This window comes from Butyrivibrio sp. NC2002, assembly GCF_000702265.1.
Lineage (GTDB): Bacteria > Bacillota > Clostridia > Lachnospirales > Lachnospiraceae > Butyrivibrio.
This window is the reverse complement of sequence record NZ_KL370880.1, coordinates 1-57,671: the sequence shown is the minus strand read 5'-3', so window position 1 is coordinate 57,671 and position 57,671 is coordinate 1. Positions and strand designations below refer to the sequence as shown.

General features: G+C 40.9%; 51 protein-coding genes, 3 tRNA genes and 1 rRNA gene (1 of these 55 running past the window's edge). 8 read left to right on the top strand and 47 right to left on the bottom strand.

Features of this window, described 5'->3' with window-relative positions; all coding sequences use genetic code 11:
* The 9 genes from T543_RS07465 to mtaB all read right to left on the bottom strand — a co-directional run.
* Positions 1 to 1,470 carry the 5' portion of a glutamine synthetase III family protein gene (locus tag T543_RS07465; RefSeq protein ID WP_035767321.1) on the bottom strand. 642 nt of this gene lie to the left of the window's left edge, so 1,470 of the gene's 2,112 nt are visible here — the first part of the coding sequence; the start codon lies at positions 1,468 to 1,470; its stop codon lies off the left edge, out of view.
* Between the two features lie 143 nt (positions 1,471 to 1,613).
* A complete protein-coding gene (locus T543_RS07460) occupies positions 1,614 to 2,861 on the bottom strand; it encodes a peptidase U32 family protein (protein ID WP_035767319.1) in 1,248 nt (415 codons plus the stop codon).
* Entirely contained in the window at positions 2,858 to 3,508 is a 651-nt protein-coding gene (locus T543_RS07455) for an O-methyltransferase (RefSeq protein WP_035767317.1), read from the bottom strand. The genes T543_RS07460 and T543_RS07455 overlap by 4 nt, the downstream gene beginning before the upstream one ends.
* 11 nt (positions 3,509 to 3,519) lie before the next feature.
* On the bottom strand, positions 3,520 to 3,909 hold the full coding sequence (locus T543_RS07450; RefSeq protein WP_035767316.1) for an MltG/YceG/YrrL family protein: 390 nt from the start codon (positions 3,907 to 3,909) through the stop codon (positions 3,520 to 3,522).
* Between the two features lie 13 nt (positions 3,910 to 3,922).
* Complete coding sequence (locus T543_RS07445; protein ID WP_035768214.1) at positions 3,923 to 5,605, bottom strand: ribonuclease J; 1,683 nt, start codon at positions 5,603 to 5,605, stop codon at positions 3,923 to 3,925.
* A gap of 25 nt (positions 5,606 to 5,630) precedes the next feature.
* Complete coding sequence (locus tag T543_RS07440) at positions 5,631 to 5,891, bottom strand: DUF1292 domain-containing protein (protein WP_035767315.1); 261 nt, start codon at positions 5,889 to 5,891, stop codon at positions 5,631 to 5,633.
* Positions 5,892 to 5,894: 3 nt separating this feature from the next.
* On the bottom strand, positions 5,895 to 6,332 hold the full coding sequence (gene ruvX, locus T543_RS07435; RefSeq protein WP_035767314.1) for a Holliday junction resolvase RuvX: 438 nt from the start codon (positions 6,330 to 6,332) through the stop codon (positions 5,895 to 5,897).
* Positions 6,332 to 6,607, bottom strand: coding sequence for an IreB family regulatory phosphoprotein (locus tag T543_RS07430; protein WP_035767313.1), 276 nt, complete (start codon positions 6,605 to 6,607; stop codon positions 6,332 to 6,334). Before T543_RS07430 ends, ruvX begins: the two co-directional genes overlap by 1 nt.
* Before the next feature lie 105 nt (positions 6,608 to 6,712).
* The gene (gene mtaB / locus T543_RS07425) at positions 6,713 to 8,062 is read right to left on the bottom strand and encodes a tRNA (N(6)-L-threonylcarbamoyladenosine(37)-C(2))-methylthiotransferase MtaB (protein ID WP_035767312.1); all 1,350 of its coding nucleotides are present in this window, start codon (positions 8,060 to 8,062) and stop codon (positions 6,713 to 6,715) included.
* Between the two features lie 88 nt (positions 8,063 to 8,150).
* Here mtaB and T543_RS07420 point away from each other — a divergent pair, with 88 nt between their 5' ends.
* Complete coding sequence (locus T543_RS07420; RefSeq protein ID WP_035767311.1) at positions 8,151 to 8,381, top strand: HPr family phosphocarrier protein; 231 nt, start codon at positions 8,151 to 8,153, stop codon at positions 8,379 to 8,381.
* 70 nt (positions 8,382 to 8,451) lie between these two features.
* Here T543_RS07420 and thiI read toward each other — a convergent pair whose 3' ends face one another.
* The 16 genes from thiI to T543_RS07340 form a co-directional block, all read right to left on the bottom strand.
* Positions 8,452 to 9,651 (bottom strand): tRNA uracil 4-sulfurtransferase ThiI, encoded by a 1,200-nt coding sequence (gene thiI, locus T543_RS07415; RefSeq protein ID WP_035767309.1) that lies wholly within the window; start codon positions 9,649 to 9,651, stop codon positions 8,452 to 8,454.
* 28 nt (positions 9,652 to 9,679) lie between these two features.
* Positions 9,680 to 10,888, bottom strand: a complete 1,209-nt coding sequence (locus T543_RS07410; protein WP_035767307.1) for a cysteine desulfurase family protein — start codon at positions 10,886 to 10,888, stop codon at positions 9,680 to 9,682.
* Between the two features lie 84 nt (positions 10,889 to 10,972).
* Positions 10,973 to 11,764 (bottom strand): RsmE family RNA methyltransferase, encoded by a 792-nt coding sequence (locus tag T543_RS07405; RefSeq protein ID WP_035767305.1) that lies wholly within the window; start codon positions 11,762 to 11,764, stop codon positions 10,973 to 10,975.
* A gap of 15 nt (positions 11,765 to 11,779) precedes the next feature.
* Positions 11,780 to 12,838: a 50S ribosomal protein L11 methyltransferase gene (locus T543_RS07400; protein WP_035767303.1), complete on the bottom strand. Its 1,059-nt coding sequence runs from the start codon at positions 12,836 to 12,838 to the stop codon at positions 11,780 to 11,782.
* A 109-nt stretch (positions 12,839 to 12,947) separates the two neighbouring features.
* On the bottom strand, positions 12,948 to 14,135 hold the full coding sequence (gene dnaJ / locus T543_RS07395; RefSeq protein WP_035767301.1) for a molecular chaperone DnaJ: 1,188 nt from the start codon (positions 14,133 to 14,135) through the stop codon (positions 12,948 to 12,950).
* Positions 14,136 to 14,264: 129 nt separating this feature from the next.
* Positions 14,265 to 16,148: a molecular chaperone DnaK gene (gene dnaK, locus T543_RS07390; RefSeq protein WP_035767299.1), complete on the bottom strand. Its 1,884-nt coding sequence runs from the start codon at positions 16,146 to 16,148 to the stop codon at positions 14,265 to 14,267.
* An 81-nt stretch (positions 16,149 to 16,229) separates the two neighbouring features.
* On the bottom strand, positions 16,230 to 16,886 hold the full coding sequence (grpE, locus tag T543_RS07385) for a nucleotide exchange factor GrpE (protein WP_035767297.1): 657 nt from the start codon (positions 16,884 to 16,886) through the stop codon (positions 16,230 to 16,232).
* A gap of 6 nt (positions 16,887 to 16,892) precedes the next feature.
* On the bottom strand, positions 16,893 to 17,924 hold the full coding sequence (gene hrcA, locus T543_RS07380) for a heat-inducible transcriptional repressor HrcA (RefSeq protein WP_035767295.1): 1,032 nt from the start codon (positions 17,922 to 17,924) through the stop codon (positions 16,893 to 16,895).
* Between the two features lie 194 nt (positions 17,925 to 18,118).
* Positions 18,119 to 18,697, bottom strand: coding sequence for a DUF6465 family protein (locus T543_RS07375; RefSeq protein WP_035767294.1), 579 nt, complete (start codon positions 18,695 to 18,697; stop codon positions 18,119 to 18,121).
* A gap of 106 nt (positions 18,698 to 18,803) precedes the next feature.
* The gene (locus T543_RS07370) at positions 18,804 to 19,994 is read right to left on the bottom strand and encodes a pyridoxal phosphate-dependent aminotransferase (RefSeq protein WP_035767293.1); all 1,191 of its coding nucleotides are present in this window, start codon (positions 19,992 to 19,994) and stop codon (positions 18,804 to 18,806) included.
* Positions 19,995 to 20,006: 12 nt separating this feature from the next.
* A complete protein-coding gene (locus tag T543_RS07365) occupies positions 20,007 to 20,963 on the bottom strand; it encodes a prephenate dehydratase (protein WP_051638618.1) in 957 nt (318 codons plus the stop codon).
* Between the two features lie 68 nt (positions 20,964 to 21,031).
* Positions 21,032 to 24,613 (bottom strand): transcription-repair coupling factor, encoded by a 3,582-nt coding sequence (gene mfd, locus T543_RS07360; protein ID WP_035767292.1) that lies wholly within the window; start codon positions 24,611 to 24,613, stop codon positions 21,032 to 21,034.
* Between the two features lie 10 nt (positions 24,614 to 24,623).
* On the bottom strand, positions 24,624 to 25,202 hold the full coding sequence (pth, locus tag T543_RS07355; protein WP_035767290.1) for an aminoacyl-tRNA hydrolase: 579 nt from the start codon (positions 25,200 to 25,202) through the stop codon (positions 24,624 to 24,626).
* A gap of 164 nt (positions 25,203 to 25,366) precedes the next feature.
* Positions 25,367 to 25,684, bottom strand: coding sequence for a septation regulator SpoVG (gene spoVG / locus T543_RS07350; RefSeq protein WP_035767288.1), 318 nt, complete (start codon positions 25,682 to 25,684; stop codon positions 25,367 to 25,369).
* 24 nt (positions 25,685 to 25,708) lie between these two features.
* The gene (glgD, locus tag T543_RS07345; protein ID WP_035767287.1) at positions 25,709 to 26,827 is read right to left on the bottom strand and encodes a glucose-1-phosphate adenylyltransferase subunit GlgD; all 1,119 of its coding nucleotides are present in this window, start codon (positions 26,825 to 26,827) and stop codon (positions 25,709 to 25,711) included.
* The gene (locus T543_RS07340) at positions 26,827 to 28,098 is read right to left on the bottom strand and encodes a glucose-1-phosphate adenylyltransferase (RefSeq protein WP_035767286.1); all 1,272 of its coding nucleotides are present in this window, start codon (positions 28,096 to 28,098) and stop codon (positions 26,827 to 26,829) included. Before T543_RS07340 ends, glgD begins: the two co-directional genes overlap by 1 nt.
* A 199-nt stretch (positions 28,099 to 28,297) precedes the next feature.
* Here T543_RS07340 and murC point away from each other — a divergent pair, with 199 nt between their 5' ends.
* From murC to T543_RS07320, 4 genes are all read left to right on the top strand, one after another.
* Complete coding sequence (murC, locus tag T543_RS07335; protein WP_035767285.1) at positions 28,298 to 29,683, top strand: UDP-N-acetylmuramate--L-alanine ligase; 1,386 nt, start codon at positions 28,298 to 28,300, stop codon at positions 29,681 to 29,683.
* 305 nt (positions 29,684 to 29,988) lie between these two features.
* Positions 29,989 to 31,002, top strand: coding sequence for a DnaD domain protein (locus tag T543_RS07330; protein WP_081829986.1), 1,014 nt, complete (start codon positions 29,989 to 29,991; stop codon positions 31,000 to 31,002).
* A 20-nt stretch (positions 31,003 to 31,022) separates the two neighbouring features.
* On the top strand, positions 31,023 to 31,985 hold the full coding sequence (locus T543_RS07325) for an ATP-binding protein (RefSeq protein WP_035767281.1): 963 nt from the start codon (positions 31,023 to 31,025) through the stop codon (positions 31,983 to 31,985).
* A 24-nt stretch (positions 31,986 to 32,009) separates the two neighbouring features.
* The gene (locus tag T543_RS07320; protein WP_035767280.1) at positions 32,010 to 33,203 is read left to right on the top strand and encodes a ribose-phosphate pyrophosphokinase; all 1,194 of its coding nucleotides are present in this window, start codon (positions 32,010 to 32,012) and stop codon (positions 33,201 to 33,203) included.
* A 78-nt stretch (positions 33,204 to 33,281) separates the two neighbouring features.
* On the opposite strand, the gene T543_RS07315 is transcribed toward T543_RS07320, so the two are convergent.
* Positions 33,282 to 35,831, bottom strand: a complete 2,550-nt coding sequence (locus T543_RS07315) for a hypothetical protein (protein WP_035767279.1) — start codon at positions 35,829 to 35,831, stop codon at positions 33,282 to 33,284.
* Positions 35,832 to 35,946: 115 nt separating this feature from the next.
* Between T543_RS07315 and T543_RS07310 the strand changes: the two genes are divergently transcribed.
* On the top strand, positions 35,947 to 36,438 hold the full coding sequence (locus T543_RS07310) for a ribonuclease FAU-1 family protein (protein ID WP_242839490.1): 492 nt from the start codon (positions 35,947 to 35,949) through the stop codon (positions 36,436 to 36,438).
* Here the strand turns inward: T543_RS07310 and T543_RS07305 are convergent.
* From T543_RS07305 to T543_RS07285, 5 genes are all read right to left on the bottom strand, one after another.
* A complete protein-coding gene (locus tag T543_RS07305) occupies positions 36,432 to 37,643 on the bottom strand; it encodes a cell wall hydrolase (protein ID WP_035767278.1) in 1,212 nt (403 codons plus the stop codon). The two genes, T543_RS07310 and T543_RS07305, sit on opposite strands and share 7 nt — an antisense overlap.
* A gap of 66 nt (positions 37,644 to 37,709) precedes the next feature.
* Positions 37,710 to 38,192: a deoxycytidylate deaminase gene (locus tag T543_RS07300; protein WP_035767277.1), complete on the bottom strand. Its 483-nt coding sequence runs from the start codon at positions 38,190 to 38,192 to the stop codon at positions 37,710 to 37,712.
* An 18-nt stretch (positions 38,193 to 38,210) separates the two neighbouring features.
* Positions 38,211 to 38,645, bottom strand: coding sequence for a ribose 5-phosphate isomerase B (gene rpiB / locus T543_RS07295; RefSeq protein ID WP_035767270.1), 435 nt, complete (start codon positions 38,643 to 38,645; stop codon positions 38,211 to 38,213).
* 6 nt (positions 38,646 to 38,651) lie between these two features.
* Positions 38,652 to 39,716 (bottom strand): L-threonylcarbamoyladenylate synthase, encoded by a 1,065-nt coding sequence (locus T543_RS07290; RefSeq protein WP_035767269.1) that lies wholly within the window; start codon positions 39,714 to 39,716, stop codon positions 38,652 to 38,654.
* A 9-nt stretch (positions 39,717 to 39,725) separates the two neighbouring features.
* Positions 39,726 to 41,429: a glycosyl hydrolase family 18 protein gene (locus T543_RS07285; RefSeq protein WP_035767268.1), complete on the bottom strand. Its 1,704-nt coding sequence runs from the start codon at positions 41,427 to 41,429 to the stop codon at positions 39,726 to 39,728.
* A 668-nt stretch (positions 41,430 to 42,097) separates the two neighbouring features.
* Between T543_RS07285 and T543_RS07280 the strand changes: the two genes are divergently transcribed.
* Positions 42,098 to 42,859, top strand: a complete 762-nt coding sequence (locus T543_RS07280; protein WP_035767267.1) for an adaptor protein MecA — start codon at positions 42,098 to 42,100, stop codon at positions 42,857 to 42,859.
* Between the two features lie 108 nt (positions 42,860 to 42,967).
* Here the strand turns inward: T543_RS07280 and nifJ are convergent, their stop codons facing one another.
* Positions 42,968 to 46,498 (bottom strand): pyruvate:ferredoxin (flavodoxin) oxidoreductase, encoded by a 3,531-nt coding sequence (nifJ, locus tag T543_RS07275; RefSeq protein ID WP_035767265.1) that lies wholly within the window; start codon positions 46,496 to 46,498, stop codon positions 42,968 to 42,970.
* 409 nt (positions 46,499 to 46,907) lie between these two features.
* On the opposite strand from nifJ, the gene T543_RS07270 reads away from it, so the two are divergent.
* The gene (locus T543_RS07270; protein ID WP_026496855.1) at positions 46,908 to 47,078 is read left to right on the top strand and encodes a DUF362 domain-containing protein; all 171 of its coding nucleotides are present in this window, start codon (positions 46,908 to 46,910) and stop codon (positions 47,076 to 47,078) included.
* A 71-nt stretch (positions 47,079 to 47,149) separates the two neighbouring features.
* On the opposite strand, the gene dnaB is transcribed toward T543_RS07270, so the two are convergent.
* From dnaB to T543_RS07195, 15 genes are all read right to left on the bottom strand, one after another.
* Positions 47,150 to 48,505 carry a replicative DNA helicase gene (gene dnaB, locus T543_RS07265; RefSeq protein WP_035767263.1) on the bottom strand — a complete coding sequence of 452 codons (1,356 nt, stop codon included), beginning with the start codon at positions 48,503 to 48,505 and terminating at the stop codon, positions 47,150 to 47,152.
* A 2-nt stretch (positions 48,506 to 48,507) separates the two neighbouring features.
* Positions 48,508 to 48,954 carry a 50S ribosomal protein L9 gene (rplI, locus tag T543_RS07260; protein ID WP_035767262.1) on the bottom strand — a complete coding sequence of 149 codons (447 nt, stop codon included), beginning with the start codon at positions 48,952 to 48,954 and terminating at the stop codon, positions 48,508 to 48,510.
* A 24-nt stretch (positions 48,955 to 48,978) separates the two neighbouring features.
* On the bottom strand, positions 48,979 to 51,030 hold the full coding sequence (locus T543_RS07255) for a DHH family phosphoesterase (protein ID WP_035767260.1): 2,052 nt from the start codon (positions 51,028 to 51,030) through the stop codon (positions 48,979 to 48,981).
* A 120-nt stretch (positions 51,031 to 51,150) separates the two neighbouring features.
* Positions 51,151 to 52,116: a methyl-accepting chemotaxis protein gene (locus T543_RS07250; RefSeq protein WP_035767258.1), complete on the bottom strand. Its 966-nt coding sequence runs from the start codon at positions 52,114 to 52,116 to the stop codon at positions 51,151 to 51,153.
* Positions 52,117 to 52,129: 13 nt separating this feature from the next.
* Positions 52,130 to 53,185 (bottom strand): FIST N-terminal domain-containing protein, encoded by a 1,056-nt coding sequence (locus T543_RS07245; protein WP_035767256.1) that lies wholly within the window; start codon positions 53,183 to 53,185, stop codon positions 52,130 to 52,132.
* A gap of 202 nt (positions 53,186 to 53,387) precedes the next feature.
* The gene (gene rpsR / locus T543_RS07240) at positions 53,388 to 53,651 is read right to left on the bottom strand and encodes a 30S ribosomal protein S18 (protein ID WP_035767254.1); all 264 of its coding nucleotides are present in this window, start codon (positions 53,649 to 53,651) and stop codon (positions 53,388 to 53,390) included.
* Between the two features lie 58 nt (positions 53,652 to 53,709).
* Positions 53,710 to 54,165 carry a single-stranded DNA-binding protein gene (locus tag T543_RS07235; RefSeq protein WP_035767252.1) on the bottom strand — a complete coding sequence of 152 codons (456 nt, stop codon included), beginning with the start codon at positions 54,163 to 54,165 and terminating at the stop codon, positions 53,710 to 53,712.
* Between the two features lie 20 nt (positions 54,166 to 54,185).
* Positions 54,186 to 54,476 (bottom strand): 30S ribosomal protein S6, encoded by a 291-nt coding sequence (gene rpsF / locus T543_RS07230; RefSeq protein ID WP_035767251.1) that lies wholly within the window; start codon positions 54,474 to 54,476, stop codon positions 54,186 to 54,188.
* Positions 54,477 to 54,629: 153 nt separating this feature from the next.
* Positions 54,630 to 55,346, bottom strand: coding sequence for an NAD-dependent protein deacylase (locus tag T543_RS07225; RefSeq protein ID WP_035767250.1), 717 nt, complete (start codon positions 55,344 to 55,346; stop codon positions 54,630 to 54,632).
* 49 nt (positions 55,347 to 55,395) lie between these two features.
* On the bottom strand, positions 55,396 to 56,298 hold the full coding sequence (locus T543_RS07220; protein ID WP_035767249.1) for a S1 RNA-binding domain-containing protein: 903 nt from the start codon (positions 56,296 to 56,298) through the stop codon (positions 55,396 to 55,398).
* A 13-nt stretch (positions 56,299 to 56,311) separates the two neighbouring features.
* Complete coding sequence (locus T543_RS07215; RefSeq protein ID WP_035767248.1) at positions 56,312 to 56,893, bottom strand: nitroreductase family protein; 582 nt, start codon at positions 56,891 to 56,893, stop codon at positions 56,312 to 56,314.
* A 112-nt stretch (positions 56,894 to 57,005) separates the two neighbouring features.
* Positions 57,006 to 57,076 (bottom strand) — tRNA-Cys (locus tag T543_RS07210).
* 15 nt (positions 57,077 to 57,091) lie between these two features.
* Positions 57,092 to 57,163: transfer RNA gene (locus tag T543_RS07205), tRNA-Glu, on the bottom strand.
* A 56-nt stretch (positions 57,164 to 57,219) separates the two neighbouring features.
* Positions 57,220 to 57,292, bottom strand: a tRNA-Asn gene (locus T543_RS07200).
* 85 nt (positions 57,293 to 57,377) lie between these two features.
* Positions 57,378 to 57,671, bottom strand: a 23S ribosomal RNA gene (locus tag T543_RS07195); the annotation flags it as partial.

Below are 57,671 nucleotides of genomic sequence, written 5' to 3'. Positions count from 1 at the left end.
TTTTTCAAGTCTGTCTGCTGCCTCGCAGAAGCTCTCTGCAACAATTGTGTTAAGTGCTGTATTAGAGCTTGCCATTGAGTCAGATGATCCTACCATACGGAACTCAAACTTATTACCTGTAAATGCAAAAGGTGATGTACGGTTTCTGTCTGTAGCATCCTTCTCAAACTCAGGAAGTGTGGAAACACCGGTCTTGAGCTTGCCACCGCGCTTACTGCGTCTTGCTTCACCTGTCTCAATGAGCTGCTGAACTACGTCCTCGAGCTGTTCTCCAAGGAATACTGAGATGATAGCCGGCGGTGCCTCATCAGCACCAAGACGATGATCATTTCCAACGTCTGCAGCACTCTGTCTAAGTATGTCTGCATGTGTGTCTACTGCCTTGATTATGCATGCGAGCACAAAAAGGAACTGAATATTTTCATTTGGTGTATCGCCGGGATCAAGCAGGTTTATCCCGTTATCTGTGCACAGAGACCAGTTGTCATGCTTACCTGATCCATTAACACCTGCAAAAGGCTTCTCATGAAGAAGGCATCTCATGTTGTGATGCTCTGCAACTCTCTTCATGGTCTCCATTATAATCTGGTTGTGATCTACGGCAATATTGGCTGTCTCATAAATAGGTGCAAGCTCGTGCTGTCCGGGTGCAACCTCGTTGTGCTGTGTTTTTCCGGGAACGCCCAGTTTCCAAAGTTCCTGGTTTAAGTCGCGCATATATTCTCCTACGCGTTCTCTTATAACACCGAAGTAATGGTCTTCCATTTCCTGTCCCTTAGGCGGCTGTGCACCAAAGAGTGTTCTTCCTGTAAAAATAAGATCCGGACGCTTTAAGCTCTTTTTCCAGTCAACAAGGAAATACTCCTGCTCAGGGCCAACAGACACATTTACTTTTTTTGCTTCTGTATTTCCGAATAGATGAACGATTCTAAGTGCCTGCTCATTTACAGCTTCCATTGATCTTAAAAGAGGTGTCTTTTTATCAAGAGCTTCGCCGTTATATGAGCAAAATGCTGTAGGTATGCAAAGTGTTACACCGGCTCCTGTTTCCTTAAGGAACGCAGGTGATGTGATATCCCATGCCGTATATCCTCTTGCTTCAAATGTTGCTCTTAAACCCCCTGAAGGGAATGAGGATGCATCGGGTTCGCCTTTTATCAAGTCTTTTCCCGAAAATGAAGTCATCATGTGACCATCGTCACGCGCACTTGTAATAAACGCATCATGTTTTTCGGCGGTTATTCCCGTCAATGGCTGGAACCAGTGAGAATAGTGTGTTGCACCGTTTTCCATTGCCCAGTTCTTCATGGCATTTGCCACAGCATCCGCTGATTGAAGGGAAAGGTCTCCGCCATTTTTCATGACACTTATGACCTCTTTATATACACTCTTGGGAAGGCGTTCGCGCATCTTTTCAAGTGTAAATACGTTTTTACCAAATATTTCCTCTACATTGACCTGCTCGTTCATGCTTACCTCTTATTCTATTTATATGTTTTTGAAAATAACTAAAGACATTCTACATTATTTACAAAAAATAGGGTAGCTTTTTATTAATAAATAATGACAATAATGACTTTCCCCGTTTTGCAGGAAAAGTCATTATGTGATCATCATTTATCTGATTTACTTTTTACCCTCAATATGTCGTACTTCTCTGTTTTCATATCAAGGTCAAGATATATTATCTGCTTGGAGTGAGGGCAGCTATCAACAGCTTCTCCCTCTTCATTGTACATTCCGAGTACCTTGGTCTCGATGTCTCTGCCGTCCGGCTTCATGATCTCTATTGTATCGCCTACAGAGAATTTGTTTCTCTGCTCAATCCTTGCATATCCTCTGTCGTCTATCTCACCGACTATTCCAAGATATATGTACTCATTTACATAAGTATTGGCATCATATATCTGTGCTTCTTCAGAGGGCTTTCCGAAATAGAAACCTGTTGTAAACTGTCTGTAAGTACATCTTGAAATCTCATCAAGATACCATGGCATATTTTCTCTGTATTTTTCTTCAGATTCAAAATAATCATCGATAGCCTTGCGGTAGGTTCTTGCTACAGTTGCTACATAAAGAGCTGTTTTCATTCTTCCCTCTATCTTGCAGCTGTCAACTCCTGCATCCACAAGCTCCGGAATATGCTCGATCATGCACAGATCCTTGGAATTGAAGATATAAGAGCCTCTCTCGTTTTCATAAACAGGCATGTATTCGCCGGGTCTTGTCTCCTCAACAACAGCATACTTCCAGCGGCAAGGATGTGTACATTCTCCGTGATTGGCATCTCTTCCTGTAAAATAGTTGGAAAGAAGGCATCTTCCGGAATAGCTTATGCACATAGCGCCGTGAATAAAGCTCTCTATTTCAAGATCCTCCGGAATATGTTCTCTTATTTCTTTTATCTCTTTAAGTGAAAGTTCTCTTGCTGCAACCACTCTCTTTGCTCCGAGGTCAGCCCAGAACTTATATGTTTCATAATTGGTGTTGTTTGCCTGAGTAGATACATGTATATCTATTTCAGGGCAGATGCGTCTTGCCTTCATAAACATGCCGGGATCCGCGATGATAAGCGCGTCGGGGTGGAGCTCCTTTAGTTCATGGAAGTATTCCTCCGCTCCCTCAAGGTCATCATTATGAGCAAGGATATTGGCTGTAACATGCACCTTTACGCCATGGGCATGAGCAAACTCTATTCCTTCCTTCATATCGTCATGGCTGAAGTTCTTTGCCTTTGCCCTGAGTCCGAATGCGTTTCCGCCTATATATACTGCATCAGCTCCAAATATAACCGCAGTCTTTAATACTTCAAGACTGCTCGCCGGGATCAAAAGCTCCGGCTTTCTTTTTTCTCTGTTCATAATACTGTCCTCTTTACTGAAATTGCCATTCCATCGCCAACGTTTAATATAACGCTTTCAAGTTCATCGTCGTGTTTAAGGGTGTACAGGTATTCCCTCATTCTTTCATGGATCGTCCTGTTTCTTCTTGTCACCGCAAATCTCGATTCAAATACGTCTCCATCCTGAAGCACATTATCCGAAACAAGCAGTGCTCCGGGTTTAAGGAGTCTCTTGCAGTCGGGAAGGAAATTGATATACTGCCCTTTTGCAGCATCCATAAAAATAAAATCATACTGCCCGCTAAGCTGCCCCAAAATTTCAAGCGCATCACCCTCAAGCAGTGTGATTTTACTCTGTTTGTCGTATTTATTAAAATTGATCTTTGCTTCCGCTATTCTCTTATCAAATTTCTCAATCGTAGTAATTTTGGTATCTGCCTCGGAATATTCTGCCATAAGAAGTGCCGAAAAACCTACGGCACATCCAACTTCCAATATGTTCTTTGGCCTACTGAGCGTTAAAAGAAATTTAATAAGACTCTGTGAATCCTTTCGGATTATAGGCACTTCATTATCAAGCGCCTGTTTTTCAAGCTCATCAAGATAAGGCTCATTTCCTCTATCAAGTGAGTTTATAAACGTACTGATTCTTTCTTCACTTATCACTACTATTTCCTTTACTTTTCCTCTTCCTCAGACTCGATCGAAGATGCGCACATTATTGCTATCATCTCGTCGGCAGTCTGTGAAGGGCTGAGCTCATAGGTACCCGGAGCTATGAGTCCGTGGTACTCCGAAAATCTCTCCTGAAGATAAAAGAGCATCTTATCTTCCACAAGTCCTCTGTTTTCAAGTAGTTCAGCTATATCCATAACCGACATGCTATCTGTTATGGATATCGAAACTGTCCTCGTATCATACTGCGAAGCGGGTTTTTGATTATAAATGTTGTAACCATAGCTGTAAGCAACCGATGCGTATTTTGAAATAAACATGATCGCAACTATGATCAATGCCACTTTTACAAGTGTGTCCAGTACTCCAAGCCCTATACTTCTGCTGTTCATATAACGTCCTCTTTTAATAATTCGTATCCATCACAATAGGAAGGATCATGGGTCTTCTCTTTGTCTTTTTCCAGATAAAATCCGAAAGAACATCTTTTACAATATTCTTGAGTTTGTTCCAGTCTGTAATGCCGTTATCAAGGGCTTCTGTAACTTCATCAAGCACAAGATCCGTTGCATAGTCAATAAGCTGGTCGGATTCACGAACATATACAAATCCTCTTGATACTATGCTCGGTCCCGATACAAGCTGGGCATTTTCTCTGTCGATTCCAAATACAACGATAACAATACCGTCTTCAGCAAGTCTTTGTCTGTCTCTTAGTACGACATTGCCTACATCTCCGACTCCAAGGCCGTCAACAAGGATCGCGCCAACCGGCACTTTTCCTACTACTTTTGCCTTGTCCTCTTTCAGCTCAAGAACATCACCCGATCTCATAATAAAGATATTATCCTTATCCATTCCAAGACCCATAGCAATATTTTTCTGAGCGATAAGGTGCTTATATTCGCCGTGCACAGGTATTGAATACTTAGGTCTTACAAGGGTGTATATAAGCTTGATATCCTCCTGGCATGCATGTCCTGATACATGAACATCCTGGAAAATAACATCAGCGCCCTTCTGAAGAAGATCGTTTATAACATTGGTAACAGCCTTCTCATTACCCGGTATGGGGTGAGATGAAAAGATGATGGTGTCACCGGGTTTTATGCTGATCTTTTTATGCTGACCACTTGCCATTCTGCTAAGAGCTGCCATACTTTCGCCCTGTGATCCGGTTGTAATGATAACTGTCTGATCATCAGGATAGCTCTTAATCTGATCTATATCCACAAGTGTATTATCCGGTATCTGTATGCATCCAAGGTTCTGGGCAATGTCAATTATATTGACCATACTTCTGCCCTCAACCACAACTTTTCTTCCGAATTTGTAAGCAGTATTTATTATCTGCTGAACTCTGTCTACGTTAGATGCAAATGTGGCTACAATTATTCTTGACCTTGAGTGTTCTTCAAATAGCGAATCAAAGGTCTTACCAACTGTTCTCTCTGACGCAGTAAAGCCGGGTCTCTCAGCATTGGTGGAATCACACATAAGCGCAAGAACACCCTTTTTTCCTATCTCGCCAAATCTCTGAAGATCAATAGGATCTCCGTAAACAGGTGTGTAATCAACCTTGAAATCTCCTGTATGTACCACTATTCCTGCAGGAGAATAAATAGCAAGCGCAGCGGCATCTACTATAGAGTGGTTTGTTCTGATGAATTCCACTCTGAAATCGCCAAGATTTATTGACTGTCCGAATTTAACTACCTTGCGACGCACCTTCTTAACAAGGCCGTGCTCCTCAAGCTTATGTTCTATAAGTCCCATCGTAAGTCTGGTCGCATATACCGGAACGTTGAGTTCCTTTAAGATATAGGGAAGTGCTCCGATGTGATCTTCATGTCCGTGTGTAATGACAAAGCCTTTCACCTTGTCCGCGTTGTTCTTTAAAAATGTAATGTCGGGGATTACCAGGTCAATTCCGTACATATCATCGTCAGGAAATGACAGACCGCAATCCACCACAATAATACTGTCTTCATACTTGAAGGCAGTTATGTTCATACCAATCTGCTCCAGTCCACCAAGCGGGATGACCTGAAGAGCGGATGCGTCCGTATTTATTTTCTTTTTATTCAATCGTTTTCCTCCAAATTCTTTGCCTTCAGTCAAGGCCTATGTCGTCCTCTTCAAGTAATTTTCTGAATACGACAGCAACTGCTTCGAGCTCTTTGTCATCGTCAACAATAGTGTATTGTGCTTCAGCATCTTCACCTTCTGAATCATCTCTTAAAATAAGAGCTTCTCCATCACCGTCTTCTACATCGGTGACAAGGATATATGACTTAGCGCCAATCACTGTTTGTTCCAAGACAAAAAAATCCACAGGTTCCTCGCCCTCCGGCTGAAATGTTATTTTTTCCATATATTATTGTTCTCCGTTTTTCTTATCACGATTATCAAGGTAATCCTGCAAAATAATCTGTGCCGCGATCATATCTACATATTCCTTGCGCTCAGATTTTTTTATACCTACTTCATCCATTATTTCATCGGCTTCTACAGTGGTAAGCCTCTCGTCCCACATCACCACGGGAAGGGAAGTTCTTCTCTCAAGCTTGTCCCGGAATTCTTCCGAGAGTGCAGAGCGCACTGACTCAGACTGATCCATATTCAGTGGAAGACCAAGTACTATCTTCTCCACATCATATTCCTGGATCAGCTCCTCTATACGTGACAATGTTTTACGAAGTTTGTTTTCTTCTTTTCTACGGATTATCTCCTTGGCCTGTGCTGTTAGCAGAAGTTCATCACTTATTGCAACACCCACAGTCTTGGAGCCGTAATCCAAACCCATTATTCGCATTATTTTCTGGACCAGTTATTATTTTTAATATACTCTGTGAGCATTTCCTCAACCAGTTCGTCTCTCTCGACCTTCATAATGAGGCTTCTTGCACCCATATGACTGGTAATATATGTGGGATCTCCGGACATGATATAGCCTACTATCTGATTAACAGGGTTATAGCCTTTCTCCAGAAGTGCCTCATATACTACAGACAATACTTTCTTTACGCCTGTTTCGTTGTCAACCTCAACTTTGAAAAATTGTGTGTTTCCAAGATTCTGATCTGCCATAGTAATTGCCCTTTTCCGCTGTCTGTTCGTACTTTTTTGTATTTCCGTACAATAAAAATTACATGTTCAGAAATTTATAGTTATGTTTATCATAACTCAATTGTGTCAAATTCGCAATGTATCGTCTGTAAGGAACCCTGTAATGGTGTTTTCACTGATAAGGCCGCTGCCTGCACCGCATCGCTTTTCATCTTCGCAAGAGACTGCCACTCTGATATATCTTGTGGTATGACCTATAAGATAGCGCTTTCCATCTATGGTTTCATAATCTTCCCAAAGGATCTTCTCTGTCTTTCCAACAAAGTATTCCCTGTATGCCTTAGACTGTTCCTTAGTCATATCAAGAAGTATGGCACTTCGTCTTGTCTTTTCTTTATCTGTGAGCTGATCCTTCATCTTTGCAGCAACAGTACCCTTCCTCTGAGAGTACTTAAATACGTGCATTTCGTAGAAATTTATAGCCTCACAAAAAGCTCTGCTCTCTTCGTAGGTCTCTTCGGTTTCTCCGGGGAATCCAACTATTACGTCAGTTGTGATCGCAGGTCTATCATAGACTTCTCTTAAAAGTCTTACGCTTTCCATGTACTCTTCTGCAGTGTAATGTCTGTTCATTCTCTTTAATGTATCATTGCTTCCGCTTTGAAGTGACAGATGAAAATGCGGGCAAACCTTTTCAAGAGCTGCCATTCCCTTTGCCATTTTTTCTGTAATAACTCTAGGCTCAAGAGAACTTAGTCTTATCCTGTCGATTCCTTCAATCTTGTTTAGTTCCTGCAAAAGGTTAAGAAGCTCCGGCTCTCCCCTGTCTACTCCGTATGAACTTACATGAATTCCTGTAAGGACGATCTCTCTGCAGCCCTCTGCGGCAAGACTCTTTACTTCTTCAAGAATATCCGCTTCCTCTCTGCTCCTTATCCTTCCTCTTGCATAGGGAATGATGCAGTAACTGCAGAACTGATTGCAGCCATCCTGAATTTTTATATATGCTCTGGTATGTCCGGGCATGTGCTTTAAAAACATTTTCTCATACTCCTGACCGGGAGCATTTATGTCAGTAACACTCTGTCTGCCAAGGCATTTATCTATTTCCTGGTCTTTCTCTTTTTCAATATCTGCAAAATATTCGTCCAGGATTGTTACTATATCCGTCTTTTTATTGTTGCCGACGATTATGTCAATTGATTCATTTTGTTTGGCATTTTCCATGTCGGTTTCTACATAGCAGCCACAGGCAACAACTACAGCCTCAGGGTTTTTCTTTTTTGCCCTGTGGATCATCTGTCTGCTTTTGTGGTCTGCAATAGCTGTTACAGAGCAGGTATTTATGATGTAAACATCTGCTTTCTCATCAAATGATACAATCTTATAACCACTTTCTTGTAACTTTTGCCCCATGACATCAGTCTCATATCTGTTTACCTTGCATCCGAGACTATGTAAGGCGACATTTTTCATATTAAACCTCCATTATTTTTGACGTATACGACATTGACTTTTAACGTCCTTCCGTTTACCATATAGAAAAGAAGGAGGTATTTGCGCAATGAAAACCGTAAAAATTTCTTTAAATTCTATCGATAAGGTTAAGTCCTTTGTAAACGATATTACAAAGTTTGATTATGATTTCGACCTTGTATCCGGTAGATACGTAATCGACGCAAAATCCATCATGGGAATCTTCTCACTCGATCTTTCAAAGCCGATCGACCTGAATATCCATGCTGAAGATGGCGCTGATGATGTATTGGCAGTTTTAAAGCCTTACATGATCTAATCTTTGAACTACCGAGAACCTGTAGCAATGCTACAGGTTCTTTTTGTTTAGCAGAGCACTTAACGAGGTATTATTCTATTTCCAATACCTCGTCTGTATCAAGTGCAGTCTGAACAAGCTCGTCTATCTTCTCCTGAAGATTCTTTTCATGAGCTCTGATAACAGGAAGTCTTGGCTTTGTTACGGGATGCTTAGCAACGAATATTGTGCAGCAGTCCTCGTAAGGAAGTATGGATGTTTCATAGGCATCAATTTTTAATGAGATGTCGACTATGTCCTGCTTATCAAATGCAATAAGAGGTCTGTAAACAGGCATATCCTCTACAACCTCATCTGTAGCCATAAGGCTTTCCATTGTCTGTGATGCAACCTGTCCGATACTCTCACCGGTGATAAGTCCCATGCATCCGGTCTTATTTGCTATCATATCAGCAATTCTCATCATATATCTGCGCATGATGATAGTCAGCTCATCATGAGGGCATTTCTCATATATATACATCTGAATATCGGTAAAGTTGATTATATGAAGCTTGACTTTTCCTGTATATTTTGCGATTACTTTTGCAAGGTCTATTACCTTCTGCTTTGCTCTCTCACTTGTGTACGGAGGCGCATTGAAATATACTGCCTCAATCTTAGCACCGCGCTTTGCTATCATGTAGCCAGCTACGGGAGAGTCAATTCCGCCTGACAAAAGAAGGCAGGCTTTTCCACTTGTTCCTGTCGGCATTCCACCGGGACCAGGAATTATCTCTGAGTAGATGTTGACCTTTTCTCTTATCTCTACATTGATGAGGATTTCAGGGTTTCTTACATCAACCTTCATTTCCTCATAGGCATCAAGTACTCTTGCGCCTATCTCTGCTGCTGCCTCCATGGAATCAAGCGGATATGTCTTATCAACTCTTCTTACCTTGATCTTGAAGGTCTTGTTTTTATCAGGATATACTCCGTCGATAAACTTGATCACCTCTTTTGAAAGTGCATCAATATCGGGAAGCTTGTTATCTCCATCTCTCTCAATACATACAGCGGGACAGATTCCTGTAATTCCAAATACTCTCTGAAGGGCTGCGATCGTCTCATCAAAATCAAAACCCTGGGCATTTAAATATATTCTTCCGGATACTCTGAAAAATTTGAAGGTTCCCTCAACATTTTTCAGAACTCTTTCCATCTGGGATACAAGAGCTTCCTCAAACAGATATCTGTTTTTTCCCTTGATTCCTATTTCTGCATATTTGATCACAAATGCATGATACTGCATAAATACTCCTTTCAAGTAACTTCACTTGTTATCTTCTTGAAAACTTCCTGAGCATCGGTACGATCTGCTCAAAAGCTTCAACTGTCTTATCTATCTCATCTTCTGTTGTAAACTCTGACATGCTGAGTCTTACTGTGCTGTCCAGAAGTTCTTTTTTTACACCTATTGCTTTTAATGTTCCTGAAAGCTGAGGATGGTTTGTAGCACATGCACTTCCTGAAGAAACATATATTTCTTTATCTTCAAGCGCATGGAGTAAAACCTCCGCTCTTATTCCGCTTACGGACACACTTATTATATGCGGAGCTGTCTTTTTAATGACATCAAGAAGCTCTTCATCCGGCATTTCTTTAGCTTCCTCCATAGAAACCAAAAGACCGTTTATTGTTATGCCATCAAGCTTTGATATAAGCCCTTTTATAAGTCTTCTCTTAAGCTCATAGAGCTTTTCTGTCTTGGCATCAAAATCTTTATATATCATCTCAGATGCCATGCCGATACCGGCAATTCCGGGGACGTTAAGGGTACCTGATCTAAGGCCTTTTTGCTGACCACCGCCATAGCTTATAGGCACTATCCTTACTCCGTCTCTTATATATAAAAAGCCTATTCCCTTTGGACCGTGAAGCTTGTGTCCGCTTACAGACAAAAGATCTATTCCTGATTTTTCGGGTGTGAATCTGTATTTTCCATATCCCTGAACTGCATCGACATGGAATAATATCTCAGGATTTATATCATGAACTATCTTAGCTGCCTCTTCAACAGGCTCTCTTGCACCAATTTCGTTATTTACAGCCATAACAGACACAAGTATCGTATCCTCTCTTATGGCATTTTTAAGTTCATCAAGATCTATTCTTCCATCTGCGCCCACGTTAAGATAAGTTACTTCAAAGCCTTCTTTTTCCAGATATGCAAATGAATTCAAAACAGCGGGATGTTCAACTCTTGTTGTAATAATATGTTTTCCCGATCTGTTTTTTGCAATAGCCCCGCCAATTACAGCGATGTTATCCGATTCTGTTCCGCCTGATGTAAAGAGGATTTCCTTGGGCTTTGCCTTAAGTGTCTTTGCTATTTTCTCAGCCGCCTCTTTTACATATTTTTCAGCAACTACGCCTTTATGATGCATGCTTGAGGGGTTTCCGTAATCCTCAAGCATAAGCTTTGTCATGTACTCTGCAACTTCCTTATACACTCTTGTGGTTGCAGAATTATCTAAATATATTTCCATTGATATGTCTTTCCGGGATGCCTATCCAGGCATCAACTAAGTTATTATAGTGTTTAAGGTCAGCTCATGCTGCCACTCTTTTACTTACCGCTCCAAAGTATACAGGAGCCAGGACAACATTGTAAAGCCTGCAGTCTCTGTTCTGAGTATTCTCTTACCCATGGTGATACTTTTAAAGCCTGCATTGGTCGCTGCTTCTACTTCCTTATCATCAAAGCCGCCTTCAGGTCCTACAAATATTCCGATACTCTCTCCCGGTTTTATTTGGGAGATCACTTTTCTGGTATATTCCATTCCTTCCGCCTGCTCGTAGGGAAGAAGCTTTACATCCAGATCTTTTGCAATTTCAAGCGCCTCTTTCATAGTTACAGGCATATGCACATTGGGAATTATGCCTCTCTTACTCTGCTTTGCGGCTGATTCCGCTATTGCCTGCCAGCGCTTTATCTTATTTTGCGCTTTCTTTTCATCAAGTTTAACTACAGACCTCTTCATCGCTACAGGTATTATCTGATATGCGCCGAGCTCCACTGCCTTCTGAATGATAAGCTCCATCTTGTCAGCCTTTGGAAGTCCCTGAAAAAGGTATATCTTAGAGGGAAGCTCTGCTCCTGACTCTTTTATGAATCTGAGCTCTCCTATTATCTCATCAGCGGTTATCTGTTCGATTCCATAGCGGTATTCATTGTACCCGCTAAATTCATCTTCGGAATCCGTGATAGCAGCATCGCCCTCATCAGTCCTGATGCTGACTGAAAACTCTTCGCCTTCCTTCATTCTAAGGACATTCGCCATATGGTTGTAATCAGCGCCTGTAATACTGATTTTTTTTCCGCCATCAAGGAGCTGGTCTTTTGATACAAAAAAATGATACATCAGTCATCTCCTCTGTCAGGCTTTCCTTGAAATAACAGAGACCCATTCTCCCTGTTTCCCAATTTCTATAACTTCAAGCCCTGCTTCTTCATGGGCTTTTCTTACCACATCTTCTTTGGCTTCTATTATTCCTGATGTTATATATATTCCGCCCTTCTTTAAAAGTCCGGGAACGATAGGTGTAAGCGGAACGAGAACGTAGGGAAGAATGTTTGCAACCACAATGTCGTACTTTTCTTTTCCGACCTTGTTCTGAACGCTCTCATCATCAATGATGTTGCCGATAATGAGATCAAAGTCCTCTTCCTTTATGCCATTTGCCTTCTTATTGTCTGCAACTGCAGGCTCTGAACAGGGATCAAGATCTGTTCCTACGGCATGACCTGCTCCGAACTTCTTAGCAAGGATGGAAAGAACTCCGCTTCCTGTGCCGACATCAAGGATCTCAGCGTCCTTAGTCATGTATTTTTTAAGCGCCTTTATGCAGAGCTGAGTTGTCTCATGCATTCCTGTACCGAAGGCTGTGCCGGGATCGATGTGCAGAACTATCTCTGCCTTCTTCTCATCCTCAGCATCCATGGTCTCCCATGAAGGGATAACAAGAACATTTTCAACATAGAACTTATGGAAATACTGCTTCCAATTGTTTATCCAGTCTATATCCTCTGTAACGTCTACAGAAATAGTGCCATCGCCTATATCTGAAAAGTTCCTGAGTTCATCCAGAACTTCTTTAATCTCAGTTTTAATCTGGTCGGGAGTCTTTTTAACGGTGCTCTCTTCGCCATTTTCATCATATACGTTGACATTAAGCATATTATCATCGCCAAGCTCGAGAAAAAAGTTAAGATATGCAGCACCCTCTTCCACGTTGCTATATGCGCAGCTGTCTACTCCTGTTTCCTCATCATCTGCATCCTGCAGATCATCAGTGAACATCTGCTCCTTATCAGCTGCCGTAAGAGGCGCATTATCTTCAATCTGCGCTCCCTCGAGGCCGATATCCATCATGCTGCTGACAATTATATCCTCTGATTCTTCGTTAGTTCTGATTCTGAACCTCATCCATTTCATGGCTTTTTTCCTCTCGATAAAATGCTTATTATAAGTTTTTAGTATTTTTCCCTAAACACACAAATGCGGCGGAGAGAAAAATAAATTCTCCCCGCCTGTATATTATAGATTATTTCTTTTTCCCAAAGAAGCCGCCTTTTTTCTTTCCTCCATCACCATCAGATCCGTCTTTATCTGCTGTGATATTATCTGCGGCATGAAGACTGTCGCCTGTCTTTTCATCAAACTGTTTGAGAAGTTCCTTAGCTTCCTTAGACAGTTTATCAGGTACTTGAACAACCAAAGTTACATAATGGTCACCACGTACATCTTTATTTCTGAGTGTGGGAACACCCTTTCCTCTAAGTCTTATTCTAGTATCAGTCTGTGTTCCTGCCTTAACATCATAGAGGACTTTTCCGTCAACCGTGTCTATAGCAACGGTTCCGCCCAGTGCAGCTACGGCATAGGACATAGGAACTGTTGAGAATATATCATAATCCTGTCTCTGGAAAATAGGATGATCACTTACGATAACTTCTACAAGAAGATCTCCTCTGGGACCACCGTTTCTTCCGGGTTCACCCTTTTCTCTTATTCTTACGCTCTGTCCGTTATCTATTCCGGCAGGTATTGATACCTGAATTCTCTTATTGCTTGAAACATAACCTGTTCCGCCGCAATCAGAGCACTTATCTTTAATGACCTTACCACTTCCGTCACAATCAGGACATGTCTGAACATTTCTGACTGTTCCAAAGAATGACTGCTGTGTAAATACAACCTGTCCTTTACCACCACACTTAGGGCACATCTGAGCTGTCGTGCCGGGCTTAGCACCGGTTCCTTTACATGTAGGGCAGGGATCCTTGAGTCTAAGATCCAGTTCTTTCTCACATCCAAAAACAGCTTCCTCGAAGGTAATCCTTACACTTGCGCGAATATTAGCACCCTTTGAGGGACCGCTTCTTGCACCGGAGCTTCTTCTTCCGCCGCCAAAGAAATCGCCGAAAATATCTCCAAATATATCACCGAAATCAGCACCGCCAAAATCGAATCCGCCTGCACCATATCCGCCTGCGCCGCCCTCAAATGCTGCGTGGCCGAACTGGTCATACTGACGTCTCTTCTCAGGATCACTCAAAACAGCGTATGCTTCCGAAGCTTCCTTGAACTTATCAGCTGCTGTAGCATCACCGGGGTTCATATCCGGGTGGTACTTTTTGGCAAGTACACGATATGCTTTTTTTATTTCCTCATCACTAGCGCCCTTGCTTACACCAAGGACCTCATAGTAATCTCGTTTTTGTTCTGCCATGAATCTCTCCTAGCTTAATCAAAAATGGTAAAAAAACAGGCTAAAGCCCAATCCATATTACATTATGTATTGGGCATTAGCAATCTGTTTATTTCTTAAACTTTTATAAATCCGGCTTCCGCCTGACTATTAAACTTCTCTGTAGTCGCCATCTACAACGTCATCATTGCTTCCGGCATTTGATGTCTGACCTGATGCAGCGCCACCCATGTTCATGTTAGGACCTGCACCCTGTGCGCCTGCCTGTCCCTGTGCACTCTCGTAAACCTTTGCGAAAAGTGCCTGAGCATCTGTCATGAGCTTTTCCTTTTGGCTCTTGATAGTATCGATCTCGCTGTCTGTAAGCTCGCGATCCTTAGTCTGCTCAAGAGTATCCTTAAGTGCCTTGAGGTCATCTTCTACAGTCTGCTTCTGAGAAGCGTCGATCTTGTCGCCAACTTCCTGGATAGCCTTCTCTGTCTGGAATACGAAGGAATCAGCTTCGTTGCGGGCATCAATGCCTTCCTTACGCTTCTTATCCTGAGCTTCGTACTCAGCAGCTTCCTTGATAGCCTTATCGATATCCTCATCAGACATGTTAGAACCTGCTGTAATTGTGATGTGCTGTTCCTTGCCTGTTCCAAGATCCTTAGCTGATACATTAACAATACCGTTTGCATCGATATCGAATGTAACCTCGATCTGAGGGATACCTCTCATTGCCGGAGGGATTCCATCAAGACGGAACTGTCCAAGTGACTTATTATCTTTAGCAAACTGACGCTCACCCTGAAGGACGTTGATATCAACTGCTGTCTGGTTATCTGCTGCAGTTGAGAATACCTGGCTCTTCTTTGTAGGAATAGTTGTGTTACGCTCAATAAGTCTTGTAGCAACACCACCCATTGTCTCAATTGAAAGTGAAAGAGGTGTTACATCAAGAAGAAGGATATCACCTGCACCCTCATCACCTGCAAGCTTACCACCCTGGATACCTGCACCAATTGCTACGCACTCATCAGGGTTAAGGTTCTTTGAAGGCTCATGTCCTGTAAGCTGCTTAACCTTCTCAACAACGCAGGGAACACGTGTTGAACCACCAACAAGAAGGACTTTTCCAAGGTCTGAATAATTAAGACCTGCATCCTTCATTGCATTCTGTACAGGAATTGCACTTCTCTCTACAAGGTCGTGGATAAGCTCTTCAAACTTAGCTCTTGTAAGATCCATGTCAAAGTGCTTAGGGCCTTCTGCTGTTGCAGTAATGAAAGGAAGGTTGATGTTTGTTGTTGTTGAAGAAGAAAGTTCCTTCTTTGCTTTCTCAGCTGCTTCCTTAAGTCTCTGCATAGCCATCTTATCGCCTGAAAGGTCTACGCCTTCCTTAGCCTTGAACTCAGATACCATCCAGTCGATGATCTTCTGGTCGAAGTCATCACCACCAAGGTGTGTATCACCGTTTGTAGAAAGAACTTCGATGACACCATCACCGATCTCAATGATTGATACATCGAATGTACCACCACCAAGGTCATATACCATGATTTTCTGCTCTTTTTCGTTATCAAGGCCGTATGCAAGTGCAGCTGCTGTAGGCTCGTTGATGATACGCTTTACTTCAAGACCTGCAATCTTACCAGCATCCTTTGTTGCCTGACGCTGAGCATCATTGAAATATGCAGGAACTGTGATAACAGCTTCTGAAACTTTCTCACCAAGATACTGCTCTGCATCAGCCTTAAGCTTCTGAAGGATCATAGCAGAAATCTGCTGAGGTGAATATTTCTTACCATCGATAGTACGGCCATTATCTGTACCCATATCTCTCTTGATTGAAGAAATTGTATTTTCAGCATTTGTAACTGCCTGACGTTTTGCAGGCTCACCTACAAGACGCTCGCCGTTCTTTGTAAATGCTACGATTGAAGGTGTTGTTCTTGCGCCTTCTGCATTTGCTATAACAGTGGGTTTACCACCTTCCATAACAGCCACGCAGCTGTTTGTTGTTCCTAAATCGATACCTATGATCTTACTCATTTTATTTTCCTCCATTTATAAAAACTAATGAATAATTAACTATTTTATTGCCTCGCGGATTGCTGAATATTTCTATACCAATCACTTTGCAACGGCTACCATGCTGTGTCTAAGCACCATGTCTTTGTACATGTAACCCTTCTGAAGCTCCTGCGCAACAACGCCCTCTTCATATTCTTCACTTTCAACCTGCATTACTGCGTTGTGGAAGTTGGGATCAAACTCTTTACCAACAGCTTCTATAGGTGTAACTCCGAGGTCTTCCATCTGCTTGATGAGCTGTTTGTAGATCATGTTCATGCCATCAGCAAAAGCAGATTCTTTCTCATCTTCGGGAACCTGGGCAAGTCCTCTTTCAAAGTTATCAACAACAGGTAAAATCTTCTCAAGTACGTTGGATGCACCCTGGTCAAACATCTGTGACTTTTCTTTGTCGGTCCTTTTACGGAAGTTTTCGAATTCCGCAAGCTGACGCATGTATTTATCCTGCATCTCTTCGAACTTTTCTTTGAAGGGGTTCTTCTTTTCTTTCTTGCCGAAAAGCTTCTTCTCGCCTTCCTCCGAAGATCCTTTAGCTTCATTTTCTTTTGTATCGTCTTCCGCTGCCTCTGCAACTTTGTTGGCAGCTTCAGCAACCTGTTTCGCTTTTTCTGCTACTTCCTGCTGAAGTTCTTTGGCTGTTTTCTTTTCAGTCTTTTCAGTTTTTTCAGCAGTTTCTTTTTTTTCTTCCTTACTCACTTATTTCTACTCCTTTTTATATAGATCATCCAGAGCTCTCATCATGTTTTTCAGTGCTCCGACCACTTTATCGTAATCCATTCGCTTAGGACCGATGACGCCGACCGTGCCTCTCATTCCTTCACCCAGATCGTACGTTGCCGTGACAACGCTGCAATCCTTCATGGACTGAACCGGTGATTCATTACCAATATATACTTGAATTCCCGTCTCTTCCGAAGCATTCGACAAGCTGCTCTCAACAAGGCTCGTCAGATCTCTCTTGTCCTCAAATGTTGTTATGAGATCACTTGCTCTTTCTTTATCTGCAAGTTCGGGATAACGGAAAATATTATTTGCTCCGCTTGTGTATATCTGAAGGTCTTCATCCTCGGTGATCGCTTCTGCAGTTGCATCAAGAACGCTGCCGATTATGTCGCTATGGATTCCGGCCTCCTGCTTAAGAGCAGCTATAAGTCCGAGGTTTATATCCTCTACACTAAGTCCGCCAAGCCTTGTATTAAGAAGGATGTTGAGCTTTAACATGTCTGATTCATTAAGTTCCTGCTCTAAATCTATCATGCGATTCTTGATAACATTTCCTTCTATTAGGATAGTCACCAGAAGATGTGTCTCATCGACTCTTGATAACTGAACAAATTTAAGCTTGTTTCTCTTTATCATGGGGGCAGATATCATTGATGCATAGTTTGTATCAACTGCCAGAGTCTTCGCAACCTGTTTAAGGAGTGTCTCAAGCTTCTCTTCCTTATCAAGAAGCATCTCCTTCATGTTCTCGACTTCCTGCTCCTTCTCAGCAAGCATCGCATCTACATATACTCTGTATCCCTGATCTGAGGGAATCCTTCCTGCAGATGTATGCGGCTGTAAAATAAGCCCCATCTCTTCCAGGTCAGCCATCTCATTTCTAATAGTTGCAGAACTCAGATTCAGATCTGTGTATTTGGATATTGTTCTGCTTCCTACCGGCTCTCCTGTCTCCAGGTAATTACGAACAATTGCATGCAGTATTTTCTTTTTTCTGTCATCCAGTTGCATTAAATCACCCTTTCTTTTATGTGTTAGCACTCATTCAATATGAGTGCTAACATCTTCTTTACTTAAATTACCACTTACTATTACCTATGTCAACATCAAACATCTCAAATTCCTTTATCAATATGAAAAACCGGCATGAATGTAATCATCCATACCGGTTGCATAAATCAGATAAATAAAATTAAAATGTCAGATCAAAGATTGAAATTGCCTTCGATCGAACCGTTTATTACAAAATACCCCTTGCCTTCTTCAGGCTTAACATAAACTGCAAGATCCTTTATGTCGGAAACCTTGCCGCCCATATCATACTCGAATACATCCTTTGCAGCCTGTACAATAGTATCATATGCCACGTCTTTGCCGCCATACTGAAGGAAAATGCTGGGTTTAACTGTGCTCTTTGCTGCTGTTTCCTTTTTAGCAGGAGCTTTCTTAGCTGCTGTCTTGGTTGTAGCCTTTGCAGCGGTCTTGGTTGCAGGCTTCTTTGCTGCAGTTTTCTGAGCTGCAGGCTTCTTTGCTGCTGCCTTAGTCTCTGTCTTAGCTGCAGGCTTTGTAGCAGCTTCCTTCTTGGTCTCAGTCTTAGCCTCTGCCTTTTTAGCAGGTGCCTTCTTAGCTGTGGCCTTCTTGGTTGCAGCCTTCTTAGTCTCTACCTTCTTTGTCTCAACCTTTGCTTCTGTCTTAGTTGCTTCCTTCTTATCAGCTGCGATCACCGTCTTCTTAATAGTTGCAATCGGCTTTAAAGCTGAATCTTTCTGCTTGTCGTCCGCCATGTCTCCCTCTCTTTCATAAGGTATCTGTATACCCACGTTATAACAAATTTATCATTACGTTTTTGAGTTTAGTACAGTTTCGAAAAAAAGTCAACATTTGTGCGCATTAAGACAACATCAGTCCGTTTTCTATCCGGTCAAGTGCCTTTTTTAGCACGTCCATGGATGATGCAAACGAGATTCTTAAGGTACCCGGAGCCTTATAGCAGCTGCCCGGCATTGCTGCAACATGCTCTTTTTCAAGCAAATATTCGCACAGCTCCACGTCGTTTTCCAAGACCTTTCCATCAGCAGCTTTTTTTCCTATATAAGAGCTTACATCAAATAGCGCATAAAATGCCCCCATTATGGGTTTGCAACTTACTCCTTCTATAGAGTTTAGTCTCTCGTATACATAGTCTCTTCTTTTTTGAAATTCCAAAACCATTGCTTCAACAGAATCCTGCGGACCTTCCAGTGCTTCGAGGGAAGCCATCTGCGAGATGCTTGAAGGCGTTGTGGTTGTCTGACTCTGTACCTTTATTGCCGCTTTTATGACATCTTTTCTAGCGCAAAGATATCCCATTCTCCATCCTGTCATGGAATAGGTTTTGGAAAAGCCGTTTATCAGTATCGTCCTGTCCTTCATTCCGGGAACACCGGCTATACTGAATGCCTTTTTTTGGTCATATATTATTTTTTCATATATCTCATCTGAAATAACAAAGAAATCTTTTTGAATAGAAAGATCAGCGAGCTCTCTGATACTTTGCTCACTGTATACATGTCCTGTAGGATTGTCCGGACTGCAAATGATAACTGCCTTCGTTTTGTCTGTGACAGCATTTTTTATCGCATCCATATCCAAAGAAAAATCATCCGCTCTTTCAACAAGAACGCTCACTCCGCCTGCAAGTGAAACCATGTCAGGGTAGCTGACATAGCAGGGCGTGGGAATAATAACCTCATCCCCATCTGATACGATCGCCATAAGCGCTGCGGACAGTGCCTGCTTTGCACCTGTCATCACCGCTATTTCGTCCATCTCATAAGTAAGGCCATTATCCTCTTTAAGCTTTTTTGAAATGGCCTTTCTCAAAGGAGCAATGCCGCTCCCTTCTGTATACTTGGTAAAATTCTCTTCTATTGCCTTAATTCCGGCCGCCTTAATATTAGAAGGCGTAGGAAAATCCGGCTCACCAACATTAAGGGATATGATATCCATCCCATTTCTTTTCATCTCCTCAACTCTTGCAAAAAAAGCGCTCGTCGGTGAGATGCTTACTTTTTTCATTTTCGCGGAAAGCTCTGTGCTCATACCGTTATCTCCTCAAAAAAGATTAGCCTTGAAATTACCAAAAATCCTTATGTCCGATACAGTGCACATAAGTGCCTGCACTACCGTATTCATTCCTTCCATAAGAAGGTCCCCTGTGAATTCGGTAAAAAACATATATTCCCAGTTATGCTCAGGTATCGGTCTTGATTCAAGCCTCACAAGGTTAAGCCCGTAGATTCTGAAAACTGTCAAAGCTTCATGCAGAGCACCCGCCTTGTGCCTTGTCTTAAAGCTTATGCAGATCTTGTCTCTTCCTTCCCTGAGTTCAAGTTTTTTAGATATTACCACAAATCTTGTCGTATTATTAGTGTTAGTATTAATCTCTTTTTGGATTATTTTTAATCCGTATATCTCTGCAGCCCTTGAGGAACATATAGCAGCCTTGGTTTTATCCTTAAGCTCAGCTACCATTCTTGCACTTCCTGCAGTATCTGCCTGAGGTATTTTTTCCCATTCAGAGTGCTCCGAGAGATACTCTTCACATTGAAAAAGTCCCTGCTCATGTGAGAAAACAGCCTTAATATCAGAGATGTCAGCATCGGGCAAAACCATAAGATTATGCCTTACTCTGACTGTAGTCTCTCCTACAATATAGCACTCGTATTTGGCCAGAAGATCGTACACCTGACGGATTGCACCTGTTGAAGAATTCTCGATTGGCAGCACTGCATAATCTGCTGTGTTATCCATAAGTCTTTTGAAGGTATCCTCAAAATGCAAAAGTCCTTCACTGTTTACGTCTTTTCCAAAAAAATCGATTGCTGCCATTTCACTATATGCGCCGGGCTCACCCTGATAGACAACTCTTGGATTCTCTATAGGCATTCTCTTTCCTCTAAGAGCTTTTTCAAGAGGCTCGCATATTCCGCCTGTTTCACCCAGTTTTCTCTCAACTCTCTCACGCAGCTGAACTATATATTTTTCATTTACGATCTGAATATCATCCACTATTATTCCCACCTGTCTGCAATCTGTATTACTTCTTACCGGTGATCACTGCTTTTACCCACAAGAAGTCAAGCTTTTACCGTTTCCATTGAAAGTATCTGCATATATTCAACGAGCTTTTCCGTATCGTTTAGGAGTTCCTCTTCCGCCACATTATTGCTTTCATTCTTTACATATTTATATATGAAAAGAGGATAGCTTCCTGCTCTGAACTCCAGCTTTCCTTTATATGCTTCCAAAAGCGCCGGGATTTTTGCTCCGTTAAGCCTTGCATTGTTGTTAAGCTTAATCGTGATCTCACCGTTTCCGCCTTTAATTTCAAGGACGTAGAGATTATGAGCTTTTTCTCTTACAAGGGATATTCTGATGAGGTTCTCTACAGAAGTCGGCACTTCTCCGAATCTGTCCCGAAGCTCATCCTTCATATCATCTCTGTCACCTTCGTTCTCTATGCCTGCTATTCTCTTATATATTTCAAGCTTCTGCTCTTCGTTAATAATATATGTAGCAGGAATATATGCGTCAACATCAATATCCACGCTGGTAGTAAAGTCTTCCAAAAGAGCATCCTTTGTTTCGCCCTTTTTTCGTTTTACGGCCTCGCCAAGCATCTTGCAATACAGGTCGTATCCTACAGATGCCATATGTCCCGATTGGCTTTTGCCTAGAAGGTTTCCTGCTCCCCTTATTTCCAGGTCTCTCATGGCTATCTTAAAACCTGATCCAAGGTCTGTGAACTCTCTTATTGCAGATAATCTCTTCTCAGCCACTTCCCTTAGCATCTTGTTTCTCTTATACATAAGGAAAGCATAAGCTGTTTTGTTTGATCTGCCCACTCGTCCTCTTAGCTGATAGAGCTGTGAAAGTCCCATTTTATCCGAGTCATGGATTATCATCGTGTTGGCATTTGAAATATCAAGTCCTGTCTCTATGATGGTCGTTGAAACAAGTACATCTATCTCTCCGTCAATGAAGTCATACATTATTTTTTCCAGCTCAGATTCCTTCATCTGACCATGTGCAAATGATACGTTTACTTCAGGAACCAGCTTCTGTATTCTGGCGGCTACATCAGCTATGTCATTAACTCTGTTGTAAACATAATATACCTGGCCGCCCCTTGCGACTTCTCTTGCTATGGCTTCTCTTACCATCTCGTCGTTATACTCGCAAACAAAGGTCTGTATTGGCTGTCTGTCCCCGGGCGCTTCGTCAAGGATACTCATATCCCTTATTCCCACAAGTGACATATGAAGGGTTCTCGGAATAGGTGTTGCAGACAACGTAAGAACGTCCACATTTTCCTTTAGCTTCTTTATCTTTTCCTTATGGGCAACGCCAAATCTCTGCTCCTCATCAACGACAAGGAGCCCAAGATCTTTAAATACCACATCCCCTGATAAAAGTCTGTGCGTTCCTATTACTACGTCAACAAGTCCCTTCTTTAGATCCTGAACTGTTTTCTTTTGTTCTGAAGCAGTTCTGAATCTGGACATCATATCGACTCTTACAGGAAAATCCTTCATTCTCTCTGTAAAAGTGTTGTAATGCTGCTGGGCAAGGATAGTAGTAGGAACCAGGATTGCAACCTGTTTTCCGTCCTGAACTGCCTTAAATGCTGCGCGGATTGCAACTTCTGTTTTTCCAAATCCAACGTCTCCACAGATTAGTCTGTCCATGATCTTGTCTGACTCCATATCCTTTTTGGTGTCAGTGATCGCGCTCATCTGATCCTCGGTCTCATCATACGGGAAGGCATCTTCGAACTCCTGCTGCCACACTGTATCTGTACTGAACTGATAGCCTGCGGAATTCTGTCTCTTGGAGTAGAGCTCAACAAGGTCATCTGCGACCTCCTCGACTGCAGCTCTTACTTTATTCTTGGTTCTCTTCCAGTCTCCTGTACCAAGCTTATTAAGTTTTGGCTTTCTAACCTTAGCACCGTCTGCTCCGGTATCTCCGCTTGCATATTTCTGGATTACGTCAAGACCGGTTGCAAGAACATAGAGGTTTCCTCCGTCTGCGTAGCTTATTTTTATGTAATCCCTGACCACCCCGTCTGTTTCTATTTTCTCAATTCCCTTGTAAATACCAAGTCCGTGGTCTTCATGTACGACATAATCTCCAACTACAAGGTCTGCGAAATTGCTGATCTTTTCGCCGTTATATCCGCTATGCTTTTTTCTCTTCTTCTTTTTGTGCTCTGTGAAAATATCACTTTCCGCAATGACTGCAAACTTCGCATCGGTATATTCAAATCCTTTTAAGATTCTTCCGTAATAGGTCATGATCTCCCCATTTTCCAACTCTCTCATGGGGTTTTCACTGTAGAAGGAATTGACATTCTGATCCCTTAAGTCTTCTACAATTCTCTTTGCTCTTGTTCTTGAACCTGACAGTATCAGAACTCTGTAGCCGTTTTTCACAAATCCCTTAAGGTCATGAACCAGCGATTCAAAGCTGTTGTTATAAGGCGCTATGCTCCTTGCATGAAATTCAAACTGCTTCTCCGGAGCAAATTTATTTAAATCCTTTGGCGCCATAAGAGAAGCAACCGAAACCTTTCTTACGCTTCCCATTCTGGCTATACATTCATCCGCTGTGTAGAGAAGATCCATCTGACCGGGAAGTGCGTATCCGTTTTCAGATCTGTGGATCATGCTCTCTCTAAACTCAGTCTCAACAGCGCTTGCATGCTCCAGTACATGCAGCGGCTCATCTATGAAAACACAGGTTTTTCCTGCAGGGAAAAGCTCAAGGAGAGTGATTGTTTCATCGTAAAAATACCTCACATAGCTCTCCAGGTTAACCTGCATGTGAAGCTCTAAGAGCTCTTCCTTTAATTCTTCAAAGTTTTCTTTTATCCTGTGAGCTGCTTCTGTCTTGAACTCTTCTCTTAATTTTTTATAGACAAAGCTGCTTTCTTCCTCTATCTTCTTTATACCCTTTTCAAGCTCATCCTCAGTTAAAATGATCTCAGTTGCAGGATATATTTCTATTGATTCAAGTTTGTCGATTGAGCGCTGCGACATGATGTCGAAGCTTCTTATGGTTTCAACTTCATCGCCCCAAAGCTCTATTCTGTATGGATTCTCCTCAGTAAGATCAAAAACATCTATGATATCGCCTCTTACCGAAAACTCTCCCGGCGCACTTACCTGGTATACTCTGCTGTATCCGATCTTAACAAGCTTGTTTGTGAGCTCTTTTACTGATACTGTCTTTCTTTTATTTATGCTAATGACATTTTCTTTTATCACTTCCGCTTTTATCTGCGGAGTCATAAGACTTGAAAAGGTTGTAACGACCGTGACAGGTCTTCCTTCAATAAGTCTTCTTAAGCATTTGATCCTTTCTTTTGCAATGTCATTTGAATGGACATCTGCCTGATAAAAGATCAGGTCTTTTGCAGGATAAACAGTTACATTTCTGTCGTAAAATCTGTAATCTTCATAGATTTCCTTAACTCTTATGTCGCTGTAAGTTACAATGATCCTGTACTTAAAATCCTGGGCAAGGCCGTTTATCATGTGAAGTTTCTGAGAATCAACGCACCCGGAAACCTCTGCGCATGCAAAAGGCTTTTCAAGATATTTATTCAGTTCCTGAAACTTTTCCATCTCCTTTAAGGGTGCTTCAATTGCTCTCATAATAACCTCATTATTTCTCCGGTTTGTATCCGTTCCACTTGTTCATAGCCGCATTTACATTTTCATTCATTATGGTTGTGACAGCATCCGCTGCATGTTCAATTGCTTCTTTAATATATACTGTGTCTTCATCATCAAAATGTCCAAGGACCCAGTCTGCAAGATCTATTTTCGGAGGCTTTTTTCCCACTCCTACTCTTACTCTTGAAAAGTCGCTGTGTCCAAGAAGTGCAATGATGTTCTTAAGACCGTTATGGCCTCCTGCGCTTCCGCCGGGGCGAACTCTTATGATTCCGGGCTCAAGATCTATATCATCGGATAAAACTATAAGCTCTGTTTTGGTATCAATTTTAAAATAGTCCGCAACAGGTCTTATGGATTCTCCGCTCAGATTCATGTAAGTAAGTGGCTTTAAAAGGATGACCTTTTCTCCGTCAATCCTTCCTTTTCCGTACATTCCCTTAAACTTCATCTCTGAAAGGTCTATATCATATTTTTCGGATAGATAGTCTATAACACCAAATCCTACGTTATGTCTTGTTCCGTTATATCTTTTTTCAGGGTTACCAAGTCCTGCGATCAAATACATTTCCTATCTCCTATATCATCTCCTAAGAGTGATTATCTGTTTTCCTCTGCTTAAAAAAATGAGGTAACGCTTTTATTGCGATACCCCATATTTTATCACACTTGCATCTTAATACCATATCTGTATTTTAACAAGTATACCCATATTCAGTTTGTAATTATTAGTTAAAACAAGCTTCCTGCACTTGTAGGAGCCTCTTCTTCAGCAGGCTTTACATAAGCTGTCTCATCTGAAGCCTCCTCATAAGCCTTAAGAACAGTATCCTGAAGTAACTTTCTCGTATCAGAATTAATTGGATGTGCTATATCTCTGTACTCACCGTCTGAAGATTTTTTGCTGGGCATTGCGATGAAAAGACCTTTATCGCCTTCGATAACCTTAATGTCATGTACGACAAATTCATTATCTAGAGTAATTGAGACTATTGCCCTCATCTTTCCCTGCTTAGCTACTTTTCTAACACGTACATCCGTAATATTCATGCCGAGTCCCCCTTTTACTTCGTCTTAAATTACGTATCGCTCATTATTCTCAACTACTATTTTAATGTCTTTCTCACCTTTATAGTAGGAGTTTGCCTGAATTGTACCGTGACTTTCTACAATACAGTTCTCTATGTGTGTGTTGTCTCCGATATAAACATCATTCAAAATAATTGAATTCTTGATGTAACAATTATTTCCAATGAATGCTCCCTTGAATACTATCGAATCCTCTACCGTACCATTTACAATGCATCCGCTTGATACAAGGCTGTTTGAAACCCTTACGCCCACATTGTATTTTGCCGGAGGAAGATCTACAACCTTGGTGTAAACGCCCGGATATTCATTAAAGAAATAATTCCTAACCTCGGGCTTTAAGAAATCCATGTTGGTTCTGTAGTAGTCTTCGACTGAAGCTATATTGTTCCAGTATGTTTTAAGCTTGTAACCGTAGATACGCTTCATATCTTTGTAACGAACAAGTATGTCTCTTACAAAATCGAAACGCTCTTCATTCTGTGCCTTCTCGATCAGTTCTATGAGCTGACGTCTTCTTATAACATAAATACCGCAGGATATAGTGTTGGAGCGTGCCACAACCGGCTTCTCCTCAAACTCCTCTATTCTGCTCTCCTCGTTCATTCGAATAGTTCCGAATCTTTCGATATCAACGTCTGCAGCAATGTCCTTGCATACAACTGTGATATCAGACTGCTTATCAATATGATATTGAAGCAGCTTATTGTAATCCATCTTATATACACAGTCGCCGGATGTTATTACAACATAGGGCTCGTGACAACTCTTTAAGAAGCTGAGATTCTGGGCAATGGCATCTGCTGTTCCCCTATACCAGAGATTGCCGTTTGCCTTGGCCGCAGGAGTGAAAACATACAGACCACCCTGTTTACGACCGAAGTCCCACCACTTCGAAGAAGAAAGATGTGTATTAAGACTTCCTGCATTGTACTGAGTGAAAACAGCCACTGTCTGTATGTGGGAGTTTGTCATATTACTCAGTGCAAAATCAATACTTCTATAAAAACCTGCTACCGGCATAGCGCATACCGCTCTGTTTTTTGAGAGTTCATGCATTCGGTTGCTTCCACCACCGGCAAGAATAATTCCAATCGCTCTCACTACCTATCACCTGCCTTATCTAATGTTCTTCCGCTATCCAACATTCCATTCGGATAGTCTGTACTGGTAGTTACACCGGATATCATGGTATTCTTTCCAACTGATACGTTGTCAGGAATAACCGACTTTTCTCCGATAGTTACGATTCCGTCTCTGTAGATTCCCGGCTTGGTCTCATTTTCTTTTTCCTCACCTTCGCCGAGTCTTACACCATTTCCTACTACAACTTTTTCAGCTATTACTGCTTTTTCTACGTTGCAGTTCTCACCAATCTCTGTGCCATTCATTATGATCGAATGACTTACAACCGTTCCTTTTCCGATCTTTACTCCACATCCAATTACGGAGTTGTGCACTTCACCGTATATTTCAGAACCCTCACCTATTATGCTTCTTGAAGTAGAGCTCTCAGGTCCAAGATACTGAGGCGGCTGAACATCATTGGTCGTGTAAATCTTCCAATATTCCTCATAGAGGTTAAACTCAGGAACAATATCGATGAGCTCCATATTGGCTTCCCAGTATGAAGTAAGTGTTCCTACATCCTTCCAATAACCGTCGAACTCATAAGCATACAGTGATCTGCCTTTTTCCTTGCAGTAAGGGATCACGTGCTTACCAAAGTCAAGTCCCGGCTGATCCTGATTGGTTATAAGAGCCTCCTTCAAAGCTTCCCAGGAGAAAATATATATACCCATAGATGCAAGATTACTGCGGGGCTTTTCCGGTTTTTCCTCAAAGTCCACGATCTTGCGATCTTCATCAGTGATCATGATACCGAATCTGCTTGCTTCCTCGATCGGAACAGGCATAACAGCAATCGTAACATCAGCACCGTTTGCCTTGTGGAAATCGAGCATGGTCTCGTAATCCATCTTGTAAATATGGTCACCTGACAGGATCAGAACGTAATCAGGATGGTAATTTTCCATGTACTCAAGGTTCTGGAAAATGGCATTAGCTGTGCCGGTGTACCATTCGCTGTTACTGCTCTTTTCATAAGGAGGCAGAATAGTTACGCCTCCGATATTTCGGTCAAGATCCCACGGAATACCGATGCCAATATGAGAGTTGAGTCTAAGTGGTCTGTACTGAGTCAGAACACCTACTGTATCAACTCCCGAATTAATACAATTGCTTAATGGAAAGTCAATGATGCGGTACTTACCGCCAAATGAAACTGCTGGCTTGGCCATGTTTGCTGTAAGAACACCCAGTCTGCTTCCCTGGCCTCCTGCGAGCAACATAGCGATCATCTCTTTTTTTATCATGTTAAGACCTCGTTGTCATTTAAGAATGTAGTTCCCAAAAACTATTTTTTGGAAAAATCTTCATAAAATATTAATAAAATTATAGCACATTATATATTTTTAGTGAACGAAATAAGAAAAATATTCTACACTTTTGACATAAAACTTAACCGGTATTATATTTATATGAATAATCACTTTAAATAAGAGGTAATAATTTATGTACAAAATAGATTACGAAAAGCCATGTCATGTTCACTTCATAGGAATAGGCGGAATATCCATGAGTGGACTGGCAGTTATTTTAAAGGACAGAGGATTTACAGTAACAGGATCAGACCGCAGCGAATCAGAATCCGTTATTTCGTTGGAAAATGCCGGAATAAAAGTTTTCATCGGTCAGACTGCCAACAATATTGATGAAGCCGGGCAGATCGACTTTGTAGTTTACACTGCTGCAATTTCATCCGATAACCCGGAGCTTTTAAGAACTAAAGAGCTGGGTATCCCCATGCTATCAAGGGCTGAGCTTCTTGGCCAGATCATGACTCATTATCATCTGCCGATCGCTGTTTCCGGAACTCACGGCAAAACAACGACTACTGCAATGGTTTCAAAGATACTCCTTGCTGCATCAATGGATCCTACAATCTCCATCGGCGGAAATTTAAAGGATATCGGCGGAAATGTAAGGATCGGAGCTTCAAAGTATTTCGTAACAGAAGCATGCGAATACACAAACAGCTTCCTTCACTTTTTCCCGGGGATTGGTATCATTCTCAACATAGATGCAGATCACCTCGATTTCTTTAAGGACTTGGATGACATAAGACATTCATTTAGAGAATTTGCAAGGCTTCTTCCCGCCGACGGCTACCTTGTTGTAAACAATGAGATTCCAAATCTGTCATATATAACAGAAGGTTTAAAATGCAATATCATAACTTACGGCTTTGATGAAACTGCCGATTACTATGCTACTGACATAACCTATGATGATTTTGGCAATGCTTCCTTCTATATTAATAGAAAAAATAAAGGCAAGTTTAAAGTAAGTCTAAAGGTTCCGGGAAAACACAATGTATCAAATGCTCTTGCAAGTTGCGCCTGTGCAGAATGTTTTGATATAGAAGAAGATCAGATCCTGCAGGGTCTTTCATCCTTTACAGGAACAGGCAGAAGATTCGAATACAAGGGAAATGTTGACGGTCTTACTATAATAGACGACTATGCACATCACCCGACAGAGATCAAAGCTACTCTTTCAACTGCAAAGAATTATCCTCATAAAACTCTGTGGTGCGTTTTCCAGCCCCACACATTTACAAGGACAAAGGCTCTTATGGATGAATTCGCCAATGCTCTGCTTTTAGCTGACAAGCTTATAATTGCCGACATTTATCCTGCAAGAGAGACCGATAATCTCGGTATTAGTTCAAGGACACTCAAGGAAAAAATCGAATCACTCGGTCACGAATGCTACTATTTTCCTTCTTTTGAAGAAATTGAAAAATTTCTTTTGCAAAACTGCACTAAGGATGACATGTTGATAACCATGGGTGCCGGAAACGTGGTAGACATCGCCAATGATTTGATTGGAAAATAATTTTCCACGATATCCACTTTTTTGCCCACAATATGACACAAATGTCCATGTGGATAACCACCACCGGGTATTACTTTTATACTAAAGCTAATACTTGGTGGTTTTTATCTTTTTGCATAACATAATCCACGTTATCCACACTGTCCACAAATTTTTACAATTTTTTTACATGCCCCAAAGCCTCTGATTTTATCGTCACTTTTCCCATTTTCATAAAAATTTTATAATGCTATAATTCAAATCGACAAAACGAAGAAGAGGATGTTTGCCATGAACATACGGCAACAAATGGGTGAAAAAAGGTTATGATGGGGAGAGTCGCTATCAATACAAATACTGACATTTCTACAACTATGCTTTCCAATATTTTTATAGATGAATATCTTGCAGACGCAAATGATGCACAGATAAAGGTATATCTTTATCTGCTCAGAATGATGTGCTCAGGTGACGCTACAAGTGTCTCCGATCTGGCTGATAAGTTCAATTACACAGAGAAGGATGTGGAAAGAGCACTCGCATATTGGGAAAAGCAGGGTCTCATCAGCCTTGAGCTTAGTTCAACAGGCCGTCTTACCGGCATACATATGCAGGATATCATTCCGAGAAAGGCTGCTTCCATCACATCACTTGACGGAGCAATGTCTCTTCCCAGATATTCTGTAGTCAAGAAGACAGAGAGCAAAAAGAAGAAACATACTGATAATCCTCAGATGCTTTTCGTTGCTGAAGCATATTTTGGAAGAACGCTTAATACAAACGAGATCAAAACAATTTACTATATACAGGATGAACTTGAGTTTTCAGAAGATCTTATCGATTATCTTCTTCAGTACTGCGCAGATGCAGGCAAGAAGGATTTTGACTATGTAAGAAAAGTTGCTATTTCATGGCATGAAAAAGGCATTAAGAATCCTGAAGAAGCCAGACTTGAGTCTTCATCACACAAAACAGCATATACGATCATGCGCGAACTTGGCATGACAACAGCTCCTACAAATGTAGAGCTCAGATACTTTAACAAATGGCAAAATGAATTTGGCTTCTCACTTCAGGTTATTCTTGAAGCATGCAGAAGAACCGTCCTTCAGACACAGGTTAAAAGGATCCAGTATTGCGACGGTATCCTTCGCAAGTGGGCAAAGAGCGGAATCGTTACATTAGAAGATGTCAAGAAGGCTGATGCTACTTTCAGTAAGACAATGCAGGCAAGCACTTCTGACAAGAATTCCGTTAAAGTTACAAATCTTTTCAATCAGTTCCAGCAGAATGAATACAACATGGATGATATTGAGAAGAAACTTTTAGACAAACACTAATTTGAAAAAGGGGCAGAATTGTGGCTTTAACAAACACACAATATGATGAGATTATGCACGAGTATGAAATGACAAGAGCATTTCACCGTGATGATCAGGGAGGAAGAATAAAGTATGTAGAAGAGCATGTACCGGGGTTTCTCGAGCTTGAGCAATCCACCGGAAGCATAAGCGCCGAATTCGGAAGGCGTCTTCTTGCCGGTGAGAAGCTCAGTAAAGAGAAGCTCCACTCCATGCTCGAGGAAATCTCTGCTAAAAAGAAGGTTCTCCTTAGAGAGGCCGGTCTTCCCGAAAATTATCTGGAAATGGAATATGATTGTCCTATCTGCAAGGACACCGGTTATGTGGATAATGAAAAATGTTCCTGCTTCAGACAAAAGATAATAAATAAACTTTACTCTGAATCTAACATAAAGAAGCTTACAGAAAAGGCCAACTTTTCTCTTTTATCTGATGAATTCTACACCGGCGAAGATCTGGAACGTTTTCACGTAGCTGTTAAGACTTCAAAAGATTTTATTAATAATTTTGAAACTTCCTATCCAAACTTGTTCTTTTATGGTACAGTTGGTACGGGTAAATCGTTCCTGTCTGTTTGTGTTGCAAAAGAGATTCTGGAAAGGGGTTATTCAGTGCTGTATTTCAGCGCTGCCGGGCTCTTTACATTGATACAGACAAACAGTTTCGACTATAAAAAAAGCGAAGAACTCAGGACTCTTTATGATGATCTGTACAATACAGATCTTTTGATCATCGATGATCTTGGTACCGAAAATGTCACCAAGTCTTCGTCATCTGAGTTTTTTGCCATAATCAATGAGCGCCTTATTCGCAATAAGTCCACGCTTATAACAACAAATCTTTCTTTGGAGGGTATAAAATCCATTTATTCGGAGCGTATTTTTTCAAGGATATCAAGTTCCTATCATCTTTGTAAATTATCCGGTCCGGATATACGTGTGTTAAAAAAATTGCAGTACTGAAACGGAAAGTGAGGAATTCCCCTAATGCCAAGAAGAGAAGAAAAAAGAAACCTTCAAACCATTCCTGTAGGTTCACTGGGTATCATACCCTTAAAAGGATGCGAGCCTTTAGGTGATAAGGTAGACTACTACCTTGTTAAATGGAGAGAGGAACGTGAAAACGAACACAAAGGCAGTCTTGCTTTTACAGGTTATGAGCGTCCTTCTTATCTTTTGAAAGCCGAAGTACCAAGATTTGGTTCCGGTGAAGCAAAGGGAGTTATTCTTCAATCAGTCAGAGGTGATGACCTCTATATAATGGTAGATGTATGTAATTATTCACTTACATACTCACTCTTTGGAAAAGAAAACCACATGTCACCTGATGATCATTATCAGGATCTCAAACGTATCATCGCTGCTGTAGGCGGAAAAGCAAGAAGAATCACAGTTATCATGCCTTTCTTATACGAAAGCCGTCAGCACAAGCGTACTTCAAGAGAATCACTGGATTGCGCTATCGCACTTCAGGAACTTGTAAGCATGGGTGTAGATAACATTATCACATTCGATGCACACGATCCCAGAGTACAGAACGCTATTCCTCTCAATGGTTTTGAAACTGTTCGTACAACATATCAGTTTATAAAGGCACTCCTTAAAAACGTCGATGGTCTTAAGATCAACTCCGACAATATGATGATCATAAGCCCTGATGAAGGTGGTATGGGCAGAGCTATTTATCTTGCCAGTGTAATGGGTCTTGACGTAGGTATGTTCTACAAGCGCAGAGACTACACTACTGTAGTAAACGGCAGAAATCCTATCGTTTCACACGAGTTCCTCGGAACATCAGTTGAAGGCAAAGATGTTATCATCGTAGATGATATGATCTCATCAGGTGAAAGCCTTCTTGATGTTGCAAAGGCTCTTAAAGATAGAAAAGCTGCTCACATCTATGCTTTCTCAACATTTGGACTTTTCACAAACGGACTTGAGCTGTTTGATAAGGCATACGAGGAAGGAATTATCGACAGAATCCTTACTACCAACCTTATTTACCAGACACCTGAGCTCCTTTCCAGAGAATGGTACATCAGCACAGATATGAGTAAGTATATTGCTTACCTCATTGATACACTTAACCACGATGCTTCAATCAGTGATCTTCTTAATCCTGTTGAGCGTATCAACAGCATCATTGCAAGATACAATGCCGGTGAACTTGAGAAGAATTAATTGACTCAAATATGAATAAAACGGTTCTTTCCGCTTCATTTATAGAAGACGGAAAGAACCGTTTTTTAATATCATAGCTTACTCAGGAAGGTAGGTCACAAAGTGATTACCATTTCCTGAAAATAATGCTTCTGTATCTTTTCTTCCAAGCTTATATACCTGTCCTGTTGAAGGTTCAAGGAGTACGGTATTTAAGTCATTAAATCCAATGATCAAAAGACTATTTCCATCATTTAAGGTAGCCATAACAGGTATGTCCTGATTTACGTAATAGAGCATTGCGTCCATAGGACATCCCTCAAGCTCAAGGATCTTTGCAGAAGTAAGATTTTCATCAAGTATTTCCACAACAGATTTGCCCTGGTCAAGTAACGACTGCACATTAACGCTTATTCCCTTATGCTGGAAGATCAAGTCAAGGCATACAGCTGTTGAATTCTCAGCCGGCATGTTTTCCCACTCTGCTGCCAGATTTGTTATATACATAATCTGGTTGGATGTACTTAAGTTTCCTCTGTACCATACATAGTGGTCACTATCATCAACCACAACACCGGGTGCACTGTAACCGGCATTTACAGCATCAGCAGGATTATCATATACCCCGACAAGACCACCGAGTCCATATACATAATAATATGGATCATTTTCGAAATCTCTGTCGGTTGTGATGTTCACTTCTCTTGATCCCTCATACAATGTCATATTAGGAGTCTGAAGAATAAGGGATTTTTTCTTAATAGTGTTCTTTACACTGATCTCAACAATGTTCTTGTAACTATCTGTAGCAGCAACAGTAATATAATTACTACCCATCTGCTTGGCAAGTGTGCTCATGATCTGGTCATCGATTAGCTCTTCATAAGCTGCACTCTCCTCATTCCATCTTGCCCTTTTAAGCCTTATTACATTTTCATCGATCGATGCATCTGTTATAAGCACACCGTCAGGACTGTAGTTTTCCAGAATATTTCCCTCGTTATCTACAATCCTTACACTGTACATTCCGTATACAGGATTTCCCAGAAGATCGCTGTGTACATCTGACTCTCTGATAAGTCCGTATACCAGGTCTTCTCCCATAAATCCCAGTACTCTTATGAGGTCACCGGAATCTGCTGTAATATCCGACTCTGCTCTGGTAGTCAGATTCATTATCTTGACGCTCTTTTTGTCAGCTTCCTGCCATGCGATTGCATTGCCGGAATCCGATGTACAATAGCCATCATCAGAGAGATTCTCAATTACTTTTTGTGCGCTTCTGTCTTCAAAATCCACCATGAATATATCACCGTCCAGCATAGTATAAAGCTGGCCGTTTGCACCTACATACTGGATTTTTTTAGAATAAGCGATAACTATATCCTGATGAAGGCTCGAAGGAATAAAAGCTCTTTCCTCAATTGTATTTAACTGGGAATCATATCCGTAAGCCGCAATTCCCACCATTCCTTCGTGCTCGCCTCTGTTCATGTATCCCGTGACGGTAAACTCAACATTTCCCGCTTCGTCAACACTTAAAATATTGATGTCACTCTGGATCCAGTTAGTTCTCTCATCATCCGCATCATCAGATGAAAAGCCAAATACATAAGCAATCTTATTCTCAGTGCTGTTATATGCATACAATCTGCCTTCAGAGACAAATGCAAATGTATTTCCACCATCACTTTCCTTAAGTTCAACATCACTTTGCGTTATCCACAAATTGATCGCATTTTCAGTAATATCCGAGCTGTCTGCGCTAAAGATATAGTTCATTGTCCTGTCGAAATTAAGCAGATATATTCTGTCGGAAGTATACCTGATCCTGTAGCTTTCCCGGATGTTATAGCTTTTTTCTTCATTATCATCCGTTTTCTGGATCACTCTGTAATTAAGGTCTATCGTAGCTGTCTGCGAATGAATATCTGTCAAAACAACACTAGGTTCTGTGTGACTTATGATATTCAGATCACCCCATGTAACCTGATCATAGCTGCTGTTTATGGTAACGTGACTGTATGATGTATTATCTCCTTCGGAATTGGACTCCAGATACTTGGAGAGTTCGTCAGATGACGCATTCTTATCAAAAGTCATGTTCACAAAATTTAAGACAAATCCAACTATTTCATTAAGATGGAACTGCTCTCCATCCTCTGCCCATACTACTCTTGTATAGTACCTTACAGTTTTCTCATTCATATCTGCCAGGATCACAAGCATGTATTCCTGATTAGATTCAATCAGATCCTTTATCTGAAAGCTACCGGTTATCATATTCTCATTTTGGGAATAATCCGTAATCTCTGAATTTTCAACCAGTGAATTACCCGATACCTGCCTTATTTCAAATCTCAGATTTGATACTGCAGTACCATAGGTATTCATCGAAAAGCTAACACTTCTGCTCTTATCAACTGGCAAAACGCCGCCTCTCATGTGACTTACATCCATTTCGGCTGCATATCCGTGAAGAGTGTTTATTTTTCTCTGTCCTGCCTCAAATGTGATCGTCGGAAAGGTTGCATCACTCATCTGGGCTGTCATATCAACGGTTTCAACGTTAGTGAAATGCCCTATCAATATAACAGCTATGATAAACACCAAAAGTGTATATGCTATTTTTATTAAATTTTTAACCATAATTTTGTATAATCCTATATCTGAATTTCAATTGACTTATTACCTTCATCGAGGTAATATTTTTCTAACTTAACAATTCGCGTTTCAGCGCAATCGTGCGCAGATTGAGGGAATTATGAACCCTATTCTTTACCGCAAACGTCTAATACCGAATGAATGTATTCTTCTTAAGGACGATCAAATTCTAAAGTGTGACGAAAACACAATCGTCACCTCCTGGAAAGCAATTCATCCCAGGTCTGATCTGTCCCACGGTTATTCCTGCTATTATTTAAAAAGAGGATACAAGATCAGCAAGTTTTATCGTCATGACTCATCCCTGATGTACTGGTACTGCGACATAGTAGATTATCAGCAAGGTCCGGAGGAGAATTCTCTTCTTGTACTTGACCTTCTGGCAGATGTCGTAATATATCCTGACGGAAAAATACGCATTCTCGATCTGGATGAGTTATCCGAAGCATTTGAAAAGCGCCTGATAACCGAAAAGCAGCTTAAAAAAGCACTTTTAAACCTTAATGATCTCTTAGATGCCTTATATGAAAACAGCATCTCTGCTTTAGAAGCTCCTATCATCAAAGCCATATCGCAGACAGATGATCAATAAAATACATGACCTCCTATATTAATTCCGGTAAGACCCGGTATAGGAGTTCTAAAGTATACACAGTTACCTACATTAGTTTGTCCGCTCATGGCTGCATCTGCTGCCTGATAGCATGCTTCTGTTGCGCTTCCGTTTGCAAGCGCAAGTGCCAGTCTTCCACTTCCTACAGGTGAAAACTGTCCTGACTGGTAAATAACTCCAACTACTGTATCAGGATATACTGAGCTTAAAACTCTGTTTATAACTACTGCGCCGACTGCAACTTTACCTTCATAAGGTTCTGCGCCCGCTTCGCAGTATATAAGATTAGCAAGAAGTTCTCTGTCTCCTTCTGCAAACTGAACTTCGCCAATACTTCTCCAGGACGAACTCTTTGCCAGCTTGGATAATCTGATTTCTTCCGCAAGCTTTGCCTCAAGTTTTTTTACATCATCATTTTGCGATTCAACCTGAGACTCATATTCTTTTGCCTGCGCTTCAATATTCTTTGCTTCCTCTTCAGCTGAGGAAATATTCTTTTTATACTGGCTGATGCTTCCGCTTGTTTGATTTACAAGTCCGGAAACTCTGCTCTGCTCCGCTTCAACTTCGGCTTTTGCAGTGTCCAATTCTTCCTTCTGCGACTTAAGCAGATTCTCCTTTGCCTCTACATCTTCGCAGGTCTGCTCGTATGCAAGAAGCATCTTTCTATCATAACCGGAGAGCGCAGCTATATAATTACTCTGATTAAGAAAATCCGCAAAGCTTCCAACATCAAGAAGCATGTCCATGAGCATAAAGCTCTGTTTTTCATAAATAAACTGAACACGCTTTTTCATGGCAGCATACTGATCGTCTTTTGTTTTTATCGCTTCCTTCAGTTCTTCCTGGGTGCTGTAAATCTCATTTTCCTTAACATCTATCTTATCTTCAAGACTGGACAGATTGTCGCTTACTTCAGTAAGCTGGTCATTAAGATTATCCAGTTTATTTTCCAGCTCGCTCTTTTCCTGGTTAAGGTTTGTTATATCATCTTTTTTGTCATCCAGCTCATCCTGCTTCTTTTCGAGCTGATCCTTTGTTTCCGAAAGCTTTTCTTTAGCTTCTTCAAGAGCTTTTCTGGTGGCTTCTGTAGCATGAACCTTAATATCTGACTTACCGATACAAAAAGCCAGTACGGCAAGAACCATAAGGCATCCGGAAGTTCTACCCAAAAACTTTTTCACTAAATACCCCCGTTGACCGCACAGACCAATATCTTTTGAAATTTGGTCCACGCCTCCTTTTATGAATTATATTTCTATATGAATATTTTTGCCGCTTCTTTTGTAGGGATAATACTCAACGCCCGCAGCGTCAAACATTTTCTTGGACGCTCTTGTCGCAGCTGAAGCGCTATACTTGTCACTGTCGTAAACAACAGTCCTTATACCCGCCTGAATTATTGCTTTCGCACATTCATTGCAGGGGAAAAGTGACACATAGAGTTTTGCTCCCTCAAGGCTTCCGCCTCTGTAATTTAATATTGCATTCAGTTCGCTGTGAGTAACAAATGGATATTTTGTAGAAAGTTCATCCTCGCCATCTCTCTCCCAGGGAAAAAGATTGTCGTCACATCCTGTAGGGAAACCGTTATATCCCATAGACAAAATCTTGTTGTCATTACTTACAATACAGGTTCCAACCTGAGTATTGGGGTCCTTTGAACGCATAGCAGCAAGCTTTGCCACTCCCATGAAATACTCATCCCAGGATATATAGTCCTCTCTTTTCATACCTACCTCCCTTGTAAACTACTCCATGTCAGCTATCTCAGAAATCCTTCTGGAATGTTTCTCAAGTCCTGAAAAAGGTGTATCCAAAAATGTATCTACAATATCAATTGCCATATCAGTTCCTATGAGGCCACCTCCCATTGCAAGTACATTAGCATCATTGTGCTCTCTTGTAAGTCTTGCTGAATGAGGTTCACTGCAAAGCGCACATCTTATTCCTTTAACCTTGTTGGCAACGATTGAAATGCCTATTCCGGTAGTGCAGATCACAATTCCTTTCTCGCACTCACCATTTGCAACCGCCTCAGCTGCTGCCTTTCCAAAGATGGGATAATCACAGGAATTTTCGTCGTATGTTCCAAAATCCTTATATTCAATTCCTCTCTCTTCAAGATGTTTGATCACGACCTGCTTAAGCGCAAATCCGCCATGATCACTTCCAAGTGCTATCATTTTTTCTTACCTCCCTAAATCTATAACCTGATGTCCTGCTGCCTTTAAGAGCCTGTTCATAATAGCCTGCCCGACTCCCGTATCATTAAAGGCCTCTGAATAAATGACACTTACATTTTCATCATCAAATTCTCTTAAAATGCTGAAAAGATTTCTTGCTATTTCGTCCTCATCATCACGATTTCCCGCAATTTTGACTACGTCTGCCTTGTAAAAGGAAGCAGATTCTGTTGTTGCGATCACGCCTGTTTTTTCACTTCCGGGCTCAAGTTCTGTTATCTTTTCATTAATATATGATATTACTTCTTCCTGCTTTCCTTCAACTATTTTTAGATTTCCCTTAGGTGCATAATGTCTGTACTTCATTCCGGGAGCTTTGGGTGCTTCCTTTGAATTGGAATCCAGAATAGTTTTATCAACTCTTACTTCTTCTACGATCGCCTGAAGATTTTCCCTTGTTATATAGCCGGGTCTAAGAATCATCGGAGGTGAAACTGTAAGATCTATGATGGTAGATTCAAGTCCTATCCCAACTTTTCCTCCATCAATTATCATCTGTACTTTTCCGTCAAGATCCTCTATGCAATACTTTGCTTCCGTAGGGCTTGGTCTTCCTGAAATATTTGCACTTGGAGCCGCTATATATCCACCTGACTGTCTTATAAATTCTGCTGCAATCCTGTTACTGGGCATTCTTACTGCAACTGTATCAAGTCCGCCGGTAGTCTCGTAAGGAACGCAGTCTGCCTTATCCATGATCATCGTAAGGGGGCCCGGCCAATACTTTTCTGCGAGCTTATACGCCTCCGCAGGAATGCTTTTTACAATTTTTCCAAGGTGCTCCATGTCAGCTATATGAACGATCAGCGGATTGTCCGACGGTCTTCCCTTTGCTGCATAGATTTTCTTGGATGACTCTGGATTAAGAGCATCTCCGCCAAGTCCATACACTGTTTCCGTAGGGAAAGCAACCAGTCCGCCTTTCTTTATTATCTCTCCGGCTTCTTTTAAATACTCCTTTGCTTTATCATCTATTTGATCTTCTTCAATACTTACTACTTTTGTATCCATAATAACCTCTTAGTTTGCCATATATGCAGCAATAACGTCCCAAATATCAGCAGTCTCAAAGCCAAGTGCCCATTCCGCAACGCCGGCAATCTGAGCTGTCTGCATAACACTGAGCTTTGCCTCAATAGATCTGGCTTCTTCATTCCATAGCTGGCAAAGATTACCATCTTCATTGGTGTACTCGCCGTAATACTGGCAGGTAGCATCATCCCATGTCATCTCTACGCCATATTTATCAATAATATTCTGCGCTCCCTGCATATGAAGAGCTTTGCTAGTTACCTCTCCGCCTTGTGTAGTCCACAATCTGGTGTAAAAAGGAATTGCATTTATTATCTTAGATGCACTTACTTTTTCAAGCGTATCATTTATTCCATTAGTAACATAATCTATAGAAGCAACAGATCCTGCTTCTTCGGATCCAGCATAATGCTCATCATATCCCATTATTATGACATAGTCACAAACAATGCCCTGCTCAGCAAGATCATAATGATCATTAAAATCCATCGGAACATAGTTATCCACAGATAAAACAATTCCGTTTGCCCTGCATGATACTGACAACTCTCTTATAAACTCAATATAAGATCTTGAGTATGATTCAGATATCTGTTCAAAATCCACATTTATTCCATCAAGGCTATAAGTGGAAGCCATCTCCATTAGGCTGCTTACAAGCTTTTGTCTTGATGCTGCATGGCTCAAAACAGCTTCTGTATCGCCATCTCCATTACCATTGAAATTGTCTACAACTGCCCACACCTGAATATTTGATGCATGGCAGGTTGTTACATATTCGCTGTTAGCGTAGCTTGTAATACTTCCATCACTACCTGTAATAGAAAACCAGGTTGGCGCTATAACATTTATCCCCTTTGACTGCTGAAGAATTCCTGTAAGTGTCTGATTTCCCGCAGCTCCTCCAATCTGATGAAAGCCCATGTTTACCTTTCCTTCAAAGGAAACACCGGAGTAATCGGAAAGCTCACTACTAAGCTCTGCTCCCTTTATAACTTCCTGAGTTTCGGAAAGATATTTATTTTCTACATATCCTATAAAAGCGTCTTCTGTCTGTACCTTTGACCATTCTTCCATTTCTTCCAGAACTACAACGCTGTCATTTTCTTCTAAATCTGTAAGGATCGCACTCTTGATGCCACCAAGCACTCTAAGGTGCGTCTTCTTCTTTAATATTGCGCTATTAAGACTGTTCAAACCGGCATATATCTGTATACGGTTTGGTGAGTCATAAGCTGCGTATGTCATTGCGGAATAGTTTTTAACATAATCGATATTCACATACAGCTTGTCGCCATCCATGAATGAAATCTCATATCCGGCATCCGTCTGCTCACCTTGTGACGTACTATAAACCGTAGTTCCTATCTGAGTGGTAATTATATTATCCGGCGTAGTATATACCAGAATTCCATCCGCATCTCCAAAGTAAAATCTATTCGAAATATAATTCGCTACTGTCTCGTAGTCTAAGTAAATATTACCGTCTTTTATCCTGGCCTTATCTTCCAGCAGCTCATTTCCTACTACTATTGCTACCTCATCATCACTTCCTATATGAAAGTACTCCGACAGATCAGCTCTCTCTTTTGAATATGAAAAGTGCTCGTTATAAAGCTGAATTCCATATATCAATCCAATTATTAAAATCAAGGCGATAATAACTATCACCGGTATCAGTTTTTTCTTCATAAATAAAGCTCCTTCCAATCGCTATATTATAACATAATTTATTGTATAAAGAACTTTATTAATGATCTTCATACTTCGGCAATGCCCGTTTTGCGTCAGGTGGGGACCTCACTTAATTAACTACTGATTTATAAAGGTTTATTTGACCAAAAGAAAGTATGTGATAATTCCTTTTTTTCAATAAGTCTGATAAATAAGCAAAGCATTGCCGTAAGCTATGAAGTTTTCTACTAACCATAAACAATGGCCGGGTGCCACTGGAGTATCATCCTGACTATAAATATTCCATGTTGTTCTTAAATTTGTTGATTTGATAAATTTTTATGTGATTTCCTCCGACGAATGTCGGATTAACTTATAAGACATTTCACAAGAATCTGTGAAACGTTATAAAAAATAAAAATGTATTTATCACGCCTCCTCCCCGATACGGTATACCAGAGGCACCGAAAATGAACTATAATACATTTCAATAATTAATGCAAGTACTTTTTGCAAAATAAATTAAAAATATTATTCTTAATGCTAGTTCTATATGTTTCCCTTTCTGAAAAAATTACAGAAATCTATATATTAAATTTTTATACATGACGATACATGTATTGACATTATCATTCCTTTCATAATATATTTTTTGTACAAAGTAAGTTGATTTATGGAGTAATAATATGAAAATTGAACGTGTAAATGATTCTCAGATCAGATGCACTTTAACTAAAGAAGATTTAAACAGCCGCGAGCTTAAGATCAGCGAGCTTGCTTATGGCACAGATAAAGCAAAAGACTTATTTCGCGATATGATGCAGCAGGCCAACTACCAGTTCGGATTTGATGCTGAAGATATACCACTGATGATTGAGGCTGTGCCGATCAATTCAGAGTGCATTGTTCTGATCATAACTAAAGTAGAAGATCCTGAAGAACTCGATACAAGATTTGCTAATTTCTCACCTGCCCTGCAGAGTGAAATACAGGGTTCTGAACCAAATGATGATTATGATACCGAAGATGAAGTCATGAGTCTCTTTAATAAACTAAGAGAAAATGGCGAGAATGCTGCAACTCCATCAATTGGAGGAGGAGTCAGAAGATCAAAGCCTGTAAGCAAATCCTCATCTGATCTGTCAGCTATCATTGAGCCATATTTTATGTTTTCATTTGGATCAATGCATGATATTTTACAGTTCACTTCTGTAAGTTCTATCGATGTTAATGTAAAGAACAGCCTGTACAAGAATATGCAGAATGGTCGCCTGTATCTTATTATAGATGCAGATGATACTGCTGTTCCCACACTTAAGAAGTTATGCACTCTTCTTTCTGAGTATGGAAAGCCAGAAATTTCAAAATCTATAAGTAAGCAGTTTATTGATGAGCACTACAATGTAATAATCAAAGATAATGCTCTTCAAAAGCTTTCAGATATTTAATGCTAATAACTTAGCTTTTTAATTTTTGTTATTATCATGTATATAAAAAGGTCGGTACCTCGGTACCGACCTTTCTTTATGTTTTGTACTACTTAAGATAATCGAGAATTATTCGTTATCGTAAAGAGCAACAAGTTTGTTCAGGTATGCAAGACGCTCCTGAGCATTCTCCTTTGACTTAGCATAAAGCTTCTGAGCTCTCTCAGGATTCTTAAGCTTAAGTGAAAGGTATCTAACCTCACCATCAAGGAAGTCCTGATACTCTTCTGTAGGAGCCTTGCTGTCGAGTGAGAACTTCTTCTCTGCAGCAGGATTGAATCTGAACATATGCCAGTATCCTGTAGCAACTGCCTTCTTCTCTTCGTCCATAACCTTGTTCATGCCGGCCTTAAGACCCTGGTTGATACAAGGAGCATAAGCGATGATAAGTGAAGGTCCCGGATATGCCTCAGCCTCTGCGATTGCCTTAAGTGTCTGGTTCATATCAGCACCCATAGCGATCTGAGCAACGTATACATAACCATAGCTCATAGCGATAGAAGCAAGATCCTTCTGCTTGATCTCCTTACCGCCTGCAGCGAACTGTGCAACAGCACCTGTAGGAGTAGCCTTAGAAGACTGTCCACCTGTATTTGAGTAAACCTCAGTGTTAACAACGAGAACGTTTACATCCTTACCGGAAGCAAGTACGTGATCGAGACCACCGAATCCGATATCGAATGCCCATCCGTCACCACCGAAGATCCACTGTGACTTCTTAGCAGCAAAATCTTTATTCTTTACTACATACTTAGCAGCATCTGAGTTGTCACCTGCAAGTGCAGCAACGAGCTCTTCTGTAGCAGCTGTGTTTGTAGCGCCGTTTGCGAATGTATCGAGATACTTCTGAGCTGCATCCTTAGCTGAACCGCCGGCTGCAACGATCTCTTCTACCTTCTCCTTAATAGCATCACGGAGTGCGTTCTGTGCAAGAACCATACCGAAACCAAACTCAGCGTTATCTTCGAACAGAGAGTTATCCCATGCAGGACCCTGTCCCTTAGCATTTACTGTGTAAGGTGTTGAAGGTGAGGAGTTACCCCAGATTGATGTACATCCTGTAGCGTTAGCAACGTACATTCTGTCACCAAAGAGCTGAGTAACAAGCTTAACATAAGGTGTCTCACCACAACCTGCGCAAGCGCCTGAGAACTCAAGGAGAGGCTGCTTGAACTGTGAACCTCTGATTGTTGTCTCTTTAAGCTTCTCAACAACTTCTGTCTTAACAGGAGTCTTAACAGCATAGTCGAAGTACTTCTGCTCATCCTTGTTGTCAGCGATAGCGCCCATCTTAAGTGTCTCGCCTGCCTTATTACCTACGCAGACATTAGCACAAGAGCCGCATCCTGTACAATCAAGTGCAGAGATAACAACTGAGAACTTGTATCCGGGAACTCCGTTGAGATCCTTTGTCTGAAGTCCTTCAGGAGCGTTAGCAACTTCCTCATCTGTAAGTGCAACTGTTCTGATTGCAGCGTGAGGACAAACAAGTGAGCAGAAACCACACTCTACGCACTTTGTAGCATCCCACTTCGGAACGTTAACTGCAATACCTCTCTTCTCGAATGCAGCTGATCCACTAGGTGTAGAACCATCAACATAAGGAAGAAGATCTGAAACCTTAAGAGTGTTACCTTCCTGAGAATTAACCTTGCTCTGGATGTTGTTAACGAAATCAACAACGTCCTTACGATCGCCCTTGGCTTCTGCGAACTCAAGTCCTTCATCCTTAGCATCTTTCCAGCTCTCCGGAATCTCAACCTTGATGAGGTTCTTCGGATCAGCACCGGCATCGATAGCAGCCCAGTTCTTCTTAACGACATCTTCACCCTTACGGCCGTATGTCTTCTGAGCAGCATCCTTCATGAATTTGATTGCATCTTCTTCAGGAATGATCTTTGTGATGTTGAAGAATGCAGACTGAAGGATTGTATTAATTCTTGTAGGACCCATACCTACTTCAACACCAATCTTAGAACCATTCATGATGTAGAAGTTGATCTTGTGATCATACATAAACTTCTTAACCTGTCCGGGAATCTCAGCTTCAAGCTGATCTACTGTCCAAGGGCAGTTAAGAAGGAATGAACCTCCGTCAACAAGTTCCTGAACCATGTTGAACTTGCGAATATATGAAGGATTGTGGCAAGCTACAAAGTTAGCCTTCTTGATAAGGTAAGTTGACTTAATAGGAGTCTTACCGAATCTAAGGTGAGACATTGTAACACCACCTGACTTCTTAGAGTCATAATCAAAGTATGCCTGAGCATACATATCAGTGTTATCACCAATGATCTTGATTGAGTTCTTGTTAGCACCAACAGTACCGTCAGCACCAAGACCCCAGAACTTACAGTTTGTTGTTCCCTCAGGAGTTGTAACAAGGGGAGCACCTGCATCAAGTGAAAGATGTGTTACATCATCATTGATACCGATTGTAAACTGTTCTTTATCTGTGTTATTGAATACAGCAACGATCTGTTCAGGAGTTGTATCCTTAGAACCAAGACCGTAACGTCCGCACATTACAGGAACTGACTCAAACTTTGTTCCCTTAAGAGCTGCGATAACATCAAGAGCAAGAGGCTCACGATATGAACCGGGCTCCTTAGTTCTGTCGAGAACTTCGATTCTCTTAACACTTGCAGGAATAACGTCAACAAGAGCTTTAGCTGAGAAAGGTCTGTAAAGTCTAACCTTTACAACACCAACCTTCTTGCCCTGCTTCTCAAGGTAATCGATTGTCTCTTCAATTGTGTCGTTTACAGAACCCATAGCTACGATAACTACTTCTGCGTTAGGATCACCATAGTAGTTGAAGAGCTTATAGTCTGTACCAAGCTTTGCATTAACCTTGTCCATATACTTCTGAACAATTGCAGGAAGCTCATCATAACCTGTGTTGCAAGCTTCTCTTGCCTGGAAAAATATATCAGGGTTCTGAGCTGAACCCATCTGACGAGGGTGATTAGGATTAAGTGCGTTAGCCTTAAACTCATCAATTGCCTCATGATTTACCATCTCGTCGAGATCCTTATAATCCCAAACTTCGATCTTCTGGATTTCGTGTGATGTACGGAAACCATCAAAGAAATTAATGAAAGGAAGCTTGCCCTCGATAGCTGCCATATATGATACAGGTGTAAGGTCCATTACCTCCTGTACACTTGAGCTGCAGAGCATAGCTGCACCTGTCTGACGACATGCATAAACATCAGAATGATCTCCGAAAATGTTCAAAGCGTGTGATGCTACGCAACGAGCAGATACATTGAACACACCGGGAAGACGCTCACCAGCTATTTTGTAAATATCAGGGATCATAAGAAGAAGACCCTGTGATGCTGTGTATGTTGATGTCAAAGCACCTGCTACGAGTGATCCGTGAACTGCACCTGCTGCACCTGCCTCAGACTGCATTTCTGTGATCTGTACTGTGCGGCCGAAGATGTTCTTCTTGCCAGCAGTTGCCCACTCATCAACATGCTCAGGCATTACTGATGATGGTGTGATCGGGTACATGGCAGCAACTTCTGTAAATGCATATGATGCATATGCAGCGGCTTCGTTACCGTCCATGGTTTTCATGTTTCTTGCCATTTATTATTTCCTCCTACCTTTTAATGTGTAATCAAAGAATGCAAAGAAAATGCAGGATATCTTTAATTACTAGATTGTGGATTTTCAGGCTAATTAGCCAGTGTAACCTGTCAATCGCGCACTTCGCGCAACTTAAATTCTATCATTGTGAACTCACAGTGTCAACGATAGCAAGGCTTTTCACAGTTTTATCATTAAGAATTTTTCTCTTTATAATAATCAAAAAATAAATTTAATAAATCTTTTATAAATTCCGTTATTATGGATAAAAGTTATCGTTAAACTCCTTGCGAAACAAATATAATTATATTATTATAATGACTGTAGTAGGTGATGCTGTGATGGTAACGGCAAATACCATTTTTTATTTGGCGTCACAAACTTTTAATTCAGGAAGGAGATTTTTAATATGGCATACGTTATAAGCGATTCTTGCATCAGCTGCGGATCATGCGCAGGTCAGTGCCCTGTATCAGCTATTTCTCAGGGTGACACACAGTTCAACATCGATCCCGATACATGTATCGATTGCGGTTCATGCGCAGCTCAGTGCCCTGTATCAGCTATTTCTCAGGGCTAATATTTTTTAGTTGTATGATAAAAAGGCTTCCCGTATTGGGAAGCCTTTTATTATGCTCTTTAATTCATGGATCAATCATAATTTCTATGCGACTGTTCAAGGTTCGCAAATTTAGTGTATTCAGGAAGCCATGCAAGCTCTACTGTTCCTATGGGACCATTTCTCTGCTTGGCTATTATTATTTCAGAGACACCTTTTCTGTCAGTATCCTTGTTATAGTAATCATCTCTGTAGATGAACATTACCATGTCGGCATCCTGCTCAATTGCGCCTGATTCTCTAAGGTCAGACATCATAGGTCTGTGATCCGGTCTTTGCTCAACTGCACGAGACAGCTGAGACAATGCAACAACAGGAACATTAAGTTCACGGGCAAGAGCTTTAAGCGATCTGGATATCTCTGATACCTCCTGCTGCCTCGACTCTGAAGACCTCTTTCCGCTACCACTCATGAGCTGAAGGTAATCGATCATGATGATATGAAGGTTATGCTCAAGTTTGTATTTTCTGCATTTTGACTGAAGTTCCTGTATCGATATACCCGGCGTATCATCAATTATCAAATGACTTCGTCCGATAAGATCTGCACTTTCGATAAGGTTTTCCCAGTCCATATCTGTCATGTTACCGGTTCTTATGTGCTGAGAGTCAACATGTGATTCCATTGACATAAGTCTGTTTACAAGCTGTTCCTTTGACATTTCCAGTGAAAAAATAGCAACGGTCTTATCCTGATGGAATGCCATGTACTGGGCTATATTAAGAACAAATGCCGTCTTACCCATAGAAGGTCTGGCCGCAATAAGTATGAGATCAGATGGCTGAAAACCTGCTGTTCTGTAGTCAAGGTCGGTAAATCCGGTAGCAAGTCCTGTTACGGAACCCTGCAATTTGCTAGCCATTTCAATCTTATTGAGCGCATTCATTACAACTTCACTGATCGGTACGAATTCACCGCTGTTTTTCAGCTGGGTTATCCTGAAAATCTCCTTCTCAGTGTCATTCATGAGCGCTTCGATCTCGGTATTATCCTGATAACATGTATTTATGATATTCTCGCAGGAATGTATCAGTTCTCTAAGCTTACTTTTTTCAGCAACAATCTCCGCATAGTATTTTACATTTGCCGAAGTTGGTACAGCGCTAGCCATCCCCAGAATATAGTTCATATCATAAACCTGAGGCGGCGCATTATTCTCTTTTAGTTTGTTCTGCAGTGTGACTCCGTCAACAGGACTTCCATCCTGATGAAGCTCTACCATTGCTTTGAAAAGCATTCCGAGCTGCCTGTTGTAGAAATCCTCATCCGATAAGATTTCGGATGCCACCTGTATGGCATCTTTATCTATGATCATTGCTCCAACTACTGACTGTTCGGCTTCAAGGCTGTTGGGAATCTGCCGCTGCAATAAATTATCTTCAGGCATATTCAGGCCTCCGTAACTGCAACCTTAAGTGTAGCTGTTACCTGAGGATGAAGCTTTACAGGGATCTCAGTTGTTCCAAATGTTCTGATGGGTTCAGGAAGCTGGATCTTCTTTTTATCAAGTGTTATATTGAACTGTTTCTTAGCCTCTGTAGCTATTTCCTTTGAAGAAACAGAGCCAAACACTCTTCCGCCCTCGCCTGCCTTCATTGTCACTCTTACAGTAACTTTTTCTATCTCTTTTGCGAATTCCTGCATGCTCTCAAGAAGCTCCTGTGCTTCTTTTTCATCACGCTTTTTCTGATTTTTCAAATTGTTAAGATTAGCTTTGTTAGCTTCTACTCCAAGCTTTTTAGGTAAAATAAAATTAGATGCATAACCATCACTTACCTTAACCACATCGCCTTTTTTACCAAGGCTCTTAACATCTTCCAAAAGTATTACTTCCATACCTGTTCCTCCTTAACTGTATATTCAGGAGAGTTCTCCGGACTCTATCATTGTATCGAGCTGATTCTTTATCATCGAAATAGCTTCATCGACTGATACTCCCTCGAACTGGCATCCTGCAGAGCTTATGTGTCCGCCTCCGCCAAGTCTCTCCATTATTATCTGTACATTTACTTCATCTATCGATCTGGCGCTTACATATACAAGATTTTGATAAAGCGTACATGTAAAGCTCGCCCTCACTCCCTTTATGTTCAGAAGCTCATTTGCTGCCTGTGCAGCAGTAACTGTAGGGCTTTGAAGATCATCGCTTTCACATACTGATATTGCATAGGCTCCTCTGTATATTTCTGCCTGACTTACTGCATCGGCCTTTGCTTTATATTCAAGCGCATCTTCTCTGAAAAGCTTTCTTACTCTTGTGACATCAGCTCCGTTTCTTCTAAGGAAAGCTGCTGCCTCAAATGTTCTGACACCGGTCTTATTCATGAAATTATTGGTGTCAACCATAATTCCCGAATACATGCTGTCGGCTTCTTCGGGCTTTATCTTAACTGTTTCATCAATGTACTGAAGTATCTCGGAAACCATCTCGCAGGCACTAGATGCATAAGGTTCTACATACGAAAGTGTCGCATTTTCTATAACTTCAGTTCCTTGTCTGTGATGATCAAGAACCACTATTGATTTGCAGAATTTTAAAAGCTCGGGACATTCAGTTATGCTCGGCTTATTAACATCCACAACGACAAGAACCGCATTGTTTCCTGCCATATCTATTGCCTGCTGATTGGTTATTATCATGTCATTGTCATAATCAGGATTGTCTATAAACAGATCAACAAGCGGTCTCATGGAATTTGTCACGTCATTAAGTACAATATGACATTTTCTGTCCAAAGTCTTGGCAATTCTGTAAATACCAACCGATGAACCAAAGCTGTCTACATCTCCCAACCTGTGTCCCATGACAATAACGGTATCTTTTCCGTTAATGATTTCCTTAAGGGCATGAGCTTTTACTCTGGCTTTAACTCTTGTACTCTTCTCTACCTTCTGGCTCTTTCCGCCAAAGTAACTGATCTCTTCAGGAGTTTTTACTACTGCCTGATCGCCGCCTCGTCCAAGAGCAAGATCGATCGCATTTCGTGCAAATTCGTAGTTCTGGGCATAGGAAAGTCCGTCAACACCAATACCTATACTGAGAGTAACCGCCATCTCATTTCCGATATTTACGGTCTTTACATCCTCCAGAATATCGAATCTTACTTCCTTTAGTGACTGTGCCGATTTCTTGGGCATTACGATAAAATACTTATCCTTCTCGATCTTCTTGGCAATACCGTCACAAGAGGCTATGTATTTGTTGATCTTTCTGTCAATCAAAGCTGTCAGCAGAGATCTTCTGACTTCTTCAACGCTTTCAAGCGCCTCATCATAGTTATCAATATAAATAAGACCTGCTGCAAGAGACTGGGAATCCACCTCGTTGATTGCAAGGCGAAGAGCAGTTTCATCAAAAAGATAAACTGCTATAAGATAACCTTCATAACTCTCTGCGTCGATGATATCGCTGTTCATAGCCATCTCATCAAGAGAGATTCTTTTCATTCGAAGTACATACGCACCTTCTTCGTATGTAATATCCTGGTGCGTTTCTTCATCACCTACCGGAAATTTATCAGGTGTTACTGTCGGAAAAACAGCAGAAATATGCTTTCTGAATCCCTTATCCTGATGGATAACTCTTTCGAAAGCAATATTGGTCCAGATAATTTTCCCTGTATCATCCAAAAGTGCGTGCGGAAGATCAAGTTCTCTTAATAGTCTCCTCTGAATCTGTCCATACTCCGTCGCAAAACTAACAAGCTCGTTCATGATAATGGGTTTGTTGTAAAAATCCAGATAGATCACGGCCATAAAATATAATGCCGTAAAAGCAGCCACAACAAGCCCTGCAGTAAAGCTAACGGTGAAAACCGCGATCATTACGCCAAGCAATAAAATACCCAGGTATGTAAAAATTCTGAGAAAGGTCTTAAGTTTACCCTTCAGCTTGATTCTAGTCTTTGGCATTCCTTTTCACTCCTTAGGCGATAACTACCTACTTATAACATCCATGATAACACAAAAGTCATAACAAAAGAACAAAAAGGATAGCACCACACTTCATGCACTTTAGGTTTATGATTAAACTCACTTCTTAACAATAGGCTCAATCTGTGAAACCAGATTATCAATATGTTCAAATACGCTACTCTTTGTTGTTCCAAGCGAATTAACCTTATCAAGCTGGTTTACAAGAACATCATATTTTCTATTGATATCATCAAAGCTGGCGCTGATTGATCTAAGTTCATCAGAAGCATCCTCAGCTGTGTCAGATATTTCTTTTTGAACATCATTTGCGCCGTTAGCACTGCTTATAATATCTTCAAAGGTCTGGTTTGTTTCATGAACTTCAGAAAGGCTTCTGTCCATGGCAGCAATTGAATTTTCCATGCTGACAGACAGCTTGTCGCTCTCTTCTCCGGCATTTGCTATAGAAGCATTTACCTGATCGATCATCGCCTTTATTTCATCAGCAAGCTCTCTGACTTCTGTTGCAACAACCGCAAAGCCTTTTCCTGCTTCACCGGCTCTTGCTGCTTCTATTGAAGCATTGAGTGCAAGAAGGTTTGTCTGTGATGCGATACTGATAATCTTTTTCATATAATCAGATATTTGCTCAACAGCCTGCTTGAAGTTCTCAAATCCCTGAGCCATCTCATCAAAGCTCTCTCTAACCTCATTTGAGCTCGTCTCAAGCTCGGAAACCTTTCCCTGTGCTGTCTGAACGCTGTTAAGAATATTTACCTTAACATCTTCGAATTTTGAAGCGCTGTTGTTGACCTCCGCAAATTTCTCATTAAACAGATCCATTTTATTGCGGAGAGCATTATTGCTGTCAATTACATCAGAAATCGCTTCGCCCATATCATGAATCTCTGTAAGAGAATTTACTTCGTTTGATACAAGCTGCTTCTGGAAATCCTTGATAGAATCTGCAATGTACACCAAAGAATCAGCCTTTTCTTTTTCATCTTCTTTCTTCTTAGCCAAAGCAGCTTCATTTACAGCACTTGTTTCATCTACTTTTTTTCTTCCAAAAAATTCTAACATTTTATTATCCCCCTTATTCGAATACAACACATGTCATAGTCTGGTTAACAAACTGAGTATTATAGTGTTCGCCGAACCCTACAAGGCCACAGGAAAAACCGAGGGATCCTATTTTATTTAAGTAATTCGAAAGTCCGCCGTTTTCCTCAAAAACAAGATATCGGAAAATGCAGTTAACTGAGAAAATAGCAGATACTTTCGAAAAATCATTTCTGATATTGTTTATTGTTGTCTGAGCCACCTCAGACATATCGCGCATCTCAAGTATTGTAAGTATATCCGAGTCATTTATCTGTCTGTAGAGGATAAGACCGGAGCCTGAAACATCCTTAAGCGAAACAATGCATACATCATCACCCATCATTTTGCCAAAAGGATTTTTGAAGGTTTGGTTTACAACATCATTTTCCGGTGCACCTGTAAGTTGAATATACATCTGCTTTGCAGGCTTGCCGTTAAGTTCTCCAAGATAATATTTGCTCTTATCCGTCTTTGATGCGATAAGCTGTACGTTGTCTCTTGGTGCATAAAGGTTTTCCTTATATGTCTTAACCTTTCCGCCTTCGTTTTTAACAACAGCATAAGCCATTCCGTCTTCATATACTTTTCCGTTTACAGAAACTCTTCCACCATCTCCCGTAGCGCCCATGACCTGGAGATTATATTTATCCACAAGTCCGCTCAAAGTGGTAAGTACAGCGGCATCATTTCCCGCGCAAAAATCAATTATTACTGTGTTCTCCTTTCCCGGTCTTACTGCCTCAATGTCTTCCCTGATCCTGTCTATGTATCTCGCCGGGGTCTTTGATACCTCTTCAAGAGCTCCGGTTTTCACGTTTACGCCATCCAAAAATGCAGTGATCGCAATACCTTTTTCAACTACGCTTGTATCATATCCCATAGCAATACAACCGATGCTGGGCACACCGGGATACAGCTTTTCAAGCTCTTCCACGTCCTTTTCAAAAGTTTTATCGGTACTCATCATTATGATGAGCTTGGGCGAAGACAATCCACTAACAGCTTCTGACAGATTTCCTGAATTACTTTTACCATAAAAGGTTTTCATATAAACCTCCTTAAAAAGAAAACACAAAATTAGCGCCATATATATTTTAGCATTTATATGGCGCTAATAATCGGGCTATTTACTATATTTCATTAAATATTGTATTAAATTTTAATAAACAACCACTTGCTTTGCATGCAAAAAGGCACTTCTTAGAATTACTTCTAAAAAGTGCCTTTTATAAAGCTTATTTATTCTGCGATTACTCAGCTACGTAAGGCATAAGTGCAAGATGTCTAGCACGCTTGATAGCTACTGTGAGCTCTCTCTGGTGCTTTGCACAGTTACCTGTGATACGTCTGGGAAGGATCTTTCCACTCTCAGAAACGAACTTCTTAAGCTTTGCTGTATCCTTGTAATCAATCACATTGTCTTTTCCACAGAATACGCAAACTTTCTTTCTTCTGTGCATACCACCTTTTCTTCTTACAGGAGAATCGGTTCTATCAGACTTATTGAAAGCCATTGTGGTACCTCCTTATCAATTATCAGTAGGCAATGCCCTATAGGGCATCTAAAATCAATTAATTAAATGGAAGCTCTTCATCTATTCCGTCAGGAATATTGATAAATCCATCTCCGGGATTCTGATTGCTTGGAGCTTCAAAAGCCGGAGCTGATGTGTTTCCAGAGAAGCTGCTTCCTCCGTTTGCATTCTTACTTTCAGCAAACTCCTGCTCCTCTACTACTACATCTGTTGTGTATACTTTCTGACCATCCTTATTGGTATAACTACCTGTCTGGATACGTCCTGTGACGGCAATCTTGGTGCCCTTCTTAAGATATTTCTCTGCAAATTCACCTGCACGTCCAAATGCAACACAGTTTATAAAATCTGCTGTCTGTCCGTCCTGATTATTTCTATTAAATCTTCTGTCAACTGCAAGTGAATATCTTGCAATTGCCATTGAATTCTCTCCCTGAGAATATCTAACATCGGGATCCCTTGTTAATCGTCCCATAAGTATAACTTTATTCATATCTTTTCGTCCTCTTTTTCTTACGCCTCGTCAGTCTTAACGATCAGATAACGAATGACGCCATCGACGATACGAACACGCTTCTCGATCTCAGCAGGAGCAGTTGTCTCAGCGTTGAAGTGAATGAAATAGTAGAAGCCTTCATTCATCTTGTTGATTTCATAAGCAAGCTTCTTCTTGCCCCATTCATCAACATCTGTGATCTGTCCGCCAAATCTTTCGATCAAAGCCTTGCACTTATCAATAGCTGCTGCTCTAGCGTCGTCTTCGATCTTTGCGTTAACAATAACGGCTAATTCATATTTTGTCATGCTTTCTTACCTCCTTTTGGTCTCTGGCCACCAATATCAGTTTGGTAGCAAGGAATTTATCACAGAGATATACTTTATCACAAAGTGGAGATAAGTGCAAGCCATTTCCTCATCAGAGTATTCTGAATATACTGATATTTTCGCTTCTTTTTCTTACAGCTGATCAAGGACTTCCCCAATTGATCCTTGAATAACCAAATCTGCCTGACTATCTCTTGTTGTTGCGGACTTATTTATCAAAATCAGTTTATTTCCACGGTAATAATCTATAAGTCCCGCTGCAGGATAGACAACAAGTGATGTTCCTCCGATAATTAGAACGTCTGCTGAAGCAATATAATCTACTGCTTTTCTCATAATGTCCATGTCCAGGCCTTCTTCATATAAGACTACATCAGGTTTAATTCTTCCACCACATTCGCAGGTAGGAATGCCTTCACAATCTGCCATGAAATCAAAGTCATAGAACTTTCCACATTTCTCACAATAGTTTCTATGAACACTTCCATGAAGTTCCAGCACTTCCTTACTTCCGGCAGCCTGATGCAATCCATCAATATTTTGTGTTATTACCGCCTTAAGTTTTCCCTCCTGCTCCCACTCGGCAAGTTTTTTATGGGCCTTGTTAGGCTTTATTCCTTTAACCAAAAGCTTATCCTTATAGAATCTGAAAAACTCTTCCGGCATTTTTTTGTAAAAAGTATGGCTAAGCATCTGCTCCGGAGGATATTTATAATGCTGGTGATAAAGACCATCCTCACTTCTAAAATCAGGAACTCCACTCTCTGTAGATACACCTGCACCGCCGAAAAATACTATATTATCAGTTTCATCCACAATTTTCTTTAGTTCTCTGATAGCTTCATCCATAACTGTAACCTCTCTTGTTCAGTTTCTGTTATCAGTGTATATTTTATTATTAAAAACCTGCTTTCTTTAATAGCGCAGCCAGAGATGTTGTAGCTTCTCCTTCACTCTCAAATTCAATTTTTTCCTCTGTAATCTCTGTAGCAGCAATATCTTGAAGGGCTTTCATACTAAGGCTGAGCTTTCCGTCTTTTATTGCGATTACTTTTACCTTAACCTTTTCTCCTACCTTCAAAACTGCACTTGGATGAGCTATTCTCTGATTGGAAATCTGAGAAATATGAACAAGTCCCGTAAGTCCATTTCCAAGATTTATAAATGCACCATAATCCTGGATACTTTCTACAACTCCTTCTGTTACCAATCCAACCTCAACGTTTGATATTTTCTGAGCTCTTTCCTCATCAGCCTTTTCTCTTAAAATTTCTTTAGCTGACAGCACAAGCTTCTGATCCTTTTCATCAGCAGTAATAACTCTTACATCTAATTTTTTTCCTACAAAATCGCCTAACGCATCCTCTTCAATATAATTAAGAGAAAGCTTTGAAGCAGGTATAAAAGCGCGAATTCCCTCAAGATATGTTACTACACCACCCTTTACAGCTTCACTTATAGTAACAGTAACGTTCTTGGCACTTTCCTTAAGGGCTTTAAGTTTATCCCAAGATAATACCTTCGTTGCCTCTCTTTTAGAAAGTAAAATGTTACCATTTCCATCATCTGTTGCTATAACAGTTGCTGAAATCTCATCTCCTACATTAACATCTGTTCTGATAGAGAATTTTGGATCCTCACTTAAATCTTCCGCTTTTATTATTCCCTGCGTATAGCTTCCGATATCCAAAAGTACATAAGTATCCTCTATGCCTACTACAGTGCCTGTAAGTATATCTCCTTCCTTAATCTTTCTAAATGATCTTTCAATCTCGTCTTTGAAATCTTCCATTGATTCCATGGTTAAATCCCCCTTAATTATTTATAATTATATTCTTTAATAATCTCTTAGGAACATAATGAACATCATCTTTATCCCTATAGTACTTAGTTGATCCATCGTTTTTAACATCAACTATTTTAATAGTTTCATCCGGTTTACCAAGCGCAATGACCAACTGAATTTCAAACTGATCTGACAACCCCAATACTGTCTTTAAAGCATCCGAGTCAAAATTGCCTATCATAAGACCACCTAGGCCATCTTCTGCTGCTCTAAGCAGTATCGACTGCGCCGCAATTCCTACGTCTTTCTGAGAAGAATTAAGATTACTGCTTATGGAGCAATCCTGACAAATAACAATAAATGCAGTAGGATGATGTCCTTCTCTTGGAAGACATAGCTCAGGTAACGCAGCTGCCCATTTTGTACAGTTTAATATTTGTTCTACCCTGTCTTGTTCGTAACAAATGTAGTACTTTAAAGGCTGAAGATTTGCAGCAGACGGACATAGTCTTGCTATCTCAATGAACTCTTCCATATCTTCTTTTGAAAAAGTATAGCTTTCATCAAATCCACGATAACTTCTGTTTGCTAATACCAAATCTTTAAGCATAGTTCCCTCCTCCTATATTTTACCTAATGTAAATTATACACCGATAAAAAAGCTTTATGTACAACAAAAAAGCCTTAAATGTTGTTAATCAACATTTAAGACTTAATTTCAAAGGTGACTGACGGATTTGAACCGACGATCAGGGAGTTGCAGTCCCACGCCTTACCACTTGGCTAAGTCACCATACTCTTTTAGAAATGACTCCGACGAGGCTCGAACTCGTGTTACCGCCGTGAAAGGGCGATGTCTTAACCACTTGACCACGGAGCCATATATATCTGTATAACAGACAGTTATCGATTGTATCAAGGTCTCCGTACAATCAGCTCCCCAAGTAGGACTCGAACCTACGACACTTCGGTTAACAGCCGAATGCTCTACCGACTGAGCTATTGAGGAATAAAAGCACGATAAACGTGTTATAACGTACCTTCAAAACCGAACACTGAATACATCTCAGATCCTTCTTCGTTCTATGTCCTTCTTGGACAAGCCCTCGACCTATTAGTACACATCAGCTGAACACGTTACCGTGCGTACACCTTGTGCCTATCTACCTCATAGTCTCTAAGGGGTCTTACTGCCGAAGCAGGGATATCTCATCTTGAGGGGGGCTTCACGCTTAGATGCCTTCAGCGTTTATCCCTTCCGGACTTGGCTACCCAGCCTTATGCATCTGGCGATGCAGCTGATACACCAGCGGTCCGTCCATCCCGGTCCTCTCGTACTAAGGACAGCTCCTCTCAGATATCCTACGCCCGCGCCGGATAGGGACCGA

Bases quoted from the DNA above. Each gene is read 5' to 3' on its own strand.
- T543_RS07235 (WP_035767252.1), bottom strand. From the start codon at position 54,165: ATGAATAAAGTTATACTTATGGGACGATTAACAAGGGATCCCGATGTT.
- dnaK (WP_035767299.1), bottom strand. From the start codon at position 16,148: ATGAGTAAGATCATAGGTATCGATTTAGGAACAACAAACAGCTGCGTG.
- hrcA (WP_035767295.1), bottom strand. From the start codon at position 17,924: ATGCAACTGGATGACAGAAAAAAGAAAATACTGCATGCAATTGTTCGT.
- T543_RS07420 (WP_035767311.1), top strand. From the start codon at position 8,151: ATGAAAACCGTAAAAATTTCTTTAAATTCTATCGATAAGGTTAAGTCC.
- T543_RS07330 (WP_081829986.1), top strand. From the start codon at position 29,989: ATGATGGGGAGAGTCGCTATCAATACAAATACTGACATTTCTACAACT.
- mtaB (WP_035767312.1), bottom strand. From the start codon at position 8,062: ATGAAAAATGTCGCCTTACATAGTCTCGGATGCAAGGTAAACAGATAT.
- thiI (WP_035767309.1), bottom strand. From the start codon at position 9,651: ATGCAGTATCATGCATTTGTGATCAAATATGCAGAAATAGGAATCAAG.
- T543_RS07250 (WP_035767258.1), bottom strand. From the start codon at position 52,116: ATGTTAGAATTTTTTGGAAGAAAAAAAGTAGATGAAACAAGTGCTGTA.
- dnaB (WP_035767263.1), bottom strand. From the start codon at position 48,505: ATGCCTGAAGATAATTTATTGCAGCGGCAGATTCCCAACAGCCTTGAA.
- rplI (WP_035767262.1), bottom strand. From the start codon at position 48,954: ATGGAAGTAATACTTTTGGAAGATGTTAAGAGCCTTGGTAAAAAAGGC.
- T543_RS07405 (WP_035767305.1), bottom strand. From the start codon at position 11,764: ATGTATCATTTTTTTGTATCAAAAGACCAGCTCCTTGATGGCGGAAAA.
- pth (WP_035767290.1), bottom strand. From the start codon at position 25,202: ATGTATTTGATCGCAGGACTTGGTAACCCTGAAAAAAGATATAACGGA.
- T543_RS07320 (WP_035767280.1), top strand. From the start codon at position 32,010: ATGCCAAGAAGAGAAGAAAAAAGAAACCTTCAAACCATTCCTGTAGGT.
- T543_RS07270 (WP_026496855.1), top strand. From the start codon at position 46,908: ATGGCATACGTTATAAGCGATTCTTGCATCAGCTGCGGATCATGCGCA.
- murC (WP_035767285.1), top strand. From the start codon at position 28,298: ATGTACAAAATAGATTACGAAAAGCCATGTCATGTTCACTTCATAGGA.
- T543_RS07370 (WP_035767293.1), bottom strand. From the start codon at position 19,994: ATGAGCACAGAGCTTTCCGCGAAAATGAAAAAAGTAAGCATCTCACCG.
- T543_RS07315 (WP_035767279.1), bottom strand. From the start codon at position 35,831: ATGGTTAAAAATTTAATAAAAATAGCATATACACTTTTGGTGTTTATC.
- T543_RS07375 (WP_035767294.1), bottom strand. From the start codon at position 18,697: ATGGCGGACGACAAGCAGAAAGATTCAGCTTTAAAGCCGATTGCAACT.
- T543_RS07410 (WP_035767307.1), bottom strand. From the start codon at position 10,888: ATGGAAATATATTTAGATAATTCTGCAACCACAAGAGTGTATAAGGAA.
- nifJ (WP_035767265.1), bottom strand. From the start codon at position 46,498: ATGGCAAGAAACATGAAAACCATGGACGGTAACGAAGCCGCTGCATAT.
- T543_RS07430 (WP_035767313.1), bottom strand. From the start codon at position 6,607: ATGGCAGATCAGAATCTTGGAAACACACAATTTTTCAAAGTTGAGGTT.
- T543_RS07450 (WP_035767316.1), bottom strand. From the start codon at position 3,909: ATGAACAGCAGAAGTATAGGGCTTGGAGTACTGGACACACTTGTAAAA.
- T543_RS07300 (WP_035767277.1), bottom strand. From the start codon at position 38,192: ATGAAAAGAGAGGACTATATATCCTGGGATGAGTATTTCATGGGAGTG.
- T543_RS07220 (WP_035767249.1), bottom strand. From the start codon at position 56,298: ATGGAATCAATGGAAGATTTCAAAGACGAGATTGAAAGATCATTTAGA.
- dnaJ (WP_035767301.1), bottom strand. From the start codon at position 14,135: ATGGCAGAACAAAAACGAGATTACTATGAGGTCCTTGGTGTAAGCAAG.
- ruvX (WP_035767314.1), bottom strand. From the start codon at position 6,332: ATGCGAATAATGGGTTTGGATTACGGCTCCAAGACTGTGGGTGTTGCA.
- T543_RS07400 (WP_035767303.1), bottom strand. From the start codon at position 12,838: ATGAAATGGATGAGGTTCAGAATCAGAACTAACGAAGAATCAGAGGAT.
- rpsR (WP_035767254.1), bottom strand. From the start codon at position 53,651: ATGGCTTTCAATAAGTCTGATAGAACCGATTCTCCTGTAAGAAGAAAA.
- rpsF (WP_035767251.1), bottom strand. From the start codon at position 54,476: ATGACAAAATATGAATTAGCCGTTATTGTTAACGCAAAGATCGAAGAC.
- T543_RS07225 (WP_035767250.1), bottom strand. From the start codon at position 55,346: ATGGATGAAGCTATCAGAGAACTAAAGAAAATTGTGGATGAAACTGAT.
- T543_RS07440 (WP_035767315.1), bottom strand. From the start codon at position 5,891: ATGGAAAAAATAACATTTCAGCCGGAGGGCGAGGAACCTGTGGATTTT.
- T543_RS07280 (WP_035767267.1), top strand. From the start codon at position 42,098: ATGAAAATTGAACGTGTAAATGATTCTCAGATCAGATGCACTTTAACT.
- T543_RS07460 (WP_035767319.1), bottom strand. From the start codon at position 2,861: ATGAACAGAGAAAAAAGAAAGCCGGAGCTTTTGATCCCGGCGAGCAGT.
- T543_RS07255 (WP_035767260.1), bottom strand. From the start codon at position 51,030: ATGCCAAAGACTAGAATCAAGCTGAAGGGTAAACTTAAGACCTTTCTC.
- mfd (WP_035767292.1), bottom strand. From the start codon at position 24,613: ATGAGAGCAATTGAAGCACCCTTAAAGGAGATGGAAAAGTTTCAGGAA.
- T543_RS07290 (WP_035767269.1), bottom strand. From the start codon at position 39,716: ATGGATACAAAAGTAGTAAGTATTGAAGAAGATCAAATAGATGATAAA.
- spoVG (WP_035767288.1), bottom strand. From the start codon at position 25,684: ATGAATATTACGGATGTACGTGTTAGAAAAGTAGCTAAGCAGGGAAAG.
- T543_RS07340 (WP_035767286.1), bottom strand. From the start codon at position 28,098: ATGATAAAAAAAGAGATGATCGCTATGTTGCTCGCAGGAGGCCAGGGA.
- T543_RS07215 (WP_035767248.1), bottom strand. From the start codon at position 56,893: ATGCTTAAAGATTTGGTATTAGCAAACAGAAGTTATCGTGGATTTGAT.
- T543_RS07285 (WP_035767268.1), bottom strand. From the start codon at position 41,429: ATGAAGAAAAAACTGATACCGGTGATAGTTATTATCGCCTTGATTTTA.
- T543_RS07310 (WP_242839490.1), top strand. From the start codon at position 35,947: ATGAACCCTATTCTTTACCGCAAACGTCTAATACCGAATGAATGTATT.
- T543_RS07245 (WP_035767256.1), bottom strand. From the start codon at position 53,185: ATGAAAACCTTTTATGGTAAAAGTAATTCAGGAAATCTGTCAGAAGCT.
- rpiB (WP_035767270.1), bottom strand. From the start codon at position 38,645: ATGATAGCACTTGGAAGTGATCATGGCGGATTTGCGCTTAAGCAGGTC.